This is a genomic window from Lactococcus hircilactis, from assembly GCF_009601015.1.
GTDB lineage: Bacteria > Bacillota > Bacilli > Lactobacillales > Streptococcaceae > Lactococcus > Lactococcus hircilactis.
On record NZ_WITJ01000001.1, the window covers coordinates 173,015 to 230,685 of the forward strand.

A 57,671-nucleotide genomic window follows, 5' to 3' on the forward strand; every position below is an offset into this window, starting at 1 on the left:
AGGATATGGTGTGATTGTTCAATCGTGGTTCTTGCTTCTGCCAAAGCCTCCTGAGTGGGAAAGTCAGCGTAAAGTCGGCTTAATACTTCTGCCACTTGTGCTTTGACTTTAAGTGTTACATTTTCTTGCTCTTGATACTTTTCAAGTGACGCTTGAAGTTTCGCTTTTTCTTCTTTTAAAACTTGTTGCGCACTAAGGGATTTTTGTAAAGCTTTTTCTTGTTGGTCAAAGCGGACTTCTAATTCAGCCAATTGCGTTTGAGAAATTTGGAAACTTTCTGCTTTTTTTTGTAGTTTTTCTAGCTCGATTTCAAGATTCTTATTTCTTGTCACTTCATTTTGGAGAGTTTCTTCTTTTTGGACTAAACGAGTTTCTAAGTCAGCCAGTTGCGTTTGAGAAATTTGGAAACTTTCTGCTTTTTTTTGTAGTTTTTCTAGCTCGATTTCAAGATTCTTATTTCTTTTCACTTCATTTTGGAGAGTTTCCTCTTTTTGGACTAAACGAGTTTCTAAGTCAGCCAGTTGCGTTTGAGAACTTTGGAAACTTTCAGATTCTTTTTGTAGTTTTTCTAGCTCGATTTCAAGATTCTTATTTCTTGTCACTTCATTTTGGAGAGTTTCTTCTTTTTGAACTAAACGAGTTTCTAATTCAGCCAGTTGCGTTTGAGAACTTTGGAAACTTTCTGCTTTTTTTTGTAGTTTTTCTAGCTCGATTTCAAGATTCTTATTTCTTGTCACTTCATTTTGGAGAGTTTCCTCTTTTTGGACTAAACGAGTTTCTAAGTCAGCCAGTTGCGTTTGAGCGCTTTGGAAACTTTCTGCTTGCGCTTTGAGTTTTTGAAAATCAACTTTAAGTCCTTCATTTTTAATTTGTTCTTTTTCAAGCGCTTCTTCTTGCTTACGTTTCTCATTTTCAAAATATTGCATTTTTTCAAGAGTGGAATGGTGCTCCGCCGACAAATGATCGTACTCATTTTGCAAATTTTGATGAATGTGTCGTTCTTTAGCTAACGTATCTTCTTGTGTTTTGACTAATAAAGTTTTATCGTTTAGTTCTTTTTTTATTTGTTCGTGATTGGAATGAGCGTCTTGAACAGAAGTTTGAATTTGTTTTTTATCAATTTCTGACTTAAGCTCTTCTACGTTTTCTAAATGTGGAACTTTTTCAGATAAATTGGCCTCTGAGTCTGCTAGTTGTTTGATCTCTTCCATCAGACGATTAGAAGAAAACCAGCCCCCCTTTTTTTTCCCATCTTTTTTTGCCATGATTACAATTCTCTCAATTCTTTTATTTTTTTGATCGTTGACATTCCATGCCAACAGTTAATCAAGCGCTCAACTGAGCACTATAAAAATAATCTCCTCTCAAAGTTTTTTGAAAGGAGATTATTTCAGTCTATCCTTCTTACTCTAAAGCAGGACTTGTCCCCTGAGTTTAAAATCAACAGCGAGCACAACTTTCAACATCTTATTTTTGTCCTACGGTGATTCAGTCGTACTAGAAGCCGTTTTACTTTGTTGAGAACTACTGGTGCTTTTTTCGTTCTTATCAGCGGTGTTTATGCTTGTGGAAACGGAAGTTTTCGAAGTTGATGTTTTTGGAATGCTAGAGGACTCTTTTTTGTCTTTTGCTTCAAGAATTTGAAGGCGCTTTTCTTGGTTTTGATAATAAGTCTGAGTCATTTTTTGAAGTTGAACATAGCCATTCTCTAACCTGAAAATCGAAAAAACACTGAGTGCTAAACTAAAAATAAGAAGCACATTAACAACTAAGAGAACAAAAAGTTGTTTTTCGTGTAAGAGTGGTCGATAAGCTCTTACATTTTTCTTAAATTCCGGATTTCCTTCTTCTTGAAGTAATTTTTGATAACTCCATTGACGATAAAGGCTCCATAAACTTATGATTAGAAGAAAAACCAAAAGGATAAGTATAATAATATTCATTTGCTTATTGTACCCTTCTACCTTTGCGAACCCAGTCTATTCCAAAGGCGAGGAGACCAAGACCTGACATGGAAGTAAAAGCGATTAATATGGCAAAGATAGGTGCTCCATTATGATTACCAGCAAAGGGAAGCGTTGTTTGTGGACTATCAGGAATCTGCAAATTGATTGTTTGATTGCCTGTAGTTACAGTGAAAGTGTAAGGACTCTTTGCTAATTCATAGCCGACAGGGGCTTGCACTTCAAAAATCGTGTAGGTTTGATTCGGACCAAATAATCCTGCATTGACGTCAAGTTTTCCTGAACTATTTGTCGTTCCAATTGTGACATACGCACTGTCTTTATTTCCATCCGCTGGATAGCTTGTGAGATTTCCTTTGTAAATCTCAAAGCCAGCGCCTGGAATTGGCGTTGCTGCCGCAATTTCATTAGGGTCATAGTTTCCGTTTTTATTGCTGTCAACGAGTGTGCCAGTACGATATTTGAAGATTTCAAGATTTGCTGTACGATTCAGACCGAGGTTATTATAGTACATATTATAGGTACCCGACGACGTATTACTTGCTGTTAGATTGGCAAGAGGAAGCCCTGTATGGCTCCACAAGGAACCACTCGCTGGAGTATCTGTGATTCGATTTGTTCCAACGGTTACTTTTGAATTAATATTGTCAGACGCTGTGCTTTGGGAAAGCTCTTTTGTGACTTGCACTACTTTTCCATTGATCTGAAACTCGACAATATAAGTTCCTTCTGGGAGATTGTTAAAACTATAATTCCCATTGCTGTCCGTATTGACGAGTGAATTGCCTGAGCTATCCACAAATTTATTTCCAAGCATATCGCTGGTAACGAGTTGTTTTTGGTAACTTGTTGTGGCGTTACTTGTCCGATAAAGTTTCACAGGAATATTAGCGACTTTACTTTCTCCATTGTCAAAGAGTCCGTCGTAGTCATCATCATACCAAACAAAGCCTGAGAGGCTACGTCCATAAATCGTCGTCTTAACCGTATTAGAGGTAAAGGCTTCATTGGCGACTGAATTGACCCTCGCATTGTTATAGAGGACAGTACCGTCATGACCAGCACCATAGCTCATTGAGAACGAAAGCGTATAGGTATCATTGGCTGGTAAGTTATCGACATAGACAAGGATTGCCCTTGTATTGCTGATACTGCCTCCTGTATATAGTGAATAACCATTCGCTGTGATGGCACTCTCGGCCGGAAGTGTGTTCGGATCCGTCGTGGCAGAGGCCGTTCCAGACGATGCAGTATAGTAGATACGAGCATTTGTGGCCGCTTTTCCTGTTGCCTTATCAATCACAGTCATTGCACTCAAGGTCGGTGGGTTACCACTTACAACGCCAACAGTGCCACGACCGTCATTATCCCAAGGGAGAACATCCAATAAGCGGACACTATTCATCGTGGTGACTGAGCTCGTATTGCTGAATGGGATGGTGTAGTTGATAGGTTGCAAGTTTGGATCTGTCGGCGTCGCTGGATCTTGTGTTCCGATTTCAGCGGTTGTTTTATCAACCGTTTTGGAGATGGATAGATGATCTTCTACCGCTGGGACTGTCGTTATGACTTGGTTGGAGTTATTACTAAAGGTAATTCCATTAAAGTAGGTTCCAGAGTTGGTCGTTGTATTCGTAATGGCGACCTTGCCATTGGCATCTCTTTGAACTTTTGAACTATCGGTCACATAGACAGGAACCACAAACCGTACGGTATTGTACTTTCCATAAGTATCTGGATTGGTCAGGATGCTTGATGCGGCAGTAAAGCTGAGTGTTCCATTATTGATGGTGGGGGTGAAGTCAGAGGACACGTTGGTGTCTGCTGTCCAACCACTTGGAAAGCTGGTTGCAGAACCTCCAGAGAGATAAGCTTTGATATTTGCTGTATCAACCGTGAGCCCTGGTGGGATGACGTCTGTCAACTTCCAGTTTTCAAGATTAAAGTCAGAGTAATACTGCACTGGGAAGTAAGCGTCCAGCGTATAAGTAAAATGCTCATGAATATCTGACAAAGTATCTGAGCTGACCATGGACTCATCTGAGTCCGAGACATACTTCACTGGTGGTGGAGTTTGAGACGGAGTTATGGTCGCAAACCCTAGGAAGTTCCAGTAATAGGATGAAGCACCTACAGTTGCACCACTCGCAGGAATAGAATTTTGCTGATAGATACTACTAGAAGAAGCCCCATTATAGAGGAAGGAGAATTGCGCCTGCTCAGGTACAAATTCTTCAACATTAGAATGTATTGTGTTTGTACTTGGGTTATAATAACCATATTGTTTATTAAACTGAGCATCGTTTGCGTTGGATGAGTCATTAAATTTTTCGATCATGTTAACGAAGGGAACTTTTGTCCCGCTAGGGATACTAGTATCTTCTGGCTGAAGGGATGTGCCTTTGTAATATGCCCCATTGGCTGCCCAAAAATAATACTGGGGAAACATCGTTGCATCCGAATTCCCGTTTTGAAGTTTTAAGCCTTCGCCAATATTGCCTGCTGTTGCGGCAGGAAATGTCCAAGCACCAGTAGTGGTGTTATAGGCGGACGGTGCAAGTCCTTCTTGATCTCCGTACATTAGCGAATTTTTTATCGGAAATGGTGTCGTGGTCCCCGAATAGTAAAAAGCTAGGGTATACTGTATTTGGGTAACAATACTTTGCGGGTTATTTTTTAATGACCAGATTCCATTTTGCTTGGCAAAATAGAAAGATGTATCTGCTCCTAGATTGTAGGAATTAGCCAGTGCTTGGGTTGCTGTATTTCCAACTTCAACTGCTGTAACTGTCAGCTTAATATCAATGGGTGTTCCTGCATAGTTGACATTAGTGACAAGCAAACCAAAATTAAGCGCTTTTCCGTTTTTATCCGTCGTATAATTAGTTACATTCGATCCTGCCGCAGCGACAGTACGGACTGGAAAGCCAGAAAAATGATAACCTGTTGATAGTGAAGTACCATAAGTACCTGTAGTTGTGAGTGTCCCTGAATTTCCATTGTAGTCTGTCCCAAAAGCCGTTTGAGTGGCGTTTGACATATCAATATAGCGCGTATAGTCGGACGGTGTCCACGTGGAGACATCACTCAGATTTGCAACAGTAATCCTTGAAGCGTTAGCCGTTCCAGGATTTAATGGTGTTGCCAAAGGAGCAATCCCTACTAAGCCATTTTGTTTCAAACTTCCATCAGGATTCAGCGCATTATCAACCGTTATCCCGTCATCAAGCACACCGTTCGTTACTGTTACTGGAGAGCCCGAATCACTCGGAAGTGCAACGAGTTGAAAAGGGTTAGTAGTATCAGCCTCGCTTTTTCCTTGAAAAAAGCTCAGTCCTATCAAAGCAACAATAACAAAAAAGAGGGACAAGAGCGTCAATTTATTGTGCTTTTTCTTCTCTTTCACTTCTCCCCCTTCCTTTTTCTTTTCCATACTTTACACTCCTTTCTTTGGAATAATGATAGATTAGATTTAAAAATAAAATCGGAACCACTAACATCAAGACGACTGGAATAATCGTTTCGAGCGGATTATCTACCGTAAAAAAACATTACACTTTGTATTATATATTTTTACTACCAAATAATAAACCAACGCAGCAAAAAAAAAAAATTAACTGTTTTGTATAATATTTTTGAATTTAGTGAAATATTTAAAGATATTTTTTCAAAAATTAACTAGTTCAAATCATTTTTGTTTTTTTTTATTTTTTTCCCTTTATCTCGTTTTTTGAAATATCAGTCAAGAAATGAAGAAAAGAGAAAGATTTTTTTGAACAACATCTTTCATTATCAGAGACGCCAAAAGAATAAATATCATGGATTGTATCGCTATATGATTTATTATTTGATTTACAATTATTACTCTCTTCTCACATATTCGTTCATTTTTTCATCAAAATTTGCTCCTTCATCACTCCACTCCCCCAGTTCTTCCACAAATTTTTTAAAATCATATCGGCCATTAACTAGGGTATTTTATTCTGAAATTATAGGCAATTTTTCACAAACTAAACGCTAGTTTCCCAAAAATTGTTTAAAATTTCATCTGTTTTATTTCACAAAAAAGCCCCCGAACGCTTACGTGTTCAAGGACTTTTTCTTTTATTTTTGTTATTTCACAATTTGCTTGTTTTTTATCAGTAAAACTCTTCTGGTACGGTTAATGTGGTTATGAATACCAGTAATTCAACATTTGTCGCCATTATTATCATCCCTTATCATTATGAGCGAACTATGAGCATGGGGTTTTGGCAAGTATAAGCAAGCTAATCATTTGAAATATAATAAGCTACGCTCTTCCAAATATTTTACACAAGTATTTGGAAGTAAAAAAACATAATTATTTATTTTTCAATCCCACTAATTCACGTTGCTTACGATTTGCTTCATCTGCAAAGTATTTAAAAACGGTTTTAACTTCCTTAGCTGTTGCCTCACTTGAAAGCTTTCCAAGACTTGAACCATATTTGTTTGCAATTTCTTGTATTTTTTCTTTTTCAGTCATTGATTTTTTCCTCCAATTCCTCACGAGTGTAATTTTGAGCGATAATAAGTTCAACGTTTTCTGCATCGAAATGAACATCAGAAATATTATTATTAAAGTCTTTTAACACAAGATTTAATTCAATCTCAGGAAACTTAGCTTTTGCCTTAATAATATTTTCTCTCGATTTAAAAAATGCATTGATAAACGTTTGTTTCGGAACAACTCGCCCTTCAATTTCTTCACGCTTTTTTGTGAAACTCCATGCAATCAATGGTTCTTGGTATACGTAAAATATTAAGGACTTAAAATGCTTTTTTAAAGCGCGTTTGATGTTGTTATTCGAGCTAATTAAAGCAAATGTTGCATCCAAAATGAATGAATACCCATTTTCAATCACATATCTGAAAGATTGTTCCACTAACCATGAAGCAGCTTTTTGAAATTTGCTTGAGTTCTTTCCGTTATAATCAGGAAATTTTGAGCGAAAATAGTCTGCATCAATCACAACATAATCAGGGTAAATTGAAGCAATGGAGCTTGCAACTTCACTTTTTCCTGCACCGGGACTACCAGCCATGAATACTGCTGTTTTATCTTCAAGTTGTTTTTTATTTGATACAATATCAGCAATAAATTGATTTTTGTGTGCTTTTGCATATTCTAAATGAATATCAAACTCTTCCAACATTCAATTCCCTCCTGATTTCTTGATATACTTATCTTAACATATTTTTAGATTATAGGTTAAAAATTTAGGCTCTAGGCGCCATATTAAAGTATTCAAAGATGGTGAGTTTTTTTAAAAAATGTTAGAGCCAAAATTTACTTTTAATTAGTCAGCTACTATTGACTCATCACTGTGCCATTTTTTATAAGCTTCTTGTACTGTAATTTCACGCATAAAATCATATACTTCTTGATTAGCAAAGATCTTCGTAAAAGTATCGTTTCTAACTTAATGACCATTATATTATGTTCAATGATCCTCTGCTAGCATATAATAAATTTATCGGTCTATACTCATATTCTTGGAGAGGTAAAAGGGTATTTAATTCGGCAATTATAGGCAATTTTTCACAAACTAGGAGCTAGTTTCACAAAAATTGTTTAAAATTTCATCTGTTTTATTTCACAAAAAAGCCCCCGAACGCTTACGTGTTCAAGGACTTCTTCTTTTATTTTTGTTATTTCACAATTTGCTTGTTTTTTATCAGTAAAACTCTTCTGGTAAGAGGGCATCTGCCAATTTGATGTTATCTGCGTAATCAATTGGGACGTCAATGACGACAGGGCCTTCGTTTTGTGGGATGGATTTGATGATGTCGTGCAGTTCTTCTGTGGTTGTGGCGCGGTAGCCTTTAGCTCCCATAGATTCGGCGTATTTCACGTAATCGACTGGTCCAAAATCTACTCCTGATGAGCGACCGTATTTCTTTTCTTCTTGGAATTTAACCATATCAAAATGGCCGTCATTCCAGATGATGTGGACAATTGGAAGATTTAGGCGAACTGCTGTTTCAAGTTCTTGGCCTGTAAAGAGCATGCCGCCATCTCCTGACATTGAATACACTCTTTTTCCTGGGCGAAGCAATGCTGCGGTAATTGCCCAAGGAAGGGCAACACCGAGAGTTTGCATGCCGTTTGAAAAGAGAAGGTGACGTGGTTCGTAGGATTTGAAGTAGCGGGCCATCCAAATATAGAGTGAGCCGACATCAACAGTAACAGTTTCGTCATCTTTTACAATGGATTGGAATGCATCGACAAATTCGAGTGGATGAATCAATCCTGCCTCATGATGGATATTTTCTTCACGGGTATTCATAATTTTGCGAAGATTTGTGAGGTAATCAACCGAGCCTTGTGGTAATTTATAACCGATCAATGCTGGAAGAAGATTATCTAACGTTTGTGAAATATTTCCGATCAATTCACGTTCTGGTTGGTAGTATGTGTCGATTTCTGCAATCGCATTATCAATGACGACGACGCGACTATCAATTTCAGCATTCCAGTTCCGTGCTTCGTACTCAATAGGATCATACCCAACTGCAATCACTAAATCTGACCGTTTTAAAAGCATATCTCCGGGTTGATTTCTAAATAAACCGACGCGTCCAAAGAAGGTATGCTCTAAATCGCGTGAAATTACACCTGCGCCTTGGAAGGTTTCAACAACTGGAATCGCAACGTTTGATAGAAGGTGGCGCAATGCTTTGGCAACAATGGGATCTGATCCTCCTGCACCGACAAGAATGACTGGTAATACGGCATTTTTTATCGCTTGTGCGAGGTAGTTAATGTCATCAATGGAAGCATTCCCCATTTTTGGCTCTGACATGGGTTTGATGGCTTTAGTGTCGATTTCGGCATCCGTGACGTCTTGTGGAATAGATAAGAAACTTGCACCATGTTTTCCTGATTTCGCTAAGCGCCATGCATTTGCAATGGATTCTGAGAGGGTCGCTGGATCTTGAATTTCTGCAGAATATTTTGTAATCGGTGCAAAGAGTGCTGCGTTATTCATTGATTGGTGCGAGCGTTTGAGCAGGTCACTTCGTTTCACTTGGCCACCAATAGCAAGAACTGCATCTCCTTCTGCGGTAGCTGTCAAAAGTCCTGTGGCAAGATTTGAAACACCTGGGCCACTTGTAACAAGGGCTACTCCTGGTTTTCCAGTCAATCTGCCTACTGCTTGTGCCATAAATGCTGCACCTTGCTCGTGACGTGTGACAATCAGTTGTGGTGCTTTTTCATCGTTTTCAAGACGATCGAAAACGTGGTCAATTTTTGCACCTGGAATTCCAAAAACATATTTGACACCGTGATTGATAAGACTGTCCACAATGAGATCTGAGCCATATTTTTTTTCAGCCATTTTTTTCCTCTTTTTTACTAATTTTAATAAACTTTACTTGTTTTCAATCTATATTCTATCAGTTTTCACAAACTTTTTCAAAAAATCAAATTTATTTTTATGAGTATAAAATGAGAAAATCGCTTTCATCATGATAAGAATAATGTGTAATCGTTTTTCATTTCATGTCAAAGTTGTGGTGATTTGACCGACGAATGTCACTAAAGTTTGTGAATCATTAGACTTCTTTTTGTAAACTTTGCAAGCGATACATGTCTGCGTAATATCCATTTAACTTTAATAATTCATCGTGGTTGCCGCGTTCGATAATTTTTCCTGCTTCTAAAACTAAGATTTGGTTTGCATCTTTGATGGTAGATAATCGGTGTGCAATCGCCATTGTTGTCCGTCCTTGACGCATATTTCCAAGCCCTTTTTGAATGAGCGCTTCGGTTTCTGTATCAATATTTGCTGTGGCTTCATCAAGGAGTAAGATTTTAGGATTTCGAACCATTGTTCGTGCAAAATTGATCAGTTGACGCTCGCCTGCTGAAAATGCGGCTCCGCCTTCGATGACTTTCGTGTCAAAGCCGTGTTCGAGTTTATTGATGAAGCTGTCAGCGTGGACAAATGTGGCTGCGCTTCTTGCAGCTTCGTCAGTAATGACAGGATTCATCATTTTGATATTATCTGTGACACTGGCGACAAACATGAACGAATCTTGTAATACAAGTCCTATTTTCTTACGTAATTCTGTTTTTGGGTAGGCTTTGATATCGACATCATCAATCAAAACTTCTCCTTCATAAAACTCATAAAAACGCATGAACACATTGATAATGCTTGATTTTCCAGATCCCGTGTGTCCGACAAATGCAATTGTTTCGCCCGGATTAACAATAAATGAAATATCTTTTAAAACTTGATGCACTCCATCATAAGAAAAATTAACGTGACGAAATTCGATTTTTCCATTCAAAATATTTCTGTCAGTACTGACAGAAGGTACTGTTTGATTGGTTGGTGCTTCTTGAGTTTCTTCCATGATGGTTTTGATTCTGCTTGCAGAAACGATTCCATTTGAAAAACTGGATAAAGAATCCATCAGACTTGAAATGGGTTGAAAGTAAATTTGGACATTACTGATGAATGCGTAAATCAAACCTGCAGCAACAATGGTGTGCATGCTGCGTGCTGAAAACATGACTAAAACAACAATAATGGAAAGCCCCATTAAAAAGTTGACCAGTGGGCTAAGAAGAAGTCCGTTGATTTGTATTACGCGTCTGCGATAGCCATAATAAGCTTCGTTGGTCGCTTCAAATTCATCTTTAAGTCGTGTTTCTTGTCGAAATTGCTGAATGATGCGCATGCCTGAAATGTACTCATTTAATTTTGTATTCAATTCTGAGCGTTTTTTTAGCATGAGCTGATATACTTTTGTGGAGATGCGCTGATACAGCACGACACTCAACAAAAGAATCGGGACAAACAAAAGCATGATCAAAGCGATTTTGTGATCAATGACAAAAAGTGCAGTAAATGCAATGATGATCGATAAAAAACTAGTGACAGCGTTAAATAACATTTGCCAGAAATTGAATAAATCTGTATCGTTTGTGACCCGTGTAATCAGCCATCCTGTTGGTTTTTGATCAAAATAACGCATGCCAAGCGTGTGTAACTTTGCGTAAACGATTTTTCTGATGTGCTGATTGACAAAAATGGAGCCATTTTGTAAATAATTCCATTTAAAGAAAAAAGCAAGTGAATTGATGACATTTAAGACAAAATACAAAATCGCAAAAAACCAAATGATTTGATCTGTTGCTTTTTGCGTTTGCAGATATGAATCCATAAACGTTGAGATGACAAAAGGCATGAGCGATGCCAAAATCGTCGTCAAAACACTGAAAACAAAGGCAAGAATAAAATATTTTTTAAATGGGAGAAGAAATTTTAAGATAAACTTAAAAATCGTCCAATTTTCTTTGAAAGATAACTTTTCATCATTATTTTCCATTTGAAAGGCTCCTTTCATTTTCTGTCAGTACTGACAAAGGAGTTAAATCGCTTTTCGTCAGTGCTGACGAAGCACTTAAGTGGCTTTCGATTTGTTGCATTTGCCACATTTTACTATACCATCCTTCATTTTTGACGAGTGCTTCATGTTTTCCACGTTCTGCCACATGACCTGAGTCAAGCACTAAAATCTCATCTGCTTCCATGACTGAACTCAATCGATGACTCACAATAATTGTTGCAAATGCATGTTTTTGTTTCTTCAGATTTGTTAAAATAATGTGTTCTGTTTTTGCATCTACTGCTGACAAGGCATCATCCAAGATTAAGATTTTAGGTTCTACCAAAAGTGCTCTTGCAATGGATAATCTCTGCTTTTGTCCGCCAGATAATGACACACCACGCTCTCCAACTAAGGTGTCATACCCGTTTGAAAATTCAATAATGTCCTCATGAATTCCCGCAAGTTTTGCCGCACGCGTGACTTCTTCTTGTGAAGCATCAGCTTTTCCAAAACGAATGTTATCAAAGACGGACATTGAAAATAGGAAGTGTTCTTGTGGCACATAACCGATCGAGGTGAGATATTCATCCAATTGATATTTTTTTATTGATTGTCCTGCATAAGAAATTTCACCATCGTAATGATCGAATTCACGCATCAAAAGTTTGATAATACTGGATTTTCCTGCTCCAGTGCGCCCAACAAGTCCAATCAAATTTCCAGATTCTAATTCAAATTTTAATTGATTAATTCTGATTTTTTCTTCATCTGGATATGAAAAATGGTGAACGTCAAAAACTAATTTTCCTTCTTCTGGCATTAAAAGTGTGCCATCTGAGGTTTTAGATTGCGCTTCTTGGTGAAGTAATTTATCCACACGACTATAAGAAGCCCGCCCACGCTCCATGACATTAAATAATAACCCAATCGCAAACATTGGCCAGACTAAATTTCCAATATAGGTCATAAATGAAACCAATTGCCCTAAACTCAGGACCTGATGAACCACATAATAGCCTCCCAATAAAATGGTCAACGTATAAGAAATTCCTACGATAAAAGTAATCAATGGATCATACATTGAATCAATGCGATTGACTTTAACAAAAGCTTGGTCAATGTGGTCTAATTTCTCTTGAAAATCCGCTTTATCCTGCTCCTCTTCTCCGAATGATTTAATCGCTTTCATTCCTGTGATTGATTCTTGAACTTTGTCGTTCATCTCAGAAAAAGTTTCTTGTGCTTTTTCAAAGCTTTCGTGAATATGATCCCCCAGTGTTTTTGATACTACTGCTAATAGAGGGAGCGGTAAAATGGCAATGATTGTCAAACGCCAATCAATAAAAAGAAGCATTGCAATAATTGTAGTCCCACCTGTCATCACAGAATCCGCCCAAGTCAAAACACCCAATCCAGCAACTTCTTGGATAGCACTCAAATCATTTGTTGCATGAGCCATTAAGTCACCCGTTCGATTTTTCTGATAAAAAAACGTATCCATTTTTAGAAAATGCTCAAATAATTTTGCCCGCATGATTTTTTCTAATTTGAACGCTTCTCCCCAAATGTTCGTGGACCAGATGTAACGAAACGCATACTCAAATGCAGCGGTCAGTAAAAGCACTGACAAATAAATTGTCAGTACTGACCAATTGAGCTTGTGCTTTACAATCGCATCAATTAATTTCCCGATGATGAGTGGTGGAACAAGGTGTGTCAATGAAACCATAAAAAGAGCAAATAAGCCTATGCCGTATCCTTTTTTTTCTGATTTAAAAAACCACCACAGTTCTTTAAAAATTTTCATAAAATGCTCCAAATCCTTTGATTTGTTCTAATCCTATTACTTATCACATTAAAACATAATTTTCTAAATATTATTATACCATAAAGGACAAAAGCAAGAAACCCCTAAAACAAAAGAATCCTGCTGAATTTCAATTCTTTTCCAAAAAAAAACGAAGTTTTTACACTTCATTTTTTTATTCAACTCATTTTTTAGCTATTTAAAAATTTAATCGCTTTTGAACCACGTAGTGCCCAATACAATGCAGCAAACGCAAGCGCATAAATCGCACCCTCAAGAAGATTGAAGATAATCACGACAAGTAAGTAAGCCGAAATTCCTCCAGGAAACATTGATTTAATATCAAAACCAGCAAATTTTGAATACAGCGGAATTGCATAAACATAATTGAGGATGAGCATCGCAAGCGCTAGAGCGACCGTTCCTAAAATTGACGCTAAAATGAAACTTTTAATCGTGAATTTCTGTCTTAAAAAGAACCAGATCACCAGCATAAAAACAGAAACCGCAACAAAGTTCATCGGTAAGCCAATCCATGTGTTGATGCCTTGATTATTGAGCACCAACCATAAAAGTGTGCGTACAATTAAAATCGCAAATGCACTGGATAAACCAAACATGAAAAGTCCAATTAAAATGGGTAAAATCGTGAAATCGACTTTTAACCATTGTGCAGCTGGAACCAATGGAAATTGGAACATGGAATAAGACAAAACGAACGAAATCGCGCTCAAAAGCGAAATGAACGTCATTTTGCGTGTACGAGAATTAGACATAAAAAAAGCCTCCAAATAGAAAAATTAATTCTTCATATTTCGAGGAAGTTGATAAGCATTTTTAAACGTGAAAAACAATGCTAAAAAAAGCAAGCGTACACGAAAAAACTGTCCATCTTCTTCCATCCAGACTGTAAAACCAACGCTAAAAAGTGTTGATTAAGCATAACATATGCTGCACTGTCGCTGCTAGATTTTCACTAGCTCAATCGCATTTGCGAATCGCGGAGTTGTGAGGTCTGAGTGTCTAAGTCAGCCTCATTTACCGCCGGTCCCGAATTTCACGGTGCCCTGAAGATAAGTCTATCTTATCATACTATTGACGTCTTTTCAAGTATTCGATTTTGGCGATATAAAACCCAGACCATTTTTTTAGCGCACTTGATTGAGCAGTTGTGAGACTTCTTTTTTGCTCAATTTTCGATACTTACCAGAAGGAACACCGTCAAGCGTGAGCGGGCCATATTGCACTCGACTCAACTTTTGAACGGGTAATCCAACTGCTGCAAACATTTTTTTAACTTGGTGATTTTGACCTTCGTGAATGGTCAAACTCACAATAGAATGATTTTTCTCACGCTCTTGTTTTAAAATTTCGTAATGTGCAGGGCTGATTTTTTTTCCCTCAATCGTAAGTCCAAGTGCTAGTGGTCTAAGATTGATCTTATTTGCTTGACCTTCAACTTTCGCCACATAAACTTTCTCAATTCCATGACTTGGATGCGTCATTAAATTCGTAAAATCACCATCATTAGTCATCAGTAATAAGCCAGAAGTATCCCAATCCAAGCGCCCAACAGGATAAATTCGTTCTTTGATTTGAGGGAGCAACTCAAGGACAGTTTTACGTCCTTTGTCATCACTGACAGAAGAAATGTATCCACGTGGTTTATTCAAAAGATAATAAACAGGTTCTTCGTTATAAATGGCAATCCCATTGACCTCAACCAAATCACCCGATTCGACTTGATAACTTAAATTTTTCATTACTTCGCCGTTTACAGTCACACGACCAGAAAGAATCAACTCTTCTGCTTTTCTTCTGCTTGCCACTCCTGCGTGAGCGATGTATTTATTAATTCTTGTCATGGTTTTCCTCTGTGCTTTCTTGTGAATCATTTTCATCTAAAAAATGATCTTGTAATTCAAATAAATTTTGTTTTTCAGCATCGAATGCTGCTTCATTGATTTCAGGTAATTCATCCAACTGATTAATTCCAATATAATCTAAGAAAAAGTCAGTTGTGGCATACAAACTTGGACGTCCTGGTGCTTCAACCTCTCCAATTTTTTGAATCAAATCAAAAGCACGTAATGTCGCAATCACACCTGAAGAATTGACATTTCTGATGCCATCAATTTCAAGTCGTGTGATTGGTTGTTTATAAGCAATGATAGATAAAACTTCCATTGCGGATTTAGAAAGCGTTTGATTCAGTGGAGTTTTGGCATAATTTTTTAGAAAATCTGCAAAAATTTCCTTGCTCGTCATCTTATATTTGCCAGCAGTTTCAATGATGGTAAAAGCAGATTCTTCATCTGCTTGATATTTTTCACGCAAATGCTCAATTTGCTGCTGACAGGCCGCTTTGGGTAATTCTGTCAGTACTGACAGCTCATCGATTGATAATCCAGCATCGCCAGAAACAAAAAGTAAAAGTTCACACGTTGCCGTTTTATTCATTTACCATTGCTCCCCTTTCTAAAATAATCTCACCAAATAAGTGTTCTTGACTAAAAATGATGTGCTGATTTTTGATGAGTTCAAGCAAAGCTAAAAACGTCGTAAGTAACTCTATTTTAGGCTTTTCTTCATCAAAAAGTTGGCTGAACTTGTATTGTTTTCTTTTTGAAAAGCATGTGGTCAACCACGCCATTTTTTCAGAAACGGTATATTTTTCTGCTTCAACCGTTGTATTTTCATCTTGAACTTTTATTTTTCGTAATTCTAAAATTTTATTAAATGCAAGATACAAATCAATACTCGTGCGATCTTTAATCAAGGTCATTTCTTCACTGACAATTTCCGTTTTAGATTTTGAGTAAAAATGACTCCGTGTTTCATGACGTGCATTGAATTGCTCAGAAAGTAACTTGAACTTGCGATATTCATCAATTTTAGAGAGTAAATCAAACTCTAATTGCGCGGTATCTTCTTCAAAACTTTCTGTCACCGCTGGAAGAAGCCGACGAGATTTGATCAGTATCAATTGACTTGCCATCAGCATGTACTCTCCAGCACGCTCGAGTTCCAAATTTTGAGAAGCATTCAAAAAAGCCAAATACTGCTCAATCACAGGAACCAACGGAACTTCAAAAATGTCAAGTTGGTACTGACTCACGAGATGTAAGAGTAAATCAAGTGGTCCTTCAAATTCATTGATTTTTATGTTTATTTCATTTGCCATGTTTAACGTCTTTTTATTTATGTAAACTCTCTATCTATAATATTTTTCAAGCGTCACAATCGTTGACAGTCCAAGTAATTCAGCTAATTCATAAATTGTTTTCCCAGATCTGATTTGTCTTAAGATATATTGTTCTCGTAATTCTTTTGAAGAATAATTCGTATATTTTTTGAGTTCTAAATATAAAAATTGACGTGTTTTACTAAACAACTCATCCGCATTCGTAATGCTTTTCACACGCAGTGCAAATTTTTCTCGAATTGGAAGAACTCGTGTCATTCCTTTTTTGTCAATGGTTAAAATTTTAAAGGTCCAATTGAAATTTTCCCATCTCAATTGCTGAATTTCAGAAAAGTTTAATCCAAATTCTAAAATCAAAATAGCAATAAACTGACCTACTGAGGTCATCGGTTGATAAAATTCAGGGAATTCTTTGTATTTAGGATTGGCTCTTTTCTTATCTTGCTTTTCAATTTTAGCGACTTGTTCCAGATGAAAATAATGTTCTACTTTTCCATTATGGTAAAGATAAAGCAAAAATTGATTCACGCATGAAATCTTTCTGCGTTGTGCTGATGGAGCAGTATGCTCAAAAGACGCACGAAAAAGTGCTAAACGCGTTTCATTTAACGTTTTTTGATCAAAAAAATGATAAAAAGTCATTAAATCATAATAATAATTTAACCTTGTATTTTCAGAAAAGTTTTTACTGGCTAAAAAACCATCAATTTCGTTCAATAATTTCATATTTTTTCGTAAAATCGTGTGCTAAGGCATTAAAAGCACTTAGAATTTCTTGTCGAACAATTATCCCTACAAAAGTATTTCCTTGTAAGACTGGAATGAAAGGTTCACTGATCAATAGATAAAGTAACTCTTCAAGCGTGAAGTTTTGCTGTACGGTGGGAATTTTCGTGTTTACGACAGCTTGAACGGGGACCTCTTGAAGCGTTTGAGGACTTAATTCATGTGCCAACTCATAGTTTACAATTTCATTCAATCCAATCACACCCACAAACGCTTTGTTCTGATCAAGCACTGGAACTCTGGAATATTGATACTGACTTAATAATAATTTTGCGTGGGCTAAATTATGATCTGATGATACAATGGCAACATCTTTTGCTTTTTTAACGAAAGAATCGCTTTGTGATAAAAGAAATGCTTTTATTTTGGGATCAATCATTTTTAACTCCTTTTAGTGCTTATAAATCAAACTGCAGTGTATTTATCGGCTGATGATTTAAATCACGGTATGAGACATGAAAATGTCCCTCATTTATTTCAATAACAGCATACATTTTTACTTGATACTTCCCACGAGGCTGCGCTACTGAGCCAGGATTCAGAAATAAAATCCCGTTAATGATTTGAGCCACTGGTTGATGAATATGACCAAAAAGCGCAATGTCTGCGTTTTCTTGCTCCGCAAAAGAAGCATAAGAATCAAGTCCCATCCCGACAAAATAAAGATGTCCATGTGTGATTAAAACTTTCTTTCCCTCGACTTTTTGAGTAAGAAAGTTGGGATATGCAGCATCATCATCGCAATTGCCACGGACAACAGTGATTCCATCCCAAATCGGATCTTGACTTGATAATTCTGAATCTCCACAGTGAAAAATAGCTGTCGCACTGTTTTGATAGTGCGTTTTAATTTTTTGAATCACATCACGATCCTCATGTGAATCTGACATTACAACAAACATCTTTTCTCCTTTAATTTTTAGGATTTTTTTCACTTTTCAACCATGCTGGCAAGGCGGTCATCAATTTTTGAAGCGCTTGTCCTCGATGAGAGAGGTGATTTTTTTCTTCATCGCTCAATTGTGCTGCAGATTGATCCGAATTCCCAACGAGAAAGATAGGATCATATCCAAAGCCATTTTCACCTTGAGGTTTTAGTGCAATCCGTCCATTCCAATCTGCTTCTACCACAAGACTCTCGTGATGCGGGCGCGCCGCAACTAAGGTCGTATGAAAGTGTGCTAAACGTCGCTCTGGTGTCGTTTGGGTTGATGCGAGTTCATGAAGTAATTTGATGATGTTTTCTTTATCCGTTGGATTAGGACCAGCGAATCGATGGCTCCATACTCCAGGTAACCCCCCCAAAACATCCACGCAAAGTCCAGAATCATCTCCGATGACAGTTTCTTGTGTGAGCTGTGATATTTGTTCTGCTTTAAGTCGTGCATTTTCTTCAAACGTCATGCCCGTTTCCTCAATTTCAGGTAATTCAGGAAAATCATTGAGATTTTTGATGGTGTATCCAAAATCTGCAAATAATTTTTTAAATTCTTTTGTTTTTCCTTCATTTCGAGTCGCAATGAGAAGGGTTCGTGTATTTTTTTCTTCGATTTCTGCGTGATCAACTTTCAAATCTTTAATTCCCAACCAATTTTCTGCGATTTCATAAAAGGGTTTAATACTTGCTGTGGTATAAAAATGGTGGTGGAGATGTTCTCTTTTTTCACCATTAATAGCAAAATAATTAAGTAAAACAGAAATATCGCGAACTGTTTCTGCTCCTGAATCAATCAATCTCACTTGGTCTCCCATAGTTTTTTGAATCAAGGGTCTTAAAAGTGGATAATGTGTACAGCCTAAAATCAAAGTATCTACTTTTCCGATCAAAGGATGTAAACTTTCTTGAACTACTTTTTGTGCAATCTCTGACTCCATTTCATTAGATTCTACAATGGGTACAAATTTTGGACATGAAAGGGGGTAAATTTTGATATTTGAAGAGCGTTTAAGGATGTTTTTAACATAAGCACCTGATTTTAAGGTGGCTTCTGTTGAGATGACGCCAATTTTTTTAGTGTGGGTCACTTGTAATGCTGCTGATGCGCCAGGTAAGATAACGCCAATGACTGGAATATCTAATTTCGCTTTGACTTCTTCAAGGCAAGCTGCTGTGGCAGTGTTACACGCCATTACAATCATTTTAACCTGCTTAGACAACAAAAAATTGACCATATCCCAAGTAAAAGCTGTGATTTGTGCTTTTTCGCGTGAACCATAAGGAGCACGCCGTGTATCCCCGATATAGACAATTTCTTCATTTGGTAGTTGACGAAGAAGTTCTCGAACAACTGTTAGTCCCCCAACACCTGAATCAAGTAATCCGATGGGTCTGTTGTCCATCTTGTCCTCCCAAAAATAGTGATGCTATTTTTCTTTATATGAATGAAACTTTGCTAGAAAAGCAAAGTATCATTTTTGTGTGTTTATTTTTTCTTTTTTCCATCTTTATCTGCTTGTTTTGCAGCAGCACGGATTTGACGAAGGACTTGTTGCACTTGGACTTCACTTGGTTTACGTCCCATAGAACTCATCATCAGTCGAACACCATCTTCATTTAGTGGTGGATTTTCAATCAACATTTTCTTTGTTTGACGTTGCATATAGTATGTCCCACCAGCAAAACCAGCAAGTGCAAAAACAATCATCAAAATAATCGCTAAAACTAAATTCATTAGTCGTCTCCTAATCTTTATGCGCAATTAAAAAATTGTGCATGCTTACATCATCATTATAACAAAATTTATGTATTTTGTCAGTAGGGAAATTAAAAAAGGGCGCATTTGAAATGTCCCCTTTTTTATCTTCTCATTCAAAATCAAATCCGTAGAGTGTCGCAAAGTAATCTTCTGGTGTTTCAGCTCGTCTGATGAGTTTTGCTTCGCCATTTTCTTGTAACAACAGCTCTGCTGAACGAAGTTTGGCATTATACTGGTACCCCATCGAAAATCCGTGTGCTCCCGTGTCATGAATGACAAGTAAATCACCCGGTTCAATCGTTGGTAACGTCCGTTGTTTTGCAAATTTGTCATTATTTTCACAAAGTGATCCTGTGACATCTACAGTTTCTGTACTTGTGCTCTTTTCTTTTCCTAAAACAGTAATGTGATGATAGGCGTCATAAAACGCGGGACGCATAAGATTAACTGCTGAAGCATCAACACCGATATAAGTGCGATAGGTTTTCTTTTTGTGTAAAACCCGAGTCGCTAAAAGTCCATGAGGCGCAAGCATAAAGCGTCCCAATTCTGTATAGATTTTGACATTTGGCATGCCATTTGCGGCTAATGTTTCATCAAAAACGCGATGCACACCTTCTCCAATCACTGCAATATCATTGGGTTTTTCTTCGGGGCGATAATTAACCCCGATTCCTCCAGATAGATTGATGAAGTCAATCTCAACACCAACTAAATCACGGATTTCAAGTGCAAATTCAAATAACTGACGGGCAAGTTCAGGATAATAATCATTCGTCACCGTATTGGAGGCGAGAAAACTATGCAGTCCAAATGTTTCTACGCCTAATTTTTTGAGTGCTTTAATCCCCTCGACCACCTGATCTTTAGTCATTCCAAATTTTGAGGCTTCTGGATGATCCATAATCTGAGTGCCCATCGAAAAAACGCCACCGGGATTATAACGTAAACTCATGGTTTTTGGAAATTCAAAACCATCAGTTTTTGTCAGTGCTGACAGAAATGCAATATGGTCGTAAGCGTCGAGATTGATTGTCGCTCCGAGTTTTTGAGCAGCTAAAAATTCTTCTTTTGGCGTGTCATTGGATGAAAACATGATTTCATTTTTTGAAAAACCGCATTTTTGTGACAAAAGTAATTCAACACCGCTCGCACAATCTACACCACAATTTTCTTCGTGAAGAATTTTTAAAATCGCTGGCGTTGGTGTGGCTTTGACGGCGAAAAATTCTTTGAACCCTTTGTTCCATGAGAACGCTTGATAAAGTGCTCTTGCCTTTTCACGAATTCCTTTTTCATCGTAAATGTGAAAAGGAGTTGGATATGTTTTTGTAATTTCTTCTAGTTGTGTTTTTGTAACAAATGGTGTTTTCATAATTCTCCCAAATATTTAGATCGTTTGTCTCAATTGTTTCTTAATGTATCTATACAGATACTTTGATGAGCTGCGCTAAGCTCTCATCTACTGCCTCTGCCGCTTTTCTTCCTTCTCGAATCGCCCATATTACTAATGATGGGCCGCGTCTAGCATCGCCTGCTACAAAAATTTGGCTCTGATTTGTATTATACTGATCATAAATTTCATGAACACCAAAGCCGTTCAAAATTGATTGATCTGTCCCCACAAATCCCATCGCAAGTAAAATCAAATCAGCTTTGATTTCCCGCTCAGTGCCGGCAACAGGTTTAAAATCTGGTCCTACTTGCGCTACTTTTAGACCAGTGACTTCATTTCTGTCATTACTGACAAAAGCTGTTGTTCCAATTGTGTACTCTGTCAGTGCGTCATTTCCAGCAAAAGTTCCTTCTTCTTGTCCATAACCATGTTTCATGACCATCGGCCATTCTGGCCAAGGATTATTCTCAGCTCTTGTCAGCGGTAAACTTGGTGTGATTTCAAACTGTTTCACGGACGCTGCTCCTAATCTGACCGCTGTCCCAATACAATCGTTTCCTGTATCTCCACCACCAATGACAATCACATGCTTGCCTTCTAATGTTTTTTCAAGTGTGGTTGCTTTAGCATCAAGCAACGTTTTTGTCGTTTGAGTCAAGAAATCAACAGCAAATTCAATGCCCGAAGCTTCACGTCCTTCCACTTTCAAATCTCGTGGTATTCCAGCACCTGTAGCAATAATTACACGTGAATAGTCTGATTTTAAGGATTCAAAGGAAATCGTTTTTCCAATCTCTGCTTGAGCGACAAATTCAACCCCGAGTGATTTCATGATGTCAATACGCTGCTCCACTAGCGCTTTATCTAACTTCATATTGGGAATTCCATACATCAAGAGCCCGCCAAAACGATCGGATTTTTCAAATACTGTGACAGAGTGTCCCAATTGATTAAGGCGCCATGCGGCAGCTAATCCTGCAGGACCAGAACCCACCACAGCGATTTTGATTCCTGTACGTGCTGCTGGTTTTCCCATCTCCATTACCCAACCTTGGGCATTTGCTGTATCTGCAATATATCGTTCATTATCTTTAATGGTAATTCCTGGACCATTGAGTGCTTCGGCACACGCTTTTTCGCATGGCGCAGGACACACTCGGCCCGTAAATTCTGGAAAAGCGTTTGTCAAACTCATGCGCTCATACGCTTTTTTCATTGCCCCGCGATAAACCAAGTCATTCCATTCTGGAATGTGATTGTCATTAGGACAGCCAGAAACTGCGCGTTTTCCTCCATAAAAAATACCTGAATGACAAAATGGCACGTCACAGTGCATGCATCTCGCCGCTTGCTTTTGTCGCTCCTCATTGGATAAAGGAATTTGTAGTTCAGCAAAATCACGAACACGCTCGGCGATTTCACGGTAAGGATTGTCTTTTCTAGGATATTTCAAAAAACCATTTGGATCAGCCATTATTTCCCTCCTCCTTTTTGATTTTGTTCATTTTGTACTTGTTCAAATGTTTCATAAATTAAAGCTTCTCCTGCTAAACCAGTTTTTGCCAATTGAGCTTCAACATCGTTGATATGATGGAATTCTTTTGGATAAACTTTGATGAATTTCTCTTTTTCATTTGGCCAATTGGCAAGAATCGCTTTTGCTTTTTTAGAATCGGTATAAGTGATATGATTTTCTAATAATTCAAGTAAAACATCATCCCCAGCTGTCTGATCAAGTGCATATAGCTCAACCATTTCTTGGTTTACTTTTCCAGAAAAATCACCATTGACATCATAGACGTAAGCCACGCCACCTGACATTCCAGCACCAAAATTTCGTCCAGTGCTTCCTAAAACAACTGCAACACCACCTGTCATATACTCACAACCGTGATCTCCTACTCCCTCAACGACAAAGTTTGCTCCTGAATTTCTAACCCCACAGCGCTCTCCAGCACGTCCGCGGAAGTAAGCTTCACCTTTGATGGCTCCAAACAAAGAAACGTTCCCAACAATTGACGTGTTTTCAATATCATATGCTGCATCATGTGGTGGTTTAACAATTAATCGACCGCCAGATAAGGATTTCCCGATGTAATCATTTGCTTCACCAATCAAGGTAATTTCCATTCCTGAGGTGGCAAAAGAACCAAAAGATTGCCCTGCAATACCTGTATAAACATATTTTATTGCACCATCTCGAAGTCCAAAATTTCCATAACGCTCGGCAACCCAACCCGCCATTCTTGCTCCGGCAGTACGGTTGATGTTATTGATTTCTTCATGAACCGTAGCAAAAGTCCCTTTGTTGAGCTCAGATTCAGTGAAGGCATCCAACTCACGCCAAGGTTTTGCATCATAAAATGGATTTTCTGATTTTGGTTGAATGGTAATCGTTTGACCAATCATTCGACTGAAATCAAGTCCTCTCATTTTATCTGGAAGATCGGTTTGACAGTGCAATAATTCTGCGTGTCCAATGAGTTCGTTCATTGATCTAAAGCCTAGTTGCGCCAGAAGTTTCCGTAAATCTTCTGCCATAAACATCATTAATCGAATAATATGTTCTGGTTTTCCAGAAAATTGTGCTCGGAGTTCTGGATTTTGCGTCGTAATTCCAACAGGACATGTGTTCAAATGGCAATTTCGCGTCATAATACATCCAATCGCAACCAAAACAAGACTTGCAAATGAATACTCCTCTGCACCAAGCATCGCTGCAATCGCAATGTCTCGCCCCGTCACTACTTTTCCATCTGTTTCAAGAGTCATTCGATCACGTAAATTGTTCATCGCGAGTGTTTGATGTGCTTCAATCAATCCCATTTCCCACGGCAAACCTGCATCACGCGTTGAATTTCGTGGACTTGCACCTGTTCCACCATCGTATCCTGAAATCACGACTTTATCTGCACCAGCTTTGACACATCCCGTTGCAATTGTTCCAACACCTGTGGAAGAAACAAGTTTCACATTAATTTTTGCGAATGGATTAATCTTTTTAAGATCAAAAATTAATTGTGAAAGGTCTTCAATCGAATAAATGTCATGATGAGGAGGTGGAGAAATCAAACTCACACCGGGTGTTGAATTACGTACTTCGGCGACCCAAGGGAACGCTTTTTTGCCAGGAAGTTGTCCTCCCTCACCTGGTTTTGCGCCTTGTGAGAGTTTGATTTGTATTTCCTCTGCGGACATCAAATACGCAGCTGAGACACCAAAACGTCCTGATGCGACTTGTTTGATTTTTGAATTATTTTCATTATGATAACGGTTAGCATTCTCGCCACCTTCACCGGAATTGGATTTTGCACCAATGGCATTCATCGCTTGGGCGATACATTCATGCGCTTCTTTAGAAAGTGATCCAAAACTCATCGCACCGACTTTAAATCGCTTCACAATCTTACTTGCGGGTTCCACTTCTGAGAGCGAAATCGGCTGACGTGTCGAGCGGATATCCCAGAGATGACGCAAACTTGTCGGATGTTCTTTTCCGTGTTCATTGAGATGTCCAATGTATTTTTCAAACTGCGCGTAATCATTCTTTCGTACTGCATTTTGGATTTGATAAATCATGATTGGATCATAAATGTGCGCTTCTCCCTCATCTCCACGGAATTGAAAGCTTCCTCCTGTTTCAAGTTCATCATTGGCTCGTCTGCCGTACGCTTTTTCGTAACGTTTGCGATACTCTTGCTCGATTTGTGCCAGTGACAATCCACCAATCCGTGTTGTCGTGCCAGTAAAATATTTATCAATCACTGCTTTAGACAGTCCGATAGCTTCGAAAAGCTGCGCGCCTTTATAGCCTGAAATCGTTGAAATTCCCATCCGACTCATGACTTTCACAATTCCTTTTTCTGCAGCATGACGATAATTTTCAAGTGCTTCTTTTGATCCACAATCCCAATCTTTAAGCGTCGCATACGCGCCGTATGGGTGAATTCCAGATGCACCAAAACCAACTAACGCTGCGAAATGATGGACTTCACATACTTCTGCTGTGTCCACGATGATAGCAAATTTACTGGCTGATTTTCTCCCCAACATGTAATGATAAAGTCCTGACATCGCAAGTAAAATCGGCATCGGTACTTTTCCTTTTTCAAACGCCCGATCACTCAATACGATAATCGTTGCACCATCAGAAACCAACTGTTCAACATGATAAAAGAGTTTATTCAGTGCATTTTCTAAGACATCATTTTCATCGTATAAAGTGGATACAATTTCTGTGTGATAACGGTTTTCCTTGAGCGATAAGATCTTTTCAAAATCTGTTGTCGTGAGTACTGGACTTTCCAATTTAAGTTTTTTAACGTTGTCAGCACTGACAAGTGTTGGATTTCCATCCTCCCCAAGATACGTCTCTGTTCCAATGACGATTTGCTCACGAATGGCATCAATTGGTGGATTGGTGACTTGTGCAAATTGTTGTTTAAAGAAAGTATAAAGCGATTGTGCTTGATCGGATAGGACAGCCAGCGGTGCGTCAAATCCCATGGAAATGATTGGTTCTTGTCCTGCTGTAGCCATCGGAAGCATGACCGTGCGGATGATTTCATCATTGTAGCCAAACAACTTCCACATCGCTTTTAGCTGCTCTGGTTTAATGTCGGCCACTTTTTCAGATCCTGTCAGTACTGACAGCGTTTTGAGTCCTTTAGATAACCATTCTTGATAAGGATGTTTGCTCGCATAATGTTTTTTGACCGCTTCATTACGGATTACTTCCCCTTTTTGAGTATCCACAAGGATCATATTCCCTGGACCCAACACACTTTTTTCAACAATTTCACTTGCTGGAATATCAACAACACCAGATTCACTTGAGGCGATAATAAAATTATCTTTTGTGATAATATAGCGATTTGGACGAAGTCCATTTCGATCCAAACGTGCACCAACCATTTTCCCATCAGTAAAGACAAGTGCAGCTGGACCGTCCCAAGGCGAAATGTGCGTTGTTGCGTATTCATAAAATGCGGATAATTCAGGACTCAGCTTCGCTTTTTCTCCCCACGCTTCAGGAATCATCATCAACAAACTTTCAGGAATTTCAAGACCATTTCGTACAAAATACTCCATGCAATTTTCAAGTTTTGCTGAATCTGAATTATTCTCATTGTACATTTCAACGCCATTAACTTTCATCCAGTTTTCAGCGCCGCGCAGCGTATTGATTTCTCCATTATGAGCCAAAAATCGAAACGGTTGTGCCCGATTCCAAGATGGGAAAGTATTGGTCGAAAAACGACTATGAGTCAATGCGATGTGTGCTTTAAAGCGTGAATCTGACAAGTCAGGATAGAATAATTTTACTTGATACGCATGCAACATGCCCTTATAGACGACGGTTTGACTTGACAACGAACAAATATAGAGTTCTTGCTCATCAAAGCGCTTCTCAAGTGTTCTACGCATTTTGAACAAACTATCCTCAAATGCTTTATTGTCAGTACTGACAGCAGATTTTTCGATAAAAACTTGTACAAAAGCTGGCATTATTTTTTGCGCACTCAACCCACAAGCATCAAAATGAAACGGTACATCACGAACAAAAATCACCTCATGTCCTTCAGACTTAATGACTGCCTTAATCGCTTCAAGTAATTCTTGTTTTCTGTAATGTTCACGTGTCAAAAAGAACTGTCCAACTGCATAGTCACCAGCTTTTGGCAGTATTTTATCTTGAGATTTTGCGATCTCCGCAAAAAACTCGTGGGGTAAGGTAACTAAAACACCAGCGCCATCACCAGTCTCAGGCTCTGCTCCTGTTCCTCCACGGTGATTCATTCGTTTGAGCATCGTCAACGCGTGTTCCACCAGCTGATGACTTGGTTGTCCATCAATTTGGGCAATAAATCCCATTCCGCAGGCATCCGATTCAAACTCTGGTTCCCACATCGTATTTTTTAAAGCTGTTTCTTTATTAGTATCCATCACTTATTCCTCATTCGTAAAAAAGTTTACACCTTATTTTACTTGAATTAATTGAAAAAATCAATATTTTCAGACTATTTTGATAAAATGTAAAATTTCTTTGACAAAAAAACACAACGAAGCGTTGTATTTTTTTCATTGGTATTATTGAACTTTATAAATCCAACCCTCTGGTGCTTTCACATCACCAAATTGAATACCAACTAATTCATCATATAAGCGCCGTATGGTCGGTGCAACTTCTGTCTCTGAATAAAAGACATGATGCGTTTTTCCATCATCAATGGATGCAACTGGTGTAATGATTGCCGCTGTTCCACAAGCGCCAACTTCAGCAAATTGATCCAAATCCTTCACATAAACTTCTTTTTCCGTCGCTTTTAAGCCCAAACGATGCTGTGCTAAATAAAGTAAAGAATATTTTGTGATTGATGGCAAAATCGATGGGCTAAGCGGTGTAACAAATTCACCTTCTTTAGTAATGCCAAAGAAATTGGCAGCGCCGACTTCTTCGATTTTTGTGTGCGTCGCTGGATCCAAATAAATGGCATCGGCGTATCCTGCATTTTTAGCTTCAATTTCTGCTTGAAGTGATGCTGCATAGTTTCCACCAACCTTAGACCCACCTGTTCCAAGAGGCGCAGCGCGATCATAATCACGAGAAATAACAAATTTGGAAGGGACCAATCCCCCTTTAAAATACGCCCCAACAGGCATGGCAAAAACTGTAAAGATATATTCTGTCGCAGGTCTCACACCAATTACATCACCAATTCCGATTAAAAGTGGACGAATGTAAAGTGTTGCACCTGTCCCATAAGGTGGCACATAATCAGCATTTGCTTTGACGACTTGCATCACAGCATCAATGAATTTTTCAGTCGGAACCTCTGGCATACAAAGCTTGTGCGCTGTTTTTTGCAAACGTTTCGCATTCATATCTGGACGAAAAAGTTGAATTTCCCCTGTTTTCGTACGATAAGCTTTCAACCCCTCAAATCCTTGCTGTCCATAATGAAGCGCAGGTGATGATTCACTAAAATGTAATTGATTATCCCCTGTCAATTTACCTTCATCCCATTTTCCATCTTTATAATATGAAAGATAACGAAAAGGGAGATTTTGATATTCAAAACCGAGATTTTCCCAGTCAATGTCCACTGTCATAGCTCATTCCTCCAACTCAATCCAACAACGCTTCGTTTTAGCATCGTCGTTCATTTTTTTGCTATAATAGAAATTATATTATTTTTCTTCGATTAATTCAAGAAAAAATTCAGAAAATTAGGAAAAACAATGAAATATTTAAATCTCAATTGGGAATCACTTGGCACTTTACTCTTTAATCGGGCCATTGAGCTCTTGTGGATCACCGTACTTTTTCTCATTCTCAACCGTGTCGCACTAAAAATCGTGCGCAAACTTTTCAAAAATTACAGTGAAAGAAAAAGTACAGATACTGCTCGAATTCTAACGTTTGGCAGACTTGCTACATCTGCAGTTCAATATTTGACAGGATTTTTATATGTCTATACTGTTTTAGGAATTTTTGGCATTCCTGTTGGAAATATTCTCGCTGGTGCTGGAATATTTGGTGTCGCACTTGGTTTTGCAGGACGAGACTTAGTGGCCGATATGATCAACGGTTTTTTCATTATCGTTGAGCATCAAGTGAATGTTGGCGATTTAATTCGATTTGAAAATTTAGAGATTGAAGGTGTGGTTAAAGCCGTCGGTATTCGCTCAATCACACTGATTTCAAATGATGGGGCAACCGCATTCATCCCAAACCGCAACATCGAATCCCTCAAAAATTTTTCTTATCAAGAGCGAAGTGTCTTGTTGGACATTCCTGTCAGTACTGACAGCCTACCTGCTGTCAAAGCAAAAATGCTCGCCGTGAACAGTAATTATCCACAAGTCAGCTATTTAGGCATTGTCACCATCGAGGACAAGATTTTTCTCAGAAGTCAATTGACTGCGCCACTTTCTGAACTTTCATCACTCAAAATCGAGCTGATGGATCGCTATTTTGACGAGCAAAAAAAACCGTGAATCGCGGTTTTTTTAGTACTGTCCTTTCAAATATGCCTCAAATGACGCCACCGTTTTGATTTGATAATCCGTTTTTGAGGTGTTTGATTCAAGAAAACCTTGTTCATAACCTGTGACAATAAATTTCGCCATTAGTTTTTGATTCATCCATAGTTCAAAGGCTTGACCTGTTTTTTTGAGCAGATAAGCACGATATTTGGCAGAACCATTTTCATTGACTTCATCCATCATTCGTTTAATGAGCTCAATATTCATCGCTTTTTGTCCCTGATTTTAAAAATCAGCTTCACATTTTAGTGAATGTCCTTTCATCTCATAAAAATATTACAAAGCTATTTTAACAGATGATGACTTATTTTTCAATCTGTTTTCCAAAATAAAAACGCTTTAATGAAAATAAAGCGTTTTTATTTCAATATATTCGGTAAAAAACCGAAAATTTTGATTTTTTCTTCAGTTGTGACGCATTGATTTTATCGGCTCATAAGACAACCGATGAATTGGACTTATTCCTAATTCTGTCAGTGCTGACAAATGTTTTGCAGTCCCATATCCAGCATTCTGTGCAAAATCATAGCCTGGATATTTTTCATCATAAGCACGCATCAGCTCATCACGCGTCACTTTTGCGACAATACTCGCTGCAGCAATTGAACAACTCTTCGCATCCCCATGAATGATCTTTGTTTGAGCGATTGGCATCTCAAGCACCATTGCATCAATCAAAACATGTTGCGGCACAATCGAAAGATGCTCAAGCGCTTGAAGCATGGCGACTTTTGTTGCTTCATAAATATTAATCTCATCAATCACAGTATGCTCCACGCGACCAATCCCAATTGCGAGCGCCTTTTTTTTGATTTCTTGATACAGTGCGACATGCTTTTGTTTAGGCACTTTTTTACTGTCATTTAAACCTATAATTTCACAGTTTTTAGGTAAAATTACTGCTGCAGCAACCACTGGCCCTGCAAGTGGACCACGCCCAACTTCATCGACCCCAGCAACAAAATCCACACCATTTTGATAACACATCCGCTCAAAAACAAGCATCTGATCTAACCTTGTCTTTTCATCTTGTATCGCTTGGAGTTGTTTTTTTCTTTGCACGATTAATTTTTGAACCCCTGTGCGCTCATCATGCAAAAATTGATCAAAAACAGGAGAATGAATTTCTGTCAGTACTGACAGTATGTTTTTAATTTCCTTAATTGTCTGAACCATCATCTGCCACCTTATCTAAACAATAAGTCCCCAAACGCCCATCACGGACATCCTTGATAAACAGTTCATAAAACCGATCATAATCCTCACGAAAACCAAAACGCGCTGTCAGCGCCATAATCAAATCTGGAATTTCCAACGCTAAATCATCTTCTGTCATCCGAAAACGTTTCATCGTCACTGACCGATAATTTTCCAAAAAATAGCGCAACCCAAAAATCGTCACTTCGTCCATTGGCAAAAGTTGATCTTTAATTGCACCGGTCAAAGCTAATTTCAATCCTACTTTATCATCTTCAAATTTAGGCCACAAAATCCCAGGTGTATCCAAAATTTCCAAATCTGGATTCGTACGCAACCATTGTTGTCCCTTCGTTACTCCTGGCTTATTTCCGGTTACTGCAACTTTTTTTCCTGCCAAACGATTCATTAATGTCGATTTTCCAGCATTAGGAATTCCAACAATCATTGTTCTCAAAGATTTACTTTGAATCCCTCGCTCCAAATCATGTGCAATTTTATCCGCCATCAAACGCTTTGCCGCAACGGTCAAACGCTTTGAAGTATAATCTTCTTTTGAGTTAATCGCAAGCGCCACATCTCCTTTTTTCTCAAAAAAATCCAACCACTCCTGAACACGCACACGATCAGCCAAATCTGCCTTATTAAGCGCTACAATACGAGGCTTTCGGTCAATTATTTTACTTAACATCGGATTTCTTGAACTCATCGGTACACGCGCATCCACAAGTTCCACCACAAAATCCACATATTTCAAATTTTCCTGCACCTGACGACGGGCTTTGGACATATGCCCCGGAAACCACTGAATTGTAACCATTTTCTCTAACTCCTTATATACCAAGGCTTACAGCCTTTTACTTTTTGTTTTTCCCCATTGGGGGCAAAATGGGGGCAAGATTTGATGATGCCTTATTTTGCTTTTTAACACCCAATTTTTCTACAAATCTACTGATGGCGACTACTGACCTTTCTTGACCATGCGAAAGTAAATGTGTGTAACCATTTGTCGTTTCTTCTTGTATATGTCCGACACGTTCCTGTACTTCTTTGAGCGGAATACTCGGATCATCTCGCAAGACTGAAATATGAATATGTCGAAAACTATGCGGAACCGCATTTTTTGTCCATTCAAAGCCATATTTTTCTTTACAATTTTCTCTCAACGCTTTATTGACACGTCCCAGTATTTCTCTATAGCTATGTGACGTAATTGGCGCACCATATTCAGTCCGAAACAAAAAATCAAACTTTTTAAACACATCATGTGGTGACTCTTTGCAATGAGCTTCAAATTTATTATTTCTTTGAATAACACGTTTGATCGCTTCAATCACAAACTCTGGTAATTTCTCAATACGATCACCAGCTTCCGTTTTCGTTGTGTCTAAATAAAAATCTTTCACCCTCAAATCATGTGCTTGTAAAGACTTATCAATCGTAACCAATCGATTTTTAAAATCAATATCTGCAGCTGTCAAAGCAGAAGCTTCACCAATTCGGCAACCCGTGCCAATCAAGAAAAGTGCTAAATCATAATAATTCTGATTCCGACGTCCTCGAAGTTCTGACAAAAGTGCACCAACCTCTTGTTCGTTCATGAATTTTTCTTCCAAACGTTTTTTCTTGTCTCTTTTCTCACTAACAGTCGCATTTAATTTCACCACCCGTGACGGCGAAAATGGAATAGCATTGTGTAATACACCGTAGTCAAATATTTTATTCAACGTACATTTAATATGCTGCATAGTGGAGTGGGTTGAATGATACTTCTCTTTGTACTGCCTCAGATAATTTTGAATCAGCAAAGGAGTAATCTTTGATAAGAGAATATCGTCCGAAATCAATTCTGAGAGCCTGCTAATGACAAGAATTTCCCGATTAACAGTCTGATGTTTTACCGTTGTTTGCCAAGTCTCGAACCATGAGGTTTTTAAATCACTAAACGTCTTCATAGCCTGACCTTGAAACTGCTCTTGGCGTTCTTTGATTAATTTATCAATCTTTTCATCCAGATCACGGACTGCCTTCGCTCGTCCTCGCGATGTATCTGAAGTGAAAATGACCGATGCCCGCTTATACTTTTCTGTTAATGGATCAATATAACGTTCTATCGCCTTAAAATAAATTTCTCCATTCTTATGTTTTCTTTGTTCAAAATACATATTTTATCCTTTCAATCAAAACATGAAAAAAGGTAAAATAGAATCCAACTAGCTCTTCCATTTTATCATTTTTAGCCCTATTTGTCTTTAATTCGTGCATAGCCATGCTGCTTCCAATATAGAAATTCTTCAAAGACTTCAAAATTTATCCAAACTAATTTATGAGTTGGATTAATAACGCCTCTTCCAAATTGCTTATTATTTCGCATCTCAGCAAGCCAGCGATTTAGGGTATAAATGTTCAAGCCTTCATAACGCTTTAAAACCGCTTCTTTATTTCCCCACTCAGCAATACTACCAGCAACTGGGACATAATTTATTTTCATCTTTTTTTATCCTCGTGATATAAGTATATGGGCATATTTCAGTCCCAAATTGTTTCAATTTTTATTGTTTGTTATTTTGACTATTGCAACATTTCTCAGAAACTTAGAGTTATAATTTCTTTATGGAATGGACTCATGGATGTTTCTGTTTTTTCCTGTTGCTTAGTCTTCGTTAGAAAGTCTGTTACCCAAGCGCTGTCCCTACTTCCAACTCTCTAGCTGTTTCCACTGATGGTACTCTGCTCCTAGTAGAGAGCAGGCGGTAAGTATCTAGGTGATTTGAATTCTCTTATGCGAGGCTGTTGGTTCAACGTGTTTCTGGGAAATCTTACAGTAGTCAAGAAACATTCCAAATTCATAGAAAGGAGACCTTCCAAATGAAATGTTTTGTCGGTTTAGATGTCAGCTCGCAAAAGTTAGATGTTTGTATTATGCTCAGTGATAACTCAGTCACTTTCACTAAGTCATTATCAAATGATTTAGTGGGTGCTTCTGAAATTAAGTCACAAGTCCTAAAACTTAACGAAATTAATCACTTTGAACGGATTGTTATCGGAATGGAAGCCACAAATTTGTATAGCTTTCATCCCGCTATGTTTTTCAATGAGGATAACGATTTGAAGTTACTTCACACCGAAGTTATGATTGAGCAGCCCAATAAAATTAAGCGATACCGTGAAGCGTTTGAAGAAAATAAGAATGATACGCTGGATGCTTTTTACATCGCAGATTACTTCCGCATTGAAAGGTTCACTCCATCAATACTCAAAGAAGAGAAATATCTTGCGCTTCAACACCTCACACGAACACGACTTCAGCTTATTGAACAAATGGTCACAACCAAGCAGCACTTTACAGAAAATATTTACTATAAGTATGATACCCTTCCGTCCGAGTTGAAAAATGACGATGACTTGAGTACTAGCTTGTATAGTGCAACAATCATCACACTGATGACCGAAGATTATACGCTAGATGAACTCGCTGAAACTCCCTTGGAAGATTTCGCTGAACTCCTTCAAAAGATTGAACATGGACGATTCAAGAACCCTGAGAAACTTGCTAAGGTCATAAAGAAAGCCATTAACGGTTCCTATCGTTTAAACCAAGTTCATCAAGAGTCTGTAGACATTGTGCTCAGTCTTCTTGCTCGTGAAATTCGCAGCTTAGACAAGATGATTAAGGACATTGACAGAGCCATAGAAGAGATGGGGAAGTTATTCCTGAATATCAATGCTTAACAAGTGTACCTGGTATCGGTAAAGTTTACGCTGCAGGCATCATCGCTGAGATTGGGCAGATTGAACGCTTCAAAGACCATCCTCAACTTGCTAAATATGCAGGTTTAAACTGGAAAGAAAAACAATCTGGTAATTCTTCCTCACAAAATACTTCACTTGTTAAAAGAGGCAATAGTTATCTGCGCTATTACTTAGTTGAAGCCGCCAACTCGGTCAGACGACACGATGACGAATACAAAACCTTTTACAAGAAGAAATATCATGAAGTACCTAAACATCATCACAAACGTGCCATCGTCTTAACTGCTAGAAAATTAGTGCGTCCGGTGGATGTGCTACTACGCAACCACCAACTCTATACGCCACCAAGGAGTCTTATGGAAGATAATTAGTTTTATCTGCACAATTTCCTTAAATTAGCCTAGTGAAAATTTGTCAAATTTCACTGGATTCTTTCGTGTTGTCTTTTTCCAAGATTTTCACTCAGAATTTAACGACTTTATATTTGACTTTTTACCACTAGACTTTCTGAGCAATTTGAAGAATCTTCTTTTAATTCCGTAACGCTTTGTTCGGTCGTTCGTGTTGCATTTTAGTGTTTGCCTTACCATATTTGCCAGCTTTCTCTTGAATTTGGACTTCAAAATAAGCATCTTGAATATAATTAACCAGCTGTTGACGAGTACGATAGTGCATGGCAAAGTTCTTTGGAATCCGAAAATGCTCTACTTTATCTTTCATTTGCAGGCAAAGCGTCTTCTGCTCCAAAGGTCTCCCCTCATAAATCTTAAAACTAAAGTTGAAATTCCGACGGAAACGCTCTAATTGTTGTTCGTAGTAGTTCATAATATTCTCTTTTCCTATTGTGATTTTCTTCGAAGAATACAAATGACGGGAATCGAACCCGCAATCAAAATTTCTTTTGATTTTCTCCATCGGAACATTTGTACAAAATATGATAACGGTGCTTTTTTATAGCGGGCGCAGTCCTTGGCTCTCTCCCGCTTGTAAGTTTTGCCTTACAGATTTGATATTCACGATGAGAGAAAGTATTATCCCTTCTCTACATTCTATTTTAGCGATATAAAAACAAATGAACAGGACATCACATGGCGGATACTGTTGGCTCAACCACGCCAAAAAGAGCACTTCTCAAAAGAGAAATGCTCTGTAATCCTTGCTATTATAGGTTTTCAATCCGCCATCGGGTGGCGGATAAACTAAAAAATTTTTAACTTTCTTTGCCCAGCCGACTAAACCCCTGCGCTTCCAAGATGTTATTACACTCAAAGATGGTACTGGTATAGCAACAGTTGAGTAGAAAACGGTAGAGAAAGTGCAGTTCCATATTCCCTAAGCGTTTGCTTGACCGTGAAAGAAGAATATCACTAATTTCTGGTGGCAAATGTAGCCCAATACACAGCTGAAGTATCAATTCAAGCGAGACATTATAATTTTCATCAGTTCGCATCCGATAAAGCGTCCGCTCACTAATCAAGGACTGTTCCTCCACTTTGGCGAGTGTTAACCCAGACCATTCTATCAATTTTGAAACGGTTCCTGAAAAGCTCCCAGGCAGAGACATTGCCAGCTTTTGAAGTTCAATCATGCGATTACGAATAAGGTACTTTTCGTCCACGTTTTTCTTATTGATGAAGTGAGCTTCAAAACGAATTTCTTGATTGGCGTCCCGATAGAGCACTTCATCGAAACAAGTGTTCGTTTTCTTATCTTGGACAACCAATTCAAAAATCAAGCAACATTCATCCATGTGAAGTCGCGCATACTCTGTCAATTCCAACCTTCCAAACTTATTCGTTTGGAGATATTTCGGATCATTCAAGCAAAAATGGGAATCCACATATAGATAATTTCCTGTTCCAAGTTTCTCCTGAAGTTCCTTATTGGTCGCACTTTGGCGGATTGCACCCTCTAAAGAAATCGCAAACGTCTGCGTTGGAGACAGTACATCACGTTTAAAAACATAAGGCTGCACATAATGATTGTTCACATATTTGTAAATACCGCGTGCCTCCTCAAAACCTGCATCAAGTAATCGAATTTTAGCGGCCATTTTTGAGACGTGATAAAAGTTAGCCAAACTATCAATGACATAAATCATTTCGCCAATCAAATTTGATTGCTCACCATTGAGGTAGTTATAAACTCCTTGTAGTTCTAGCACTTTATCCTTGAAAGGGACAAGTGGCATTTGAAGTCTTGGTGTTAGCGTATTAGCTTGCCACTCAATCCAGTCTAGGGTCGTTTTATTACTGAAAGAGCTCCTTAGAAAGCGCATTTTGGGTTGAAAAAGTCGAGCAAGGGTAAAAGCCTTGCGGTGCAACAACCAATGGACACATTCATGGACAATCGTATTATTGACGGCACCATAATTTCGCGTGAGATAATGGCTGGGGTCAATCAGAATGGTGCCACCTTTAATCTCTTCCTCCACCATACCATCAGAAATTTTGTCATAAATTTCTACTTTGGTATCTGTAAAGATTGTCTCCCCAAAAACTTCCCCTCCTTTACTGAGCTTTCGCATTTTAATGCCTAAGCCTAAATTTTGAGCAAGCTTCATCGAATCCAACGCCTGATTATTTATCAAAGCTTCAGGATAATACTGTTTGATAATACCACTCGCAACGATATCAAGCTGGTTGCGATGAAGATAAGGAAGTAAAGTATCGGATAACGGTTTTTGGTAAGAAGGTTTCCCTTGATAAGCAGAAATAGATAAAATCCGAAAATCTTCTAACCGCTTTTCTAAATCCCCTGTACAAGAAATCCGCAACCAAGAGTCAAAAAGATTTTCCCCCATCACAAGCTTTGCGACAACCACCACATCAAAGTTTAGCCGCATAAAAGGTGCATCCTCTACGTAAACCGTGCGAACCTCTAAATCTTGTAATGAATCGTGACTGGTCTCTTCCAGATGAGTATTCACTGCGTTAAGTAACGCGGACAAAAAATGTTTTTTTATATATTGCGTGAACGAAATATATTTCTCCATGACTCTCTTCCTTTGCAAGAAGTTATATTTATAATTTTATATATGCAAGAATAATAAAAGCCAATTCAAAAAATTCTTGCCGTACTTCATCTTAGAATTTTCTAAATCTTTGATATCGTTCTTTTTGCAATTCTTCTGGCGTTAACTTTTCTAATTCTCCGAGATAAAAACATAACTTTGTTTTCAAAGTATCAAAAAGATGTTCTTCTTGAATTACACAATCAATCACTTCCATTTCTAACAACTCACCTGCTGTTATTCTCATAATTTTCGCAGCCTCCTCAAATTTGCTTTTATCTTTCCACAATATCGTTGCAAATCCTTCTGGAGAAATTACTGAATAAATAGCATTCTCTAACATTAACACTTTGTTAGCTACCGCTAATGCAAGCGCTCCTCCAGATCTTCCCTCTCCAATTATAACGGCAATGACGGGTATAGTCAATTTACTCATCTCAAACAAGTTACGTGCAATTGCGGCTCCCTGCCCATGTTCCTCTGCTTCTATACCTGGGTATGCTCCTGCAGTATTAATAAACGTGATAATTGGTCTATTTAATTTTTCAGCTTGTTCCATCAGTCGCAGAGCTTTTCGGTAGCCACTCGGAGTTGGTTGTCCAAAATTTGTTTTTAAATTTTCATCTAAATTTTTCCCCTTTTGGATCCCAATTACAGTGACAGGGGTTCCGTTTAAAAGAGCAATCCCCCAACGATAGAAAGATCATCTTTAAAATCTCTATCTCCGTGCAGCTCAAAAAAATTTGTAAAAATGTTATCAATAATCTCGCGAATAGAAATTCTATCTAGTGATTTCGCTTTTTCAAGACATCATTAATTTTACTCACTTTTTTCCTTTCGAATGCAAAGATAGTAGCAGTGACAGTGTTTCTTTCATTTGCTTTCTATCCATTACTGTATCAACAAATCCATGTTCTAATAGATATTCAGACTTTTGAAAATTTTCAGGTAAGTCCCGACGAAGAGTCTCGTTGATTACTCGCTTACCCGCAAAGCCAATTAGTGCCCCTGGCTCTGCTAGAATTATATCTCCTTGCATAGCAAAGCTAGCAGTCACTTCCCCTGTCGTTGGGTCAGTTAATATTGATATATAAAGTAACCCTGCACTAGAATGCCTTTGAACCGCCGCAGAAATCTTTTCCATTTGCATTAAGCTAATAATCCCTTCTTGCATTCTAGCACCTCCCGATGCAGTAAAAATAATAACTGGTAAGTGCTCTACCGTTGCCAATTCAAAAAGTTTTGTAATTTTTTCTCCTACTAATCTTCCCATTGATCCCATAATGAATCGGCTGTCCATAATTCCAATTAATATTTTCTGGTCATCAATGGATGCTTTACCAGTAAGGACTGCCTCATCCAATCCTGTTTTCATTCTGAGTTCTTCTAGCTTTTCTAAATAATTTGGAAATCCAATTGGATTATCACTTTTTATTCCTTCAAAAAGTTCATTAAAACTATCAATATCAACAGTGATTTTCAACCTTTCACTGGCTGTTATACGAAAGTTATAACTACATTTGGGACAAATTTTTTCGATACCTATATCTCCACTATAAATGCTGCACTTGCAATGAGGGCATTTTATAAACATTTTGTCTGGAACATGTGGGAGGTTTAATAATACATCATTCTCATAATCTCTCGGTTTTATCTTTATATTATGCTTTTCTCGGAAATGAACCATTTTACCTCCCTCCATCATGCCCTGATGAGAAAACATTTCATAGTTTCCCATACTCACTTTCACAGTGCTTTTTGAATTTATTGCAAATTTTATCTCCTTATTAGTTTTACTTTCTTTTAAAAAATCTTTAACCTACTTCATTGCCATTAATTTATCAAAGCTAATATACCTAAAAGTACAATTTTTTGATTTATCATAACTATAATGAGCAACACAGCCAACATATCCCTCAAAAAACTTTATCGTAGTTAATATAATTTTTTTATTATCTATTGAGCTTCCGACAATTTTTCCATTTTTAAAAATCAAGCGAATCATTTTGGGGCTAACCGATAACCCCGTACCAATTAACTTCAATGTGGCTTCCTTAGCTGTCCAGAATTGAAGTACCATTTTAACTCTTAAATCTTCTCTTTCTTTTTCTATTTTCTCCCATTCCTCATTATCAAAAGCATTTTTAATATAGTTTAAGTTTAAGGGACGTATTTTCTCGATATCTAATCCTATTTCGTCTTTGTCCTTTACAACTAAAACTAAATTAGATGAGTGAGATATAGAAAACTTTTCTTTTGTTATGTCTGAAAATTCTGGCTTTCCAAAATACCCAGCCTTTAAGATTTTCCCCTTTTTTATATCTGAAAAGCTATAATCAAAAGCTACTGATAATAGTCTTTTACTAAAATCACTCTGTAAGTTGACCAATTTTCCCTTATCTACAGTAACAATATCATTATTTAACAAGGTATAGAAAATCAAAGTACTTTGCTCCATAGTATCTCAACTTTCACTTTTCTGTTATATTTTCTGTCAGATATTTAATACAAGAATTAAAACTTGCTAAATCATTGATACTAAGTATGCGGCTTGATGGTGATATCTGTTCGACAAATCTTGAAATTGGCCTCGAAGGACCTATCTCAACAAACGTTCTTACACCTTTTTCTAACATTTCATGAACGGCCATATTCAAATTCGTTCTCTTTCTTATTTGTTCTGACAATAAATCATTGATTTCCCCCATATAATCTTTAATTGCTTCATCAATGATTACTTTATCAGAAGGGATATTTAATTTATTTGTTCTGCTTCTTAAATATCTTTGGAAACTATCGAACGCTGTATTCATCAAAGGGGTATGGAAAGCTCCTTGAACATTTAAAAGAGATGATTTTATTCCTAAGCACTCAAACAATTTAATTGCTTTTTCGACTGCAACTTTTTTCCCACCAATCACAATCTGTTTAGGAGAGTTAAAATTAGCTATAGCCAACTCTTCTTTAGAGAATAGAGAGCATACGTACTCCACAATTGGTACTTCTGACGTAAAAGTGGCTGCCATAGTCTGTTCACATTTTTTACAGGCCTCTTCCATATATTGTCCCCTATGAATTACTACATCTATTAATTCGTTAAAATCGTTGCTTTCGTCCATAATTAAAGAGCTGTACAATCCCAAGCTAAATCCATAAGAATAAAATTCTACTTCTGTTCCACTTTTAGATAAATCTTCTTTCAGACAAGAAGAAACTACACTTTCAAATGTAAAAATTAGTGGTTGAGCGTAATAGGTTTCGTTTACCTTTTCTTCCCCCATATTAAATAGCTCTTCTGTTGAAATTTTTAATTTATTCGCCAGAGTCTCGTAAAAATACGATATGTTGGGGCAATTATTAAAGAAATCTTGTCCCATTGCCATATGTTGACCCCCTTGCCCATCAAAAAGTACTCCTATTTTTCCCTTATCAATATTCGATTTTTTCATAATTATGTAACACCTCTTGAAATTGTTTTTGTAATTTTTTCAATTTTTCTTGCTCTCCGAACATAGAATAGTGATTTCCATCAACGTATATAACCTTTAATCTTTTTGAATATTTTCTCCATTCATCAGCTTCATAAGGTTTCATATACGTAAATGAATACAGATCATATGACAATTTCTCTGTAGCATAAAACAAAGTTATCTCTACATCTAAGTCAGTCGGTAAGACTTGCTCAGAAAGGACTTTATGATTCGCAGTCCAAATTGAGAACAGCCTTTCCACCATTTCATCAGAAATAGTATCAGGAATTTGATGTTGTTTTCTTGAATACCTAATTGCCTGATTAATATTATCAAATTTCTCTTTAAGTTGTAAATCTCCAGAGGAAGCAGCTCCCATTATAAACTGCCAAATCTCGGGGAATTTATTAATATAATCTTGCTTTGCCAATTTGGCTTCTGAATATGCTTCTGGAACAATGCTATCTATCATGACTATCTTAGAGACCTTATACCCCATATCATTTAATTCTTTCATCACAGATAGGGACTCATTACCTCCAAATGAATATCCTCCAAGAATAATCTTATTTTGTTTGTCGGAAATAACTTTCTTTATTTGATTAGCGTAAATCTTAGCTAGTTTATCAATTGAATTCTGAGGAGAAATATTTTCAGGATAACTAATTCCATAAATGCTTATTGATGTATCAATTCCTCTGAGAAGTTTTTCATAGCAAAATATACTTCCTCCTGCTGGGTGGATTAGGAACATACTTATATTTTTTGTTCCTTTATTGAGCAGTACCACATTATCTTCCTTATTCTTTTCCTCCACAATCTCAGAAATATAGTCGTTCATTTTATTTGGAGTATCATACGTTTGAAGTAAACTTGGATTCAAATGAAGTGATAATTCTGTGTTTATTTGACCTATAATCATCACTGCAGTGAGGGATTCCCCTCCTATTTCAGAAAAAACTTCATCTGGTTCTACATATCTCCCTATATTTTCCGCCCAAATATTTAGAATTTTGCTCAGAGTATCAGTTCCTCTGTTAGAAACTTCACTAACATTGAGTGTTAAAGGTTGCTTCTTCGATTCAGATTCAACCCACAATTCTTCCCCCAAAAACCTTATACTTGGAAGTGGAATAATATTTCCTTCTGGAATTTGCGAAACTAATACTGACTTTCTTCCATTTTTGATCCATTCCTCTCCTAGTTCATTTATTTTCCTATTTTTATCGTTTTCCTCCATAATGTACTTTGTGACGCTTTCCAAAAGCTCATTAATATTTTCTACTACAAAGTAAGTTCTGAATGGCTGCCTTGATAATCTTCTGAACATGGTATAGCCGATATCCGTAATCGAAATACCAGTATTTCTTTTTAAATAACTTGCCAAAAGTAAAAGTTCTTGATTTAGATATTTTTGATTTTGTCCAGAAACAGGAATCAAGAATTCACTTTTAATATTAGCGGTCTGTTCATTTTGATAGCTTGACAAAATTCCATGAACATTCGTTCCTCCTATCCCTAGCGAAGTGAATGCCACGTAGTGCTTCCCCGAATTCAATTTTTTATTACAAGTGCAAATGTCAAAACCATTTTCGGTTAAGTTAATGTTCTCATTACTACTGGTAAAATTGATTTGTTTTGGTATAATTCGATTTTTTAGAATTAGCAAATCTTTAACCATTCCAGTTAAGCCAGCTGCCGCATCTAAATGTCCAATATTTGCTTTTATAGATCCTAAATATACTTTTTTCCCTACAGACTTTCCATAGCCTCGAACTATAGAGCGAAATTCTATTGGATCCCCTATGCTTGTACCTGTTCCGTGCATTTCAATATAATCTATATCAGAGGAACTTATTCCTGCCTTCTTTAAAGCAATATTAATTGCACCTACCTGACCTTTTACTGAAGGAGCCGTATATCCGACTTTTTGATTGCCATCATTATTTACACCAATTCCTTCTATTATTCCGTAAATATAGTTATGATCTTTTATAGCATCATCTAGCTTTTTTACTACTACCATGCTGCAACCACTACTAACCACCATTCCATCAGCTTCTTTACTGAAAGGAGAAATTATTCCTGTTTTAGAAAATGTAGAACCCTCCGTATAGAAATAACCAGCTGGCTGAGGAAGCCTTAGACTTACTCCACCAACCAATGATGAATAACATTCCCCTGATATTATACTTTGTATTGCATAATTTAATGCAACCAAAGACGAGGAACAACCGCTCTGCACAGTAAGACTCGGACCTTGTAAATTAAATTTATACGATACTCTTGTCGATAAAGAATCAGGATCATTCCCCAGTACAATTGGATAATCGTACCGTTCTGGATTATAATACTTACTAAAAATAATATTTTTTTGTAAGTATAGTGCACTAGATTCAGAGCCGAATACCCCCATCTTTTCCTGCACATCAAATGGATCATATCCTGCATCTTGAAGGGCTTGAAATGCGCACTGTAAAAAAATTCTTTGCTGTGGGTCTGTTAACTTCGCTTCAAATGGTGTCATATCAAAAAACTTATAATCAAAATTTTTGTAATTATTGATTGTTGTTCCATAATTTTTGTAATTTTCTTCAGCCAAAACTGAATCTTCTATGCCAGATTTTTTTAATTCTCGTCTAGTGAGAAAACGCACAGAATTTTTCCCAGCTAGCAAATTTTCAAACATCTTTTCAGGACTATCAGCATCTGGATAAATTCCAGATATTCCAATTACAGCAATTTTTTCCATTATCATACCTTCAATCCAATATAAGTTTTCATTTAGGTTTCTTTTCCATCGTAGTTAAATCAGATCATCTAAGAAATCAGCAATTTCTTTTGGTGTACTATACTCAAATAAGTCGACCATACTAACCTCTTTTCCAGTTAGATGAAATTCTTCCAAAATTCTATAATAAACATCAGTTATTAGCAATGACGATCCCCCAACTTCAAAAAACTTATCATCTGCCGTTATATTTTCCTGATTAACCACTTTTTCCCAAATATCAATCACTCTGTCAACGGAAGTTTTTATGTGTTCATTATTTGAAGAGACGGATATGTTTGGAATAGGAAGTGAAGATGTATCTAATTTGCCATTGATAGTCAATGGTTTTTCCTCAATTTCCAATAAAAATTGAGGAATCATATACCTCTGTAATTTTGTTTGCAAAAATTTTTTTAAATCATCTTTATCAATTATTTTTCCTTCCGAAGAGATATAATATCCTATCAGTCGAACATCATTCTTTGAAAATGCATGAGGAATAACTACCGAAGCTTCACAGTTTGAGTAACTATTAATTGCATTTTCTATTTCTCCCAGTTCTATCCTATGACCACTAATTTTGACCTGCTTATCAGCTCTACTCACATAAATCATCTCAAAATTCTTATCTAATATAGCCAGATCATTAGTAAAGAAGGTGTTCTCTTTAAATAGAATATTCTCTTTTTTAAATACTCTTCTTCCCTTTTCTTCGTTATTATAATATCCAGTACCTACGGCCTCCCCAGATAAAACAATTTCGCCCAAGAATCCTCGTGGTGCAACTTGACCGGTTATTGTTCTAACAAAAACATGAGTATTCGGAAGAGGCTTCCCTATGACATCTACGTCTCTATGCTTATCATCAATTTCTTTGCAGAACGAAATGACAGCAGCTTCCGTAACTCCATAGCCTCCAATAAATTTTAAATTTGAATCTTTATAAAAGTTTTTCCAGGGTTCTATCGAATTATACGAAATATATTCTCCGCCAAGGAAAAAATACCGAATGTTTTTTAATATATGAGTATCTTGAGACGCTTCATATCTCAATAAATTGGCAAACGCCGATGGCGTTTGAGAAACAACAGTAGCTCTATTTTGTTTTAGAATATCCCAGAAAGCATCTGGATAGATTTTCACTTTTGAAGGTACTATTACTAGCTTCCCACCAGTAGTAAGTGGCCCAAATATTTCCCATAATGAAAAATCAAAACTGTAGGAATGGAACATCGTCCAAATATCATTATTAGAAAAATCGAATTCTTGATTTGCAGCTAAAAATAAGGAACGTATATTTTGGTGGGTTACCTGAATTCCTTTAGGAATACCAGTCGAACCTGATGTAAATAAAACATAAGCAGTATCACTTGGCTTACAATAAACATTTTTCTCTTCGGGAACATTTTCAGATAGTTTTACCAGTTCTTCTAAAGTAAAAGAAAACTTATTATTTTTACCCGTTATTTTCTCATCCCCAATTAAATTTAAATCTTCCAAAGAGTCAAAAATAAGATTTTTTCTATCTTCTGGCATATTTTTATCAATAGGAACATAAATCTTACCAGCCTTGAGAATAGCCAATAACAGCGGAATTAATTTGTCACTTAATGGGATAGAAACCACTACATATTTATTGCTTAAGCGTTTTAATAGCGTATTCGTTAGCCTGTTACTTATAATGTCTAATTCTCTATAGGTAATATTAACATTCTCATAACTAACAGCTACTCTATTTCCATTTGCAGCAACAGATTGCTTGAACAAATCTATAACTGTCTTTCCGTCAAATCGATAATCTCGACTTTTTGAATTAATTTCCTCACTAACTTTGCGTTCTTGCGGTTCTGATAATAATCTCAGATTTCCAATAAGAATATCAGGGATGCCTTCAATTTGAGAAAATATTTGAGAGTAAATTTCAGCAAAGTCAATTTCCGAAAATAACGACATAACGGAAGTATGAAGTAATAACTGTTCATGATACTTTTCAAATTTTATGCTTATTGGGAACATCAAATTATTATTCTTTATCTCAATTCTTCTAACAACAAGATCTGGAAATGAAAAAGATTGATAATGATTATAATAGGTTATAGTTGAATTAATTGGTAAGAATTCTGAGCTTTGTTCGAATATCTGGTTTTGACTACCAATTATATCTACTGATTGATATCTTTTTAAATTGGATAAAGTGTTATTCAAGCGATTAATATATTCTAAAAAGCTTTCGCCACCTTTAATGGTAATTTTTAAAGGTAACGTATTCACAAATAATCCAACTGCCTTTTCCATTTTTTCACTTCTATTCCCAAATGGAACTCCTAGTGATACCTCCTCAGAATATGTTATTTGTGATAGGACATAACAATAAACTCCCAATATTATGCAAAACGTCGAAACTCCATAGAATCTAGACATTTTTTCTACTTTATTCATAGAAATTGAACTTGTGCTCTCAAATGCTTTCGTATTATCAAATTCTAAATTTTTTGTTGCAAAACCTTTTTCTCCATTAAACAAGTATTTTTCATATTGAATAGCTTCTTCTTTGATATTATCAGCCTGTTTAATTTCGAGTGTACTATCTAAATAAATACCTTCTTCAGCACCTTCCTCTCTTAGGTACTTACTTTTAATTTCATCAAGTATAACATCTAAACTTAACGCATCAAAGATAGAGTGGTGGACTTTAATATAAAAGAAAGTAGTTTGAGAATTGCAATACAATTTCACTTTTGTAAGAGGAAAGCTTTCCATATCAACAGGAGTATTAGACTCTACCGTAATCTGTTTTAATACATCCTTTTCCTCAGACTCCAAAAAATTTTGTATTTCTACTTTCAAAGCAGAATTATTTTCTTGCCGGAATAAGCTATCCCCATGAATAACAAAGTTTGAAGTTAAACTACGATGCGAATTAACAGTTTCATGTACTGCTTTTTCAAACTTATGAATATTGATTTTTCCTTCAATTTTAAAACAATAGTTAAGATTATAGGCAGCATTTTCAGGATTAATCTTCTGAAAACTAAATATCTGCTGCTGAAGTGGTGTCGCTTTAAATATGTTAGCCATAATTATTTCCTTTTAGACTATAACGTCTCCATTTTTGTTTTTCTATGATACTAATTTTTTAATCCAGAATTTGTTTTTCATTGAATATGATTTTATCCGTTTTCCCTTTTTCAAAAAATTTCCTCAATTCGCCCTTTCGTATTTTACCCGATTGCGTTCTTGGAAATTCTGAAACAAAGACAATAAACTTTGGAAGTTCAAACTTCATTATCTTCTCCAAAATTTTTTCATTGATTTCATCATATTCATCAATTATTTTACGCCTAATTTTTTCGGCTTGACTCATTTCAACAAAAGCTATGATTTCTTCTCCATATTTGGAATCTGGCACTCCTATAACACAAATATTGGCGTTGTCTATAACTTCATATAAAGCCGCCTCTACCTCTTGGGGCGAGATTTTTTCGCCAGCTTTTTCAATCATATCATTCATTCTTCCTAAAATTTTTACGCATCCATTTTCTGTATATTGAGCAACATCCCCCGTGTGGAACCATCCTTTCGAATCAATTGATTTACGAGTACAATCATCATCATCTATATACGACTTAAGTACACAATAGCCTTTTACTAATAATTCTCCACTTTTCTTTGAAGATTGATAATCTATTTTTAAATCTATTCCTTCAATAGGTCTCCCAACTGAATTCTTGCAAGTATGATAATCATCTTCTAAAGCAGGGGCCAATATCATAGAAGATGTTTCAGTCAAGCCATATGCACACATGATTTTAGAATAAGGAAACTTCCTAGATAATAAATCAAAAATTTTACTTGGACATCCCACACCACCTATTCCAACAATTCTAAGAAAATTCGTCTTCTCACTATTATAATTAGGACAATTAATCATTGATAAAAAAATCGTGGGTACACCCAAAATAACCGTGCACATCTCTTTAATTAGATATTCAACTGCTTTGGTAGGTTCGAATTTTTTCAGAATTATTGTCTTATTCTCAAAAAGAATTGAAGGGAGAACTCCCAAAATGCTTCCAATACAATGAAAATACGGTAATACCTGAAGGATGATATCATTATCATTTAATCTGAGAATTTCCCCATAAGATATAGCGACATTCAAAGCACTGAATTGAGATATTGGTACAGCTTTTGGTAGAGCAGTTGTACCAGATGTGAAGTGCATAATCCAAGTCTCGTTACTATCTATGGGTAATTCACTAAACAAAATATCTTCATTTTCTCTCATAAATTGCCCCCAGTTTTTCCCAATATTATAATACCCATTGGTTTCGGCTATAAATATGCTTTCAATTTTGGAAAATTTCTGATTCTCATAAAAAAGTTTTTCCACAATCTTTACCAATGTTCCTTCTTTGTATTCTGCACTACAAAATAAAGCTTTAATTTTCCCTTTTTCCACAAAATAAGATAATGACCTCTCACTAACTTCAACATTAATCGGTACTATTACAATTCCCAACGCTCCTGCCGCTAATGCCAACAAAATCCACTCGCTGCGGTTTTCCATCAATAAACCGATATGATCACCTTTTTTTAATCTCAGTCCGACTAGTGCAACCTCAACTTCTTTTACCTTTTTAAATAACTCTTCTCCAGTCATCTTCTTTTGCTCATCTGGGAATGAAAAGATAACACTTTTTCTTCTGGAAATTGTTTCTAATACTTCTTTGATATTTTTGTTGATCATAGTCATACCTTACTCTCCTATAATTCCTTTTAGGGTTCAATTTCAAATTTATAGGCATATTTGTAATCTGAATTATTAGATCTAGCTATTTTTCTAATAACCATATGTACTTCTGCCCCATTTTTAACTTCATCTGGATTTGAAACATCTACCAATTCTGATACTACTGTTGGTCCTTCTTCTAGCTTTACCACAATCATTACCCTGTTGAGTTCCTCTCTAAAACCTAATATTTTTACAGGGGGCAAGAACTGATAATCAAAATTAACAATAACTCCTTTCCCACTGAATTGGTAAGGTAAAACATTTAATGAATGACAATTAGCACAAACAAATCTTTTAGGAAAAAATTTCTTTCCACAGTCATTACAAACTGTACCTACCAAACGATGTAATCCATCATACTCATGCCATTGCCTCAAGGTTGATTCAATTGTTGGGTTACTTAATTGTTCTGGAAATTGATTTGACATAATATTTTTCTCCTTAGTTATTGGTTAAAATTACAGCAACATTGTGGGCAAATCCTCCCCCAATATAAGTGGACATACCGTATTTAATTGGTTTTGGAATTTTGTATCCTTCCGCAGTACCATTTAGCTGCTTAACAATTTCGACTAAAGGATAAATACCAGCAGTTCCACCTGCAAACCCCCTACCAATATTTCCTCCATCTGTATTTATTGGAACTCTACCATCAATATCACCACCACCTGATAAAATAAAGTCAATAGCTTTACCTTCTTCACAAATTCCCGCGGCTTCCAATGAAACAAATTCGCTAGAAAATTGATCATAAACACCAATCGTATCAATATCATCTGCAGTAATTCCAGCCTGCTTATATGCATTGTCACAAGCTATTTTCAATGGAAGACCGCTCCCAGCATCGCTCAATAGAGCATCGTCAATCCCATTTAATAAACTAGAATCATATCGGTGACCTATATAATGCGATGTCGTAATATAAGATCTTCCTTGAACAAACACTGGTTTTTGTGACACTTTCTGTGCAAATTCCTCACTCGCTAATACAATTGCTGCTGATCCTTCCCCAGTTTTCATGAAACTACCAAATAACGGTAGTTTTTCTAACTCATCGTAACTAGGGACTTTTTTCCCGAAAAAATGGGCTACGGGATTTTTGCTTCCCATCTTTCTAGCAAACTGTGCGTAAGCCAGTAGACCTTGTTTCCTTTTTTCTTGACTTATTTCATATTTAGAATAATACTCATTTTGCATCAAAACAGCATCAATATGTGAATACCCCAGATTATAATCATACATTGAATCGGAGCTAATCAGCGCATAATCAAAGAATGGAAGTACATCTGTTGATTTTTCAAAACCAGCAACAAGTACACATGAATATTCTCCACTTTCAATCATATCGCAACCTTGCATAAAGGCTGTATGACCACTGGCACAGTTTGAGCAATTGATGAAACCTGGAATTGGCGAAAGTGACAGTGCGTCATTTAGTGTTGCAGAAATTCCTCCATGCCCAACCTCACTTTCTCCAGTGTAGGAAAATGATGATCCTTGGATATCAGTTGGTTTTATATTGGCATCAGCAATGGCTTTATATACCGATTCTGTTAACAATTGTTTAAATCCCTTATCTGGATGTGCAATTCCGGGATTATTCACCACCCCCGTACCAATAATAGCAACTCTCTGTTTAGTCATTTTAATATCTTCTTTCTTTTTTAATTAGCTTTGGGAAGTTTGCGTCGCGTTCCAGTCTTCCAATTACCAAGCTCTAGACTGGAACGTGACGCAAAGCAGCTGCTTTGCGATTTTTTAGTTGAAAGTACCAATTGAAACATTTGGGGCTACCAATTTATATTCTAGTTTCAATGATTCAGAGTAGTTTGTCATGATAGTTTTATTAAAGATTTCTTCAAAATTCTTTTTGATAGTCCCCTGATGTTTAAGCAACTCATCAGTAGTTTCAAGTCCAATAACATCTGCACCCGAGTTGTGCCCATAACTACATAGCAGAATATGTTTATGTTCCTCAATATTTTCTAAAGTTTTCATGAGTGCAAACAAAGGCGAAGCAGAGCCAGTATCACCAATCTCCTCAGAAAAAATTGAATTTCTAACTTTCTCTTTTGGAATTTGCAAAACACTTGACAACTGAAATACCTCACCTGGGTACTGTTGAGGCAAAATGATTTCATCAAAATCATTCAAGGTCTTGTTGTACTTCTTCAAATACATGCTCAATGCATTGGACACATGCCGAACGACCCCTTCCTTCAAAATACCTTCTTCCATTGGCATCAGAGTACGAATAAATCTTTCATCCTCTGGTCTCCCCATTTCAGGAAAGTTAGAGTTGTAACTTTGAACCCCTTGAATCTCTGCAATCACTTTCTCTGTGCCAACAATACAAGATACTGCACCTGCTCCCTCATATGATTCCCGCAAGTCACCTGGCGCTGTGTGCCGACACATAACATCACCACCTACAATAATTGAGTATCGACTTAATCCAGAGGAAACATTCCCTAAGGAAGTAATCAGTGCTGCTGTTCCCGATCTATCAGCAGAAAAAATATCACTAGAGAAATAATTTGAATTTCCAGTCAATGTTTCCATCAACATATTTCCATTTCCTCTAAATAGCTCTGATGATGTTGCTGTTCCAAAGAAAATAGAATCAAGATTAATTGGCGCCAATCCAAAGCCCTTCAGGCTGAGATTTGCTGCCCTTGAAGCGAGAGTAATTATATCTTCATCGCTCGCAAGAACAGTTCTTGACCTTACGCCTAATCCATTTTTCACAAATTCCTCAGAAGTATTATTCCAATTTCTAATAATATCCTCTACGAGAATTCTTCTTTTGGGAACTGACGCCCCAATTCCACAAATACCTGCTTTTAGCATTTTACCCACGCTTTCTATCTTTTTAATCTACACTCTTTAAAGCAGAGGCAAGATCAATCTTTTTTACTTGACTTGAAACTAACAATGAGATAACTAGGACATTGATGAATACAATTAACAGGGCAGTGAAAATCCTAGCTAAACTAATGTGTGTGAAAAATTCACTTGTACTTGAGTTGGCAATGCTCACATACTGAGTGAGAAAAGCTAATCCCATCGGAATACCAATGATGCTTCCTACCCCCCATGTCAGCAAACTATCTTTCATGATTACCATACGAATTTCGTGTAATTGAAATCCCATGATTCTCATAGTGGCATACTCCCTATATCTCTCAGTGAAATTAAGCATCCCAAGATTATAAAGAATAAACCAACATAGAAAAATTGAGAAGACAATTAGCAGCATGATAACACTTTGAAATGAACTAAGGACTTGGTTGGCATCTTGAAGATTCTTCTTTAGAGATGTAATTTGTAATACCGTTGCATTTTCACTCACTTTTTTACTGATAGTCTGTGAAGTATATATTGTAGTAGGAACAAAATTTTGTCCTTGAGCCTTCCAAAAATTTTTACTAATAAATACTCCTTGTGGTGTACTAATTTGTACTATACCCAACACTCTGGCCACTATTGCTTTAGTGGACATAGAACCTCTTATTCTAATATTAGTTCCCACCTTTATTCCTCCTAATTGGGTAGCAATCATATTAGAGATGTAAACTCCATTTTTATTCTGTGGATTCCCAATTGCTCCCGTTCTTAGAGGGAGATTCAAGTAAATCCCATTATCCATTATAGTTCCAGTTGCCAAAATATTTTTTTGACCAGATATAATAGAAACACCTTGCTGCTCTATTTCTTGTTGGTCTCCATTAAGACTATTGATTAAAGAAATATACTCCTTACTATTAACAGCAGGATTTACATTTATTTGATTCTTGTATGTAAAAACTTGTCCAAAGGTGTCATTATTAGTTTTAGTAAGTGAATACTGAATTCCGAGACTAGCAATGATTAAAATCAAAGCACCCAAAATCCCTATTATACCTATAAGTTCTTTAGATTTTGAACGTGACTTATCTCGAAGAACCCATCTCCAATCCCATTTCAGTGACGTAGAACTTGTCCAAAAACCAGATGACTTTTTTCTCTCCCCAGATAGCAGTTTGGGTTGTAATATTTGAGCTGGTGTTTCCCTAAGTACTGAACTAACCGTAATTCCAGTTGTCAAAATTCCGATTAATACTAGAATAAGAAACACCAATATGGGATATATGCTGGTCTTAATTGACCAAAAGGGCATATTATAAAGAGGTCTTTGCTTAATCAAAATTAACTTACCAATTGATAGAGGACCAATAACTAGTCCTAACATTCCCCCCAAAGCAGTAGGAATTAAACCATACAACAAATAATGCAGTACAATTGTCGTTTTCTTAATTCCAAGTGCTCCGAACAAACCGATAATATTTCTCTGATGAGAAACCAATCGTTTCATGGTAGTATTTAAGGTCAGTATAACTAAAGCAAATAGAATGATACAAAACATCATTGACAACTTTTCAATACTATAAGCTTTATCCAAAAACTTAGAAATATTACTGTTCTCGGTTCTATCTGCTATAAAAACTACAGAATTTCCCAAAATCCGATTTATTCTCTCTTTAATTGTTGTTGAGGAGTATCCCATTTTCCCAATTACTAGAATTTGATTAATCATATTATCAGTAAAAGGTACAGTTATCTTATTTGTCAGTACGTACCCGTACTGACGGTGATTTGCTACAATCCCACCATTTGCCCCAGTATATCCGATATAATTTGGGCTAAGAATCAGCCCCTTAATCTTTAAATTTTCCGTCACTCCATTAATTGATATTGGTAAATTCGCTCCCACCTTATAGTGATTTGCTTCGGCAAAATTCTTATCAACCCAAATTCCCTTATCAGTAGTATTAAATTTCTCTCCTGAAGAAACCCATGGCTTTGAAATAGAATTTTGATTTGCAACCGTCATTTGAACTATTTTTTTTTCACTACTTTTACCTACATACGTATTGGAAACAACCTGAGATTGCACTTCCTTTATTGCCGAATCATCTTTCAAAGTTGACAGAGGCAAGTTCCCATTACTATTAACGGTAATCCATTCTGTGGCAATATTTGAAGACTTGTCCCACTTATTAAATGATTGGTTCATTCCGTTACTAGCAGATAATAATCCAGAAAAAACTAAAACACTTAACAGCGCCAACACAAGAATTGAACTTAGTTCAGCAAATTGTTGCCTAAAGTCTTTCTCATTCTTATGAAGTAAAATTTTTATAGTTTTCATAGTCTACCACGCAATTTCATCTATTTGTTTGGGGGAACTGTTCACTTCAAAGTTCTCCAAAATACCATCTTTGATATGAATGACATTATCAGCTACTTCCGCAATAGTAGCATTATGTGTTACCACAATAACCGTCTTTTTGTACTTGATAGCCATATCTTTCAGTAATTGCAAAATATTCTGTCCTGTTTTAGAATCTAGTGCTCCTGTTGGCTCATCGCATAAGAGTAGTTGGGGATTTTTGCAAATCGCGCGAGCAATTGACACCCTTTGAAGCTCTCCTCCTGATAAATCTTGAGGAAAGTTTTGCATTCTGTTCTTTAATCCAACAGAAGACAATATCTCTTTTGCATCAAAACTCTCTTCCCCCAGATTTTCCACTAATTGGACGTTTTCAAATACATTTAGTGACGGTATAATATTATAAAATTGAAAAACAAATCCTATTGTTTTTCTGCGATAATTGGTAAGTTCTCTTTCTTTCATTTTCGAAATAATCGCTGAACCAACCTTAATCTCTCCCTCTGTTAACCAATCCATCCCCCCCAACATATTAAGGAGAGTTGTTTTGCCAGAACCACTGGGTCCCAAAACAACATTAAATGTTCCCTCTTCCAATGAAAAACTAACATTGTCTAGTGCTGCCGTAGTTACATTACCAGTTTTATATTCTTTCTTTATATTTCTCACTTCAATAAACATTTATTTTGCCTCATTCTATCTTTATGCCAAGTAGCTCTTGAATTAACAACCTTATATGTTGGTTAGCTTCCTCTCTATCATCATCAGGATTTAAGCCAACTAGTATCCCATTTGAGCCATAAATTAGGAAAGCAGTGATATATTTCACAGATTTTAAGTTGATTAATGGGTTTGAAGATATAATCTCTTCTTTCAACATATCTGTTATTAATTCATTCAAAATATCTTCTTCTGCTACTATCAACTTCTTGGAAACTTGTTCTAATAGAGTCCTATTTTCTTTTTCCAGCCTAAATTTTTGATACTCAAATGAATCGTTATGTATAACATGTAGTAGTTTCATCAAAGCCTGAAGTGGTTCTGCTTTATTGTCCTCATAAATTGTTCTTCTCTCTTCTATTTCCTGATCAACCATCTGATCAATCACTGCTTCATAAATCGCTTTTTTTGATTTAAAATAGTAATAGAATAGCCCAGGAGATCCCATACTCTCGCTTGCATTCACAATTTCTCTTACAGATACTTTTTCATAGCCGTTTTTCAAAAACATTTCCTTTGCTAAATCAATTAGCTCTTGTTTCCTAACATCTGGTTTTTTGGTTATTCTCATTTATTCCTCCTTTTTTTAATTGACTGAACGTCGTTCAGTTAATTAAATTATAGTTCTTTCCTTTGGATTTGTCAAAAATAAAATGCTTACATTATATTTTTTTATTTTGCGTGTTTCTCCTTCTTTAACGCTCTAAAAAATGATAAATAGCTGACACCACTCCAATTTGTTATTCTTTAAACTTCAATACAAAAAAAGCTTCTAATTGAATGAAGCTTTTCCTCTGAGGATACTCGGTTACTCTCATCAAATAGCCTTGCTCTTAACCTAAAATCAATATCACAATTAGCAATTTGAAGATCATTAACATGTTTTTTTTACGGTTCTCTTCGGCAAATTGATTTACCTCAGATTCGGTCAAACCTTTGGGCAAATTGGATGAATTAGCTAAATATATATTAAATTCAGCCAAAAGCTTTGAAGTTCGAGATTGGATAAATAATGGTAACCTTCAGGAAGACCTCTAAGTTTTACAAGATTATATTCCAAATGATATCCATTAAATACTTCAGTTGTATTATAATTATCTTCAAGTTTGCTTTTCTCAACATAGAGGTTTTCTAACATCTTAAGTTTATTATGAGAATATCCTAGTTTTTACTAATCAGAAGTTGCCATGCTACTCACTTCCATAGATATTACAGCTCCATCAGCAATAAGGTCGGAAAATAATGATGATTGATAGGACTTCTGGCTTAGGAACGTAAATAAATCCTGTGTGAAGTAAGATCCCCCCTGCAGCACCTACTATCTGCTCTCTGCCCTTTGTCAAGCCATGACTGTCTTAAAAGTTTATGGCCTCAGTTAATTGGCTCCATCTGCGGTGTCCATAAAGTAAAAAATAATCATTAGTTTTGAGATGAAATTATAACTATCATCCACTAGTTTCTTTGAACAAAACCATTATATCTAACGAATTTCAGAATTTGTTCAGAGCAAAAAAATTTTCCTGAACTATACTCGACAATTCAATTTAGACTTTCTTCAAAAACAGACTATAAATGCTCTAGGCATTGTTGAAGATTTCTAGTTTATTTGTCTAGGTAAAGTGGGTTCATGGATAATTTGCTGATACTTATTGATTTCACCAATAGTATCTTCATATTTCTGTTTTAGCAAATCATGACTAACCTTGACAGAGTTAATCTGATTCCTAATCTGCTCAAGCGCTTCTTCTAGGACTCCGTCATCATTTCTGACAATCAATTCTTTAGCCGAATTATTTAAGTCTCTAATTTTCTGGTCAAGTTCCTTTAATCGTTCCTTTGCCTCTTGTACCGCTTCAAGCAATTGCTGCTCTAATCGCACCAACTGATTGCCGCCTTCAGTCACACCATGACTGGCCAAAAAGTTAATGGCCTCAGTTAATTCGTTAATGGTCGAGATGACTTTTTCTTTGGCAATAGGGATTGTCCCATTATATAAACTGAGCTGTCGCATGAGGGTTGGTCCCATCATGTAACGATTGTTATCTGCTCCTGCTGTATCCATAAAATAAAAATAGTCGTTGGTTTTGAGGTAGAGATTAGTGTTTCCATCCTCTAGCAGGTCGGTCTTGTAAGCACCGATAAAAATCACGCCATGCTGTGCAATGCCGAAATCCACATTGATGTAAAGTCCTTTGGTCGTCACATGATCAATTTGCCATGGTTCAATCGTCACTTGATAATCGAAATCGTTTTTCACGGTTTCGATTTTTTCTTCGTACTGATTGACCACATCCTCCACCGAAAACGTCCCCGTATTCTTTTTCAGATGTGCTTCAACCTGATCCAGATTGTACCGCTCTGGGTCAGACTTGACCAAATTCCGCCCGCGGGTATTTCTCACTTGCACATCATCCAGTAAGCGATAAGTTGCCCACTTCCCTGAAAAGTCCACGGCTAAGTTGAGAGCCTTGGCTTTTGTTTTGAAGTCGTCCAAGCTAAGGGAATGCTCCAACAGAAAATCCAAACGAGATTTAATCCGCGACTTGAAAATATTTTCCGTCTGCCATTTAGTGTACTTGGCATGAGAATTTTTAGGAGAGGTCTCAATGATTTTTGCGCCTGCCTTTGAGGCAATGCGATCTGAAATTTTTTGAAAGGCTTCATAAGTCATATCCTTGACCTTGCCATTTCTCAGGCGAGGCAGCTGCCACTCGAACTGTTTTCCTGTCAAGGCATTCGTGGAATTAAAGACAATATGATTATGCAGATGCGCTTTATCAACGTGCGTCGCAATGACAAACTCATACTCCCCACCTGTTAATTCCATAACCGTCTTTCGTCCCAACTCATGAACTTCTTCAGGGCTTAAGCCGTCTTCAGGTGAAAAGGATTGAATCAAGTGATAGGCCAGTACCGCCTGCTTGCCATTTCTTGCCCGCTCTAAACTTTTGAGAGAAAACTCCAGTCGCTTGGTTTTAGGATTAAAGACAAAATGCTCGCCATTTTCTTTGGCCGCAAGTTGTTTGGTGGCAATGAACTCTTCTGAGGCTTCATAGACATTATGGATCATGTAGCCTGATACCAACTGTTTGGCAAAAGTCTTTTCATCATTCATCATATAGGGAAAGATATTCTCCAAATGTCCCGTGACTTCGGATTTTTCGACCAAGGTCTTTGCGGCATTCTCAATATAATCTTTAGAATTGCGCAAGCGATCAATCGTATGAATCGCAAAATGTTTGGTATAAACCATAGCCTATAGTCGCCTCTCTTCTTTTTTGACTTGCTTTAGTTGCTCACTCACAAGAGTGGTCAAATCTGCCATTTGGGTTTGCAACTGTTGAATATCTGCTGGCGAAATTTCCTGAAATTCATGCGCCAGCTTGGCCAACTGATTGATGTTATTGCCAATCCGATTGACTTCATAGTTGAGTGCTTTGAGTTCCGAGAAATCTGTGAAATGGAC

43 protein-coding genes, 2 pseudogenes and 1 riboswitch (2 of these 46 running past the window's edge) are annotated in these 57,671 nt (G+C 36.9%); of the genes and pseudogenes, 2 read left to right on the forward strand and 43 right to left on the reverse strand.

Annotated elements, in window-relative coordinates; all coding sequences use genetic code 11:
• From GHI93_RS00800 to GHI93_RS00895, 21 genes are all read right to left on the reverse strand, one after another.
• A protein-coding gene (locus GHI93_RS00800; RefSeq protein WP_153494702.1) for a coiled-coil domain-containing protein crosses the window boundary here: on the reverse strand, positions 1 to 1,265 show its 5' portion. 175 nt of this gene lie to the left of the window's left edge; 1,265 of the gene's 1,440 nt are visible here — the first part of the coding sequence; the start codon lies at positions 1,263 to 1,265; its stop codon lies beyond the left edge, outside the window.
• Positions 1,266 to 1,478: 213 nt separating this feature from the next.
• Positions 1,479 to 1,943 (reverse strand): hypothetical protein, encoded by a 465-nt coding sequence (locus GHI93_RS00805; RefSeq protein WP_153494704.1) that lies wholly within the window; start codon positions 1,941 to 1,943, stop codon positions 1,479 to 1,481.
• A 4-nt stretch (positions 1,944 to 1,947) separates the two neighbouring features.
• Positions 1,948 to 5,397, reverse strand: a complete 3,450-nt coding sequence (locus tag GHI93_RS00810) for a SpaA isopeptide-forming pilin-related protein (RefSeq protein ID WP_153494705.1) — start codon at positions 5,395 to 5,397, stop codon at positions 1,948 to 1,950.
• Positions 5,398 to 6,306: 909 nt separating this feature from the next.
• Positions 6,307 to 6,471 (reverse strand): hypothetical protein, encoded by a 165-nt coding sequence (locus GHI93_RS12795; protein WP_170272353.1) that lies wholly within the window; start codon positions 6,469 to 6,471, stop codon positions 6,307 to 6,309.
• A complete protein-coding gene (locus tag GHI93_RS00815) occupies positions 6,464 to 7,138 on the reverse strand; it encodes a zeta toxin family protein (RefSeq protein ID WP_153494797.1) in 675 nt (224 codons plus the stop codon). Before GHI93_RS00815 ends, GHI93_RS12795 begins: the two co-directional genes overlap by 8 nt.
• A 525-nt stretch (positions 7,139 to 7,663) precedes the next feature.
• On the reverse strand, positions 7,664 to 9,328 hold the full coding sequence (alsS, locus tag GHI93_RS00820; RefSeq protein ID WP_153494707.1) for an acetolactate synthase AlsS: 1,665 nt from the start codon (positions 9,326 to 9,328) through the stop codon (positions 7,664 to 7,666).
• A 217-nt stretch (positions 9,329 to 9,545) separates the two neighbouring features.
• Complete coding sequence (locus GHI93_RS00825) at positions 9,546 to 11,330, reverse strand: ABC transporter ATP-binding protein (RefSeq protein WP_153494709.1); 1,785 nt, start codon at positions 11,328 to 11,330, stop codon at positions 9,546 to 9,548.
• Positions 11,320 to 13,140, reverse strand: a complete 1,821-nt coding sequence (locus GHI93_RS00830; protein WP_153494711.1) for an ABC transporter ATP-binding protein — start codon at positions 13,138 to 13,140, stop codon at positions 11,320 to 11,322. Before GHI93_RS00830 ends, GHI93_RS00825 begins: the two co-directional genes overlap by 11 nt.
• 191 nt (positions 13,141 to 13,331) lie before the next feature.
• On the reverse strand, positions 13,332 to 13,916 hold the full coding sequence (locus GHI93_RS00835; RefSeq protein WP_153494713.1) for an ECF transporter S component: 585 nt from the start codon (positions 13,914 to 13,916) through the stop codon (positions 13,332 to 13,334).
• Positions 13,917 to 14,026: 110 nt separating this feature from the next.
• A riboswitch (FMN riboswitch) is annotated at positions 14,027 to 14,219 on the reverse strand.
• A gap of 69 nt (positions 14,220 to 14,288) precedes the next feature.
• The gene (locus tag GHI93_RS00840; protein WP_153494715.1) at positions 14,289 to 15,005 is read right to left on the reverse strand and encodes a pseudouridine synthase; all 717 of its coding nucleotides are present in this window, start codon (positions 15,003 to 15,005) and stop codon (positions 14,289 to 14,291) included.
• Positions 14,992 to 15,600: an SMC-Scp complex subunit ScpB gene (gene scpB, locus GHI93_RS00845; protein WP_153494716.1), complete on the reverse strand. Its 609-nt coding sequence runs from the start codon at positions 15,598 to 15,600 to the stop codon at positions 14,992 to 14,994. Before scpB ends, GHI93_RS00840 begins: the two co-directional genes overlap by 14 nt.
• Complete coding sequence (locus GHI93_RS00850) at positions 15,593 to 16,324, reverse strand: segregation/condensation protein A (protein WP_153494717.1); 732 nt, start codon at positions 16,322 to 16,324, stop codon at positions 15,593 to 15,595. Before GHI93_RS00850 ends, scpB begins: the two co-directional genes overlap by 8 nt.
• Before the next feature lie 30 nt (positions 16,325 to 16,354).
• Complete coding sequence (xerD, locus tag GHI93_RS00855; RefSeq protein ID WP_153494719.1) at positions 16,355 to 17,071, reverse strand: site-specific tyrosine recombinase XerD; 717 nt, start codon at positions 17,069 to 17,071, stop codon at positions 16,355 to 16,357.
• On the reverse strand, positions 17,049 to 17,510 hold the full coding sequence (gene cbpB, locus GHI93_RS00860) for a cyclic-di-AMP-binding protein CbpB (RefSeq protein WP_153494721.1): 462 nt from the start codon (positions 17,508 to 17,510) through the stop codon (positions 17,049 to 17,051). Before cbpB ends, xerD begins: the two co-directional genes overlap by 23 nt.
• 19 nt (positions 17,511 to 17,529) lie before the next feature.
• Positions 17,530 to 18,033, reverse strand: a complete 504-nt coding sequence (locus GHI93_RS00865; RefSeq protein WP_153494723.1) for a metallophosphoesterase — start codon at positions 18,031 to 18,033, stop codon at positions 17,530 to 17,532.
• Between the two features lie 10 nt (positions 18,034 to 18,043).
• Positions 18,044 to 19,471 carry a glutamate racemase gene (gene racE, locus GHI93_RS00870; protein ID WP_153494725.1) on the reverse strand — a complete coding sequence of 476 codons (1,428 nt, stop codon included), beginning with the start codon at positions 19,469 to 19,471 and terminating at the stop codon, positions 18,044 to 18,046.
• Between the two features lie 83 nt (positions 19,472 to 19,554).
• On the reverse strand, positions 19,555 to 19,803 hold the full coding sequence (locus GHI93_RS00875) for a YneF family protein (RefSeq protein ID WP_147780183.1): 249 nt from the start codon (positions 19,801 to 19,803) through the stop codon (positions 19,555 to 19,557).
• A 133-nt stretch (positions 19,804 to 19,936) separates the two neighbouring features.
• A complete protein-coding gene (locus GHI93_RS00880; RefSeq protein WP_153494726.1) occupies positions 19,937 to 21,202 on the reverse strand; it encodes a diaminopimelate decarboxylase in 1,266 nt (421 codons plus the stop codon).
• Positions 21,203 to 21,251: 49 nt separating this feature from the next.
• Positions 21,252 to 22,697: a glutamate synthase subunit beta gene (locus tag GHI93_RS00885; protein WP_153494728.1), complete on the reverse strand. Its 1,446-nt coding sequence runs from the start codon at positions 22,695 to 22,697 to the stop codon at positions 21,252 to 21,254.
• A complete protein-coding gene (gene gltB / locus GHI93_RS00890; protein ID WP_153494730.1) occupies positions 22,697 to 27,169 on the reverse strand; it encodes a glutamate synthase large subunit in 4,473 nt (1,490 codons plus the stop codon). The genes GHI93_RS00885 and gltB overlap by 1 nt, the downstream gene beginning before the upstream one ends.
• A gap of 144 nt (positions 27,170 to 27,313) precedes the next feature.
• On the reverse strand, positions 27,314 to 28,336 hold the full coding sequence (locus GHI93_RS00895; RefSeq protein WP_153494731.1) for a branched-chain amino acid aminotransferase: 1,023 nt from the start codon (positions 28,334 to 28,336) through the stop codon (positions 27,314 to 27,316).
• Between the two features lie 129 nt (positions 28,337 to 28,465).
• Here GHI93_RS00895 and GHI93_RS00900 point away from each other — a divergent pair, with 129 nt between their 5' ends.
• A complete protein-coding gene (locus GHI93_RS00900) occupies positions 28,466 to 29,224 on the forward strand; it encodes a mechanosensitive ion channel family protein (protein WP_153494733.1) in 759 nt (252 codons plus the stop codon).
• A gap of 12 nt (positions 29,225 to 29,236) precedes the next feature.
• Here the strand turns inward: GHI93_RS00900 and GHI93_RS00905 are convergent, their stop codons facing one another.
• From GHI93_RS00905 to GHI93_RS00925, 5 genes are all read right to left on the reverse strand, one after another.
• Complete coding sequence (locus GHI93_RS00905) at positions 29,237 to 29,479, reverse strand: hypothetical protein (protein ID WP_153494735.1); 243 nt, start codon at positions 29,477 to 29,479, stop codon at positions 29,237 to 29,239.
• A gap of 198 nt (positions 29,480 to 29,677) precedes the next feature.
• Positions 29,678 to 30,448, reverse strand: a complete 771-nt coding sequence (locus GHI93_RS00910) for a ribonuclease HII (RefSeq protein ID WP_281347466.1) — start codon at positions 30,446 to 30,448, stop codon at positions 29,678 to 29,680.
• Positions 30,432 to 31,289, reverse strand: coding sequence for a ribosome biogenesis GTPase YlqF (gene ylqF, locus GHI93_RS00915; RefSeq protein ID WP_153494738.1), 858 nt, complete (start codon positions 31,287 to 31,289; stop codon positions 30,432 to 30,434). Before ylqF ends, GHI93_RS00910 begins: the two co-directional genes overlap by 17 nt.
• Before the next feature lie 37 nt (positions 31,290 to 31,326).
• A complete protein-coding gene (locus GHI93_RS00920; RefSeq protein WP_153494739.1) occupies positions 31,327 to 32,634 on the reverse strand; it encodes a tyrosine-type recombinase/integrase in 1,308 nt (435 codons plus the stop codon).
• 77 nt (positions 32,635 to 32,711) lie between these two features.
• On the reverse strand, positions 32,712 to 32,960 hold the full coding sequence (locus GHI93_RS00925; protein WP_153494741.1) for a DNA-binding protein: 249 nt from the start codon (positions 32,958 to 32,960) through the stop codon (positions 32,712 to 32,714).
• A 377-nt stretch (positions 32,961 to 33,337) separates the two neighbouring features.
• Here GHI93_RS00925 and GHI93_RS00930 point away from each other — a divergent pair.
• Positions 33,338 to 34,593: pseudogene (locus tag GHI93_RS00930) on the forward strand (IS110 family RNA-guided transposase).
• 160 nt (positions 34,594 to 34,753) lie between these two features.
• Here the strand turns inward: GHI93_RS00930 and GHI93_RS00935 are convergent.
• The 17 genes and pseudogenes from GHI93_RS00935 to mobC all read right to left on the reverse strand — a co-directional run.
• Complete coding sequence (locus tag GHI93_RS00935; RefSeq protein WP_153494743.1) at positions 34,754 to 35,047, reverse strand: hypothetical protein; 294 nt, start codon at positions 35,045 to 35,047, stop codon at positions 34,754 to 34,756.
• Positions 35,048 to 35,432: 385 nt separating this feature from the next.
• Positions 35,433 to 37,217, reverse strand: coding sequence for an ImmA/IrrE family metallo-endopeptidase (locus GHI93_RS00940; protein WP_153494745.1), 1,785 nt, complete (start codon positions 37,215 to 37,217; stop codon positions 35,433 to 35,435).
• Positions 37,218 to 37,308: 91 nt separating this feature from the next.
• Positions 37,309 to 38,015 (reverse strand): annotated as a pseudogene (accA, locus tag GHI93_RS00945) (carboxyltransferase subunit alpha).
• Between the two features lie 43 nt (positions 38,016 to 38,058).
• Positions 38,059 to 38,922, reverse strand: a complete 864-nt coding sequence (gene accD, locus GHI93_RS00950; protein ID WP_153494799.1) for an acetyl-CoA carboxylase, carboxyltransferase subunit beta — start codon at positions 38,920 to 38,922, stop codon at positions 38,059 to 38,061.
• Positions 38,923 to 39,054: 132 nt separating this feature from the next.
• Positions 39,055 to 39,693, reverse strand: a complete 639-nt coding sequence (locus GHI93_RS00955) for a 4'-phosphopantetheinyl transferase family protein (RefSeq protein WP_153494746.1) — start codon at positions 39,691 to 39,693, stop codon at positions 39,055 to 39,057.
• 13 nt (positions 39,694 to 39,706) lie between these two features.
• The gene (locus GHI93_RS00960; RefSeq protein WP_153494748.1) at positions 39,707 to 40,684 is read right to left on the reverse strand and encodes an ACP S-malonyltransferase; all 978 of its coding nucleotides are present in this window, start codon (positions 40,682 to 40,684) and stop codon (positions 39,707 to 39,709) included.
• Entirely contained in the window at positions 40,665 to 43,457 is a 2,793-nt protein-coding gene (locus GHI93_RS00965) for a beta-ketoacyl synthase N-terminal-like domain-containing protein (protein ID WP_170272354.1), read from the reverse strand. The genes GHI93_RS00960 and GHI93_RS00965 overlap by 20 nt, the downstream gene beginning before the upstream one ends.
• 54 nt (positions 43,458 to 43,511) lie before the next feature.
• On the reverse strand, positions 43,512 to 46,556 hold the full coding sequence (locus tag GHI93_RS00970; RefSeq protein ID WP_153494751.1) for an AMP-binding protein: 3,045 nt from the start codon (positions 46,554 to 46,556) through the stop codon (positions 43,512 to 43,514).
• 58 nt (positions 46,557 to 46,614) lie between these two features.
• Complete coding sequence (locus GHI93_RS00975) at positions 46,615 to 48,234, reverse strand: class I adenylate-forming enzyme family protein (RefSeq protein ID WP_153494753.1); 1,620 nt, start codon at positions 48,232 to 48,234, stop codon at positions 46,615 to 46,617.
• A 23-nt stretch (positions 48,235 to 48,257) separates the two neighbouring features.
• Positions 48,258 to 48,701: a Zn-ribbon domain-containing OB-fold protein gene (locus tag GHI93_RS00980; protein WP_153494755.1), complete on the reverse strand. Its 444-nt coding sequence runs from the start codon at positions 48,699 to 48,701 to the stop codon at positions 48,258 to 48,260.
• Between the two features lie 13 nt (positions 48,702 to 48,714).
• The gene (locus GHI93_RS00985) at positions 48,715 to 49,917 is read right to left on the reverse strand and encodes a thiolase family protein (RefSeq protein WP_153494757.1); all 1,203 of its coding nucleotides are present in this window, start codon (positions 49,915 to 49,917) and stop codon (positions 48,715 to 48,717) included.
• Between the two features lie 114 nt (positions 49,918 to 50,031).
• Positions 50,032 to 51,132 (reverse strand): hypothetical protein, encoded by a 1,101-nt coding sequence (locus tag GHI93_RS00990; RefSeq protein ID WP_170272355.1) that lies wholly within the window; start codon positions 51,130 to 51,132, stop codon positions 50,032 to 50,034.
• A 13-nt stretch (positions 51,133 to 51,145) separates the two neighbouring features.
• On the reverse strand, positions 51,146 to 53,464 hold the full coding sequence (locus GHI93_RS00995) for an ABC transporter permease (RefSeq protein ID WP_153494760.1): 2,319 nt from the start codon (positions 53,462 to 53,464) through the stop codon (positions 51,146 to 51,148).
• Between the two features lie 3 nt (positions 53,465 to 53,467).
• Positions 53,468 to 54,166 carry an ABC transporter ATP-binding protein gene (locus GHI93_RS01000; RefSeq protein ID WP_153494762.1) on the reverse strand — a complete coding sequence of 233 codons (699 nt, stop codon included), beginning with the start codon at positions 54,164 to 54,166 and terminating at the stop codon, positions 53,468 to 53,470.
• A 10-nt stretch (positions 54,167 to 54,176) separates the two neighbouring features.
• Complete coding sequence (locus tag GHI93_RS01005) at positions 54,177 to 54,776, reverse strand: TetR/AcrR family transcriptional regulator (RefSeq protein ID WP_153494763.1); 600 nt, start codon at positions 54,774 to 54,776, stop codon at positions 54,177 to 54,179.
• Positions 54,777 to 55,802: 1,026 nt separating this feature from the next.
• Entirely contained in the window at positions 55,803 to 57,458 is a 1,656-nt protein-coding gene (locus tag GHI93_RS01010) for a relaxase/mobilization nuclease domain-containing protein (RefSeq protein WP_143460005.1), read from the reverse strand.
• A gap of 3 nt (positions 57,459 to 57,461) precedes the next feature.
• Positions 57,462 to 57,671, reverse strand: the 3' portion of a protein-coding gene (gene mobC, locus GHI93_RS01015; RefSeq protein WP_143460004.1) for a plasmid mobilization relaxosome protein MobC. Its footprint extends 156 nt past the window's final position; the window shows 210 of its 366 coding nt (coding positions 157-366); the start codon falls outside the window, past its right edge — the gene reads right to left on this strand; its stop codon occupies positions 57,462 to 57,464.

What these genes read in the sequence shown, in the direction of transcription:
- GHI93_RS00805 (WP_153494704.1), bottom strand. Translation starts at nt 1,943, where the DNA reads ATGAATATTATTATACTTATCCTTTTGGTTTTTCTTCTAATCATAAGT.
- GHI93_RS00810 (WP_153494705.1), bottom strand. Translation starts at nt 5,397, where the DNA reads ATGGAAAAGAAAAAGGAAGGGGGAGAAGTGAAAGAGAAGAAAAAGCAC.
- GHI93_RS12795 (WP_170272353.1), bottom strand. Translation starts at nt 6,471, where the DNA reads ATGACTGAAAAAGAAAAAATACAAGAAATTGCAAACAAATATGGTTCA.
- alsS (WP_153494707.1), bottom strand. Translation starts at nt 9,328, where the DNA reads ATGGCTGAAAAAAAATATGGCTCAGATCTCATTGTGGACAGTCTTATC.
- GHI93_RS00825 (WP_153494709.1), bottom strand. Translation starts at nt 11,330, where the DNA reads ATGGAAAATAATGATGAAAAGTTATCTTTCAAAGAAAATTGGACGATT.
- GHI93_RS00830 (WP_153494711.1), bottom strand. Translation starts at nt 13,140, where the DNA reads ATGAAAATTTTTAAAGAACTGTGGTGGTTTTTTAAATCAGAAAAAAAA.
- GHI93_RS00835 (WP_153494713.1), bottom strand. Translation starts at nt 13,916, where the DNA reads ATGTCTAATTCTCGTACACGCAAAATGACGTTCATTTCGCTTTTGAGC.
- GHI93_RS00840 (WP_153494715.1), bottom strand. Translation starts at nt 15,005, where the DNA reads ATGACAAGAATTAATAAATACATCGCTCACGCAGGAGTGGCAAGCAGA.
- scpB (WP_153494716.1), bottom strand. Translation starts at nt 15,600, where the DNA reads ATGAATAAAACGGCAACGTGTGAACTTTTACTTTTTGTTTCTGGCGAT.
- GHI93_RS00850 (WP_153494717.1), bottom strand. Translation starts at nt 16,324, where the DNA reads ATGGCAAATGAAATAAACATAAAAATCAATGAATTTGAAGGACCACTT.
- xerD (WP_153494719.1), bottom strand. Translation starts at nt 17,071, where the DNA reads ATGAAATTATTGAACGAAATTGATGGTTTTTTAGCCAGTAAAAACTTT.
- cbpB (WP_153494721.1), bottom strand. Translation starts at nt 17,510, where the DNA reads ATGATTGATCCCAAAATAAAAGCATTTCTTTTATCACAAAGCGATTCT.
- GHI93_RS00865 (WP_153494723.1), bottom strand. Translation starts at nt 18,033, where the DNA reads ATGTTTGTTGTAATGTCAGATTCACATGAGGATCGTGATGTGATTCAA.
- racE (WP_153494725.1), bottom strand. Translation starts at nt 19,471, where the DNA reads ATGGACAACAGACCCATCGGATTACTTGATTCAGGTGTTGGGGGACTA.
- GHI93_RS00875 (WP_147780183.1), bottom strand. Translation starts at nt 19,803, where the DNA reads ATGAATTTAGTTTTAGCGATTATTTTGATGATTGTTTTTGCACTTGCT.
- GHI93_RS00880 (WP_153494726.1), bottom strand. Translation starts at nt 21,202, where the DNA reads ATGAAAACACCATTTGTTACAAAAACACAACTAGAAGAAATTACAAAA.
- GHI93_RS00885 (WP_153494728.1), bottom strand. Translation starts at nt 22,697, where the DNA reads ATGGCTGATCCAAATGGTTTTTTGAAATATCCTAGAAAAGACAATCCT.
- gltB (WP_153494730.1), bottom strand. Translation starts at nt 27,169, where the DNA reads ATGGATACTAATAAAGAAACAGCTTTAAAAAATACGATGTGGGAACCA.
- GHI93_RS00895 (WP_153494731.1), bottom strand. Translation starts at nt 28,336, where the DNA reads ATGACAGTGGACATTGACTGGGAAAATCTCGGTTTTGAATATCAAAAT.
- GHI93_RS00900 (WP_153494733.1), top strand. Translation starts at nt 28,466, where the DNA reads ATGAAATATTTAAATCTCAATTGGGAATCACTTGGCACTTTACTCTTT.
- GHI93_RS00905 (WP_153494735.1), bottom strand. Translation starts at nt 29,479, where the DNA reads ATGAATATTGAGCTCATTAAACGAATGATGGATGAAGTCAATGAAAAT.
- GHI93_RS00910 (WP_281347466.1), bottom strand. Translation starts at nt 30,448, where the DNA reads ATGGTTCAGACAATTAAGGAAATTAAAAACATACTGTCAGTACTGACA.
- ylqF (WP_153494738.1), bottom strand. Translation starts at nt 31,289, where the DNA reads ATGGTTACAATTCAGTGGTTTCCGGGGCATATGTCCAAAGCCCGTCGT.
- GHI93_RS00920 (WP_153494739.1), bottom strand. Translation starts at nt 32,634, where the DNA reads ATGTATTTTGAACAAAGAAAACATAAGAATGGAGAAATTTATTTTAAG.
- GHI93_RS00925 (WP_153494741.1), bottom strand. Translation starts at nt 32,960, where the DNA reads ATGAAAATAAATTATGTCCCAGTTGCTGGTAGTATTGCTGAGTGGGGA.
- GHI93_RS00935 (WP_153494743.1), bottom strand. Translation starts at nt 35,047, where the DNA reads ATGAACTACTACGAACAACAATTAGAGCGTTTCCGTCGGAATTTCAAC.
- GHI93_RS00940 (WP_153494745.1), bottom strand. Translation starts at nt 37,217, where the DNA reads ATGGAGAAATATATTTCGTTCACGCAATATATAAAAAAACATTTTTTG.
- accD (WP_153494799.1), bottom strand. Translation starts at nt 38,922, where the DNA reads ATGGTTCATTTCCGAGAAAAGCATAATATAAAGATAAAACCGAGAGAT.
- GHI93_RS00955 (WP_153494746.1), bottom strand. Translation starts at nt 39,693, where the DNA reads ATGGAGCAAAGTACTTTGATTTTCTATACCTTGTTAAATAATGATATT.
- GHI93_RS00960 (WP_153494748.1), bottom strand. Translation starts at nt 40,684, where the DNA reads ATGAAAAAATCGAATATTGATAAGGGAAAAATAGGAGTACTTTTTGAT.
- GHI93_RS00965 (WP_170272354.1), bottom strand. Translation starts at nt 43,457, where the DNA reads ATGGAAAAAATTGCTGTAATTGGAATATCTGGAATTTATCCAGATGCT.
- GHI93_RS00970 (WP_153494751.1), bottom strand. Translation starts at nt 46,556, where the DNA reads ATGGCTAACATATTTAAAGCGACACCACTTCAGCAGCAGATATTTAGT.
- GHI93_RS00975 (WP_153494753.1), bottom strand. Translation starts at nt 48,234, where the DNA reads ATGACTATGATCAACAAAAATATCAAAGAAGTATTAGAAACAATTTCC.
- GHI93_RS00980 (WP_153494755.1), bottom strand. Translation starts at nt 48,701, where the DNA reads ATGTCAAATCAATTTCCAGAACAATTAAGTAACCCAACAATTGAATCA.
- GHI93_RS00985 (WP_153494757.1), bottom strand. Translation starts at nt 49,917, where the DNA reads ATGACTAAACAGAGAGTTGCTATTATTGGTACGGGGGTGGTGAATAAT.
- GHI93_RS00995 (WP_153494760.1), bottom strand. Translation starts at nt 53,464, where the DNA reads ATGAAAACTATAAAAATTTTACTTCATAAGAATGAGAAAGACTTTAGG.
- GHI93_RS01000 (WP_153494762.1), bottom strand. Translation starts at nt 54,166, where the DNA reads ATGTTTATTGAAGTGAGAAATATAAAGAAAGAATATAAAACTGGTAAT.
- GHI93_RS01005 (WP_153494763.1), bottom strand. Translation starts at nt 54,776, where the DNA reads ATGAGAATAACCAAAAAACCAGATGTTAGGAAACAAGAGCTAATTGAT.
- GHI93_RS01010 (WP_143460005.1), bottom strand. Translation starts at nt 57,458, where the DNA reads ATGGTTTATACCAAACATTTTGCGATTCATACGATTGATCGCTTGCGC.